Origin of the sequence: Geobacillus sp. YHL (assembly GCF_022341265.1) — a bacterium.
GTDB classification, from domain to species: Bacteria; Bacillota; Bacilli; order Bacillales; family Anoxybacillaceae; genus Geobacillus; species Geobacillus thermoleovorans.
In genome coordinates this window covers 1-57,671 of sequence record NZ_JAEIGB010000009.1, presented here as the reverse complement: position 1 = coordinate 57,671, position 57,671 = coordinate 1, and the positions used below count along the sequence as shown (strand labels likewise).

General features: G+C 54.2%; 50 protein-coding genes, 1 pseudogene and 1 riboswitch (1 of these 52 running past the window's edge). Of the genes and pseudogenes, 27 read left to right on the top strand and 24 right to left on the bottom strand.

What is annotated here, in order from left to right:
* A protein-coding gene (locus tag JCR24_RS10020) for a sirohydrochlorin chelatase (protein WP_238980553.1) crosses the window boundary here: on the top strand, positions 1 to 422 show its 3' portion. It extends 325 nt beyond the left edge of the window; the window shows 422 of its 747 coding nt (coding positions 326–747); the start codon falls outside the window, past its left edge; it ends in the stop codon at positions 420 to 422.
* 88 nt (positions 423 to 510) lie between these two features.
* Positions 511 to 795 carry an acylphosphatase gene (locus JCR24_RS10015; RefSeq protein WP_238980552.1) on the top strand — a complete coding sequence of 95 codons (285 nt, stop codon included), beginning with the start codon at positions 511 to 513 and terminating at the stop codon, positions 793 to 795.
* A 162-nt stretch (positions 796 to 957) separates the two neighbouring features.
* Here the strand turns inward: JCR24_RS10015 and JCR24_RS10010 are convergent, their stop codons facing one another.
* Positions 958 to 1,725 carry an arginase family protein gene (locus JCR24_RS10010; RefSeq protein WP_238980551.1) on the bottom strand — a complete coding sequence of 256 codons (768 nt, stop codon included), beginning with the start codon at positions 1,723 to 1,725 and terminating at the stop codon, positions 958 to 960.
* Between the two features lie 165 nt (positions 1,726 to 1,890).
* Between JCR24_RS10010 and JCR24_RS10005 the strand changes: the two genes are divergently transcribed.
* Together JCR24_RS10005 and bshB2 are read left to right on the top strand one after the other, a co-directional pair.
* A complete protein-coding gene (locus JCR24_RS10005) occupies positions 1,891 to 2,238 on the top strand; it encodes a YojF family protein (RefSeq protein WP_011229912.1) in 348 nt (115 codons plus the stop codon).
* 13 nt (positions 2,239 to 2,251) lie between these two features.
* Positions 2,252 to 2,905 (top strand): bacillithiol biosynthesis deacetylase BshB2, encoded by a 654-nt coding sequence (bshB2, locus tag JCR24_RS10000; protein ID WP_011229911.1) that lies wholly within the window; start codon positions 2,252 to 2,254, stop codon positions 2,903 to 2,905.
* Between the two features lie 123 nt (positions 2,906 to 3,028).
* Here bshB2 and JCR24_RS09995 read toward each other — a convergent pair.
* The 5 genes and pseudogenes from JCR24_RS09995 to JCR24_RS09975 all read right to left on the bottom strand — a co-directional run bounded on the left by JCR24_RS09995 (position 3,029) and on the right by JCR24_RS09975 (position 8,250).
* Positions 3,029 to 3,842 (bottom strand): annotated as a pseudogene (locus JCR24_RS09995) (PhzF family phenazine biosynthesis protein).
* Entirely contained in the window at positions 3,839 to 4,480 is a 642-nt protein-coding gene (locus JCR24_RS09990; RefSeq protein WP_129447379.1) for a precorrin-2 dehydrogenase/sirohydrochlorin ferrochelatase family protein, read from the bottom strand. Before JCR24_RS09990 ends, JCR24_RS09995 begins: the two are co-directional and overlap by 4 nt.
* Before the next feature lie 165 nt (positions 4,481 to 4,645).
* Complete coding sequence (locus tag JCR24_RS09985; protein ID WP_015373923.1) at positions 4,646 to 5,215, bottom strand: PX domain-containing protein; 570 nt, start codon at positions 5,213 to 5,215, stop codon at positions 4,646 to 4,648.
* Between the two features lie 205 nt (positions 5,216 to 5,420).
* On the bottom strand, positions 5,421 to 5,792 hold the full coding sequence (locus JCR24_RS09980) for a DnaJ family domain-containing protein (protein WP_013144260.1): 372 nt from the start codon (positions 5,790 to 5,792) through the stop codon (positions 5,421 to 5,423).
* A gap of 1 nt (position 5,793) precedes the next feature.
* Positions 5,794 to 8,250, bottom strand: a complete 2,457-nt coding sequence (locus JCR24_RS09975) for a putative bifunctional diguanylate cyclase/phosphodiesterase (RefSeq protein ID WP_238980550.1) — start codon at positions 8,248 to 8,250, stop codon at positions 5,794 to 5,796.
* A gap of 344 nt (positions 8,251 to 8,594) precedes the next feature.
* Between JCR24_RS09975 and JCR24_RS09970 the strand changes: the two genes are divergently transcribed.
* Both JCR24_RS09970 and mreBH read left to right on the top strand, forming a co-directional pair.
* The gene (locus JCR24_RS09970) at positions 8,595 to 9,047 is read left to right on the top strand and encodes a C40 family peptidase (protein ID WP_238980549.1); all 453 of its coding nucleotides are present in this window, start codon (positions 8,595 to 8,597) and stop codon (positions 9,045 to 9,047) included.
* A gap of 333 nt (positions 9,048 to 9,380) precedes the next feature.
* Positions 9,381 to 10,388 (top strand): rod-share determining protein MreBH, encoded by a 1,008-nt coding sequence (mreBH, locus tag JCR24_RS09965; RefSeq protein WP_238980548.1) that lies wholly within the window; start codon positions 9,381 to 9,383, stop codon positions 10,386 to 10,388.
* A 114-nt stretch (positions 10,389 to 10,502) separates the two neighbouring features.
* Here mreBH and JCR24_RS09960 read toward each other — a convergent pair whose 3' ends face one another.
* From JCR24_RS09960 to JCR24_RS09950, 3 genes are all read right to left on the bottom strand, one after another.
* Positions 10,503 to 11,867 (bottom strand): (Fe-S)-binding protein, encoded by a 1,365-nt coding sequence (locus JCR24_RS09960; protein WP_238980547.1) that lies wholly within the window; start codon positions 11,865 to 11,867, stop codon positions 10,503 to 10,505.
* Positions 11,864 to 13,276 (bottom strand): glycolate oxidase subunit GlcD, encoded by a 1,413-nt coding sequence (glcD, locus tag JCR24_RS09955; protein ID WP_238980575.1) that lies wholly within the window; start codon positions 13,274 to 13,276, stop codon positions 11,864 to 11,866. The genes JCR24_RS09960 and glcD overlap by 4 nt, the downstream gene beginning before the upstream one ends.
* A gap of 105 nt (positions 13,277 to 13,381) precedes the next feature.
* Entirely contained in the window at positions 13,382 to 15,055 is a 1,674-nt protein-coding gene (locus JCR24_RS09950) for an L-lactate permease (RefSeq protein WP_238980546.1), read from the bottom strand.
* 465 nt (positions 15,056 to 15,520) lie between these two features.
* On the opposite strand from JCR24_RS09950, the gene JCR24_RS09945 reads away from it, so the two are divergent.
* The 4 genes from JCR24_RS09945 (at position 15,521) to JCR24_RS09930 (ending at position 19,247) form a co-directional block, all read left to right on the top strand.
* Positions 15,521 to 16,246, top strand: coding sequence for a FadR/GntR family transcriptional regulator (locus JCR24_RS09945; RefSeq protein WP_047757535.1), 726 nt, complete (start codon positions 15,521 to 15,523; stop codon positions 16,244 to 16,246).
* Between the two features lie 116 nt (positions 16,247 to 16,362).
* Positions 16,363 to 17,082 (top strand): (Fe-S)-binding protein, encoded by a 720-nt coding sequence (locus JCR24_RS09940; RefSeq protein WP_238980545.1) that lies wholly within the window; start codon positions 16,363 to 16,365, stop codon positions 17,080 to 17,082.
* Positions 17,083 to 17,097: 15 nt separating this feature from the next.
* Positions 17,098 to 18,528, top strand: coding sequence for a LutB/LldF family L-lactate oxidation iron-sulfur protein (locus tag JCR24_RS09935; protein ID WP_238980544.1), 1,431 nt, complete (start codon positions 17,098 to 17,100; stop codon positions 18,526 to 18,528).
* Positions 18,525 to 19,247: a LutC/YkgG family protein gene (locus tag JCR24_RS09930; protein ID WP_238980543.1), complete on the top strand. Its 723-nt coding sequence runs from the start codon at positions 18,525 to 18,527 to the stop codon at positions 19,245 to 19,247. Before JCR24_RS09935 ends, JCR24_RS09930 begins: the two co-directional genes overlap by 4 nt.
* 105 nt (positions 19,248 to 19,352) lie before the next feature.
* Here the strand turns inward: JCR24_RS09930 and JCR24_RS09925 are convergent, their stop codons facing one another.
* The 4 genes from JCR24_RS09925 to hutP all read right to left on the bottom strand — a co-directional run bounded on the left by JCR24_RS09925 (position 19,353) and on the right by hutP (position 23,461).
* Positions 19,353 to 20,285 carry a D-2-hydroxyacid dehydrogenase gene (locus tag JCR24_RS09925; protein ID WP_238980542.1) on the bottom strand — a complete coding sequence of 311 codons (933 nt, stop codon included), beginning with the start codon at positions 20,283 to 20,285 and terminating at the stop codon, positions 19,353 to 19,355.
* A gap of 23 nt (positions 20,286 to 20,308) precedes the next feature.
* Positions 20,309 to 21,037 (bottom strand): TerC family protein, encoded by a 729-nt coding sequence (locus JCR24_RS09920; RefSeq protein WP_185968142.1) that lies wholly within the window; start codon positions 21,035 to 21,037, stop codon positions 20,309 to 20,311.
* 343 nt (positions 21,038 to 21,380) lie between these two features.
* On the bottom strand, positions 21,381 to 22,895 hold the full coding sequence (hutH, locus tag JCR24_RS09915) for a histidine ammonia-lyase (RefSeq protein ID WP_238980541.1): 1,515 nt from the start codon (positions 22,893 to 22,895) through the stop codon (positions 21,381 to 21,383).
* Positions 22,896 to 23,014: 119 nt separating this feature from the next.
* The gene (gene hutP, locus JCR24_RS09910; RefSeq protein WP_014194867.1) at positions 23,015 to 23,461 is read right to left on the bottom strand and encodes a histidine utilization transcription antiterminator HutP; all 447 of its coding nucleotides are present in this window, start codon (positions 23,459 to 23,461) and stop codon (positions 23,015 to 23,017) included.
* Between the two features lie 273 nt (positions 23,462 to 23,734).
* Between hutP and JCR24_RS09905 the strand changes: the two genes are divergently transcribed.
* The 12 genes from JCR24_RS09905 (at position 23,735) to JCR24_RS09850 (ending at position 34,981) form a co-directional block, all read left to right on the top strand.
* A complete protein-coding gene (locus tag JCR24_RS09905) occupies positions 23,735 to 24,580 on the top strand; it encodes an SPFH domain-containing protein (protein ID WP_047757530.1) in 846 nt (281 codons plus the stop codon).
* 15 nt (positions 24,581 to 24,595) lie between these two features.
* Positions 24,596 to 24,775 (top strand): type II toxin-antitoxin system antitoxin, encoded by a 180-nt coding sequence (locus tag JCR24_RS09900; protein ID WP_238980540.1) that lies wholly within the window; start codon positions 24,596 to 24,598, stop codon positions 24,773 to 24,775.
* A gap of 93 nt (positions 24,776 to 24,868) precedes the next feature.
* On the top strand, positions 24,869 to 25,093 hold the full coding sequence (locus JCR24_RS09895) for a hypothetical protein (protein WP_014194863.1): 225 nt from the start codon (positions 24,869 to 24,871) through the stop codon (positions 25,091 to 25,093).
* A 4-nt stretch (positions 25,094 to 25,097) separates the two neighbouring features.
* The gene (locus tag JCR24_RS09890) at positions 25,098 to 27,353 is read left to right on the top strand and encodes a molybdopterin oxidoreductase family protein (RefSeq protein WP_023633774.1); all 2,256 of its coding nucleotides are present in this window, start codon (positions 25,098 to 25,100) and stop codon (positions 27,351 to 27,353) included.
* Entirely contained in the window at positions 27,346 to 27,789 is a 444-nt protein-coding gene (locus JCR24_RS09885; RefSeq protein WP_014194861.1) for a hypothetical protein, read from the top strand. The genes JCR24_RS09890 and JCR24_RS09885 overlap by 8 nt, the downstream gene beginning before the upstream one ends.
* A 2-nt stretch (positions 27,790 to 27,791) precedes the next feature.
* Complete coding sequence (locus JCR24_RS09880) at positions 27,792 to 28,817, top strand: XdhC family protein (RefSeq protein WP_238980539.1); 1,026 nt, start codon at positions 27,792 to 27,794, stop codon at positions 28,815 to 28,817.
* Positions 28,817 to 29,455: a xanthine dehydrogenase accessory protein PucB gene (gene pucB / locus JCR24_RS09875; protein ID WP_238980538.1), complete on the top strand. Its 639-nt coding sequence runs from the start codon at positions 28,817 to 28,819 to the stop codon at positions 29,453 to 29,455. The genes JCR24_RS09880 and pucB overlap by 1 nt, the downstream gene beginning before the upstream one ends.
* Complete coding sequence (locus tag JCR24_RS09870; RefSeq protein WP_238980537.1) at positions 29,442 to 31,769, top strand: xanthine dehydrogenase family protein molybdopterin-binding subunit; 2,328 nt, start codon at positions 29,442 to 29,444, stop codon at positions 31,767 to 31,769. The genes pucB and JCR24_RS09870 overlap by 14 nt, the downstream gene beginning before the upstream one ends.
* Complete coding sequence (locus JCR24_RS09865; protein ID WP_238980536.1) at positions 31,756 to 32,598, top strand: FAD binding domain-containing protein; 843 nt, start codon at positions 31,756 to 31,758, stop codon at positions 32,596 to 32,598. The genes JCR24_RS09870 and JCR24_RS09865 overlap by 14 nt, the downstream gene beginning before the upstream one ends.
* Before the next feature lie 21 nt (positions 32,599 to 32,619).
* Positions 32,620 to 33,105: a (2Fe-2S)-binding protein gene (locus JCR24_RS09860; RefSeq protein ID WP_238980535.1), complete on the top strand. Its 486-nt coding sequence runs from the start codon at positions 32,620 to 32,622 to the stop codon at positions 33,103 to 33,105.
* 290 nt (positions 33,106 to 33,395) lie between these two features.
* Positions 33,396 to 33,824, top strand: a complete 429-nt coding sequence (locus JCR24_RS09855) for a MerR family transcriptional regulator (RefSeq protein WP_013144239.1) — start codon at positions 33,396 to 33,398, stop codon at positions 33,822 to 33,824.
* A complete protein-coding gene (locus JCR24_RS09850) occupies positions 33,824 to 34,981 on the top strand; it encodes an MFS transporter (RefSeq protein ID WP_081132981.1) in 1,158 nt (385 codons plus the stop codon). Before JCR24_RS09855 ends, JCR24_RS09850 begins: the two co-directional genes overlap by 1 nt.
* A gap of 188 nt (positions 34,982 to 35,169) precedes the next feature.
* Here JCR24_RS09850 and JCR24_RS09845 read toward each other — a convergent pair whose 3' ends face one another.
* The 6 genes from JCR24_RS09845 to JCR24_RS09820 form a co-directional block, all read right to left on the bottom strand.
* On the bottom strand, positions 35,170 to 36,327 hold the full coding sequence (locus JCR24_RS09845) for a saccharopine dehydrogenase family protein (protein WP_238980534.1): 1,158 nt from the start codon (positions 36,325 to 36,327) through the stop codon (positions 35,170 to 35,172).
* A 157-nt stretch (positions 36,328 to 36,484) separates the two neighbouring features.
* Complete coding sequence (locus JCR24_RS09840; RefSeq protein WP_238980533.1) at positions 36,485 to 37,966, bottom strand: aldehyde dehydrogenase family protein; 1,482 nt, start codon at positions 37,964 to 37,966, stop codon at positions 36,485 to 36,487.
* A gap of 70 nt (positions 37,967 to 38,036) precedes the next feature.
* On the bottom strand, positions 38,037 to 39,692 hold the full coding sequence (locus JCR24_RS09835; RefSeq protein ID WP_238980532.1) for a thiamine pyrophosphate-binding protein: 1,656 nt from the start codon (positions 39,690 to 39,692) through the stop codon (positions 38,037 to 38,039).
* Positions 39,689 to 40,867 carry an aminotransferase class I/II-fold pyridoxal phosphate-dependent enzyme gene (locus JCR24_RS09830; protein ID WP_013144234.1) on the bottom strand — a complete coding sequence of 393 codons (1,179 nt, stop codon included), beginning with the start codon at positions 40,865 to 40,867 and terminating at the stop codon, positions 39,689 to 39,691. The genes JCR24_RS09835 and JCR24_RS09830 overlap by 4 nt, the downstream gene beginning before the upstream one ends.
* Positions 40,868 to 41,465: 598 nt before the next feature.
* Entirely contained in the window at positions 41,466 to 43,154 is a 1,689-nt protein-coding gene (thiC, locus tag JCR24_RS09825) for a phosphomethylpyrimidine synthase ThiC (RefSeq protein ID WP_011229874.1), read from the bottom strand.
* 171 nt (positions 43,155 to 43,325) lie between these two features.
* Positions 43,326 to 43,439, bottom strand: a riboswitch (TPP riboswitch).
* Between the two features lie 135 nt (positions 43,440 to 43,574).
* The gene (locus JCR24_RS09820) at positions 43,575 to 44,828 is read right to left on the bottom strand and encodes a methyl-accepting chemotaxis protein (RefSeq protein ID WP_238980531.1); all 1,254 of its coding nucleotides are present in this window, start codon (positions 44,826 to 44,828) and stop codon (positions 43,575 to 43,577) included.
* A 361-nt stretch (positions 44,829 to 45,189) separates the two neighbouring features.
* Between JCR24_RS09820 and JCR24_RS09815 the strand changes: the two genes are divergently transcribed.
* From JCR24_RS09815 to JCR24_RS09795, 5 genes are all read left to right on the top strand, one after another.
* Complete coding sequence (locus JCR24_RS09815) at positions 45,190 to 47,565, top strand: M14 family zinc carboxypeptidase (protein WP_238980530.1); 2,376 nt, start codon at positions 45,190 to 45,192, stop codon at positions 47,563 to 47,565.
* 355 nt (positions 47,566 to 47,920) lie between these two features.
* Positions 47,921 to 49,852 (top strand): IucA/IucC family protein, encoded by a 1,932-nt coding sequence (locus JCR24_RS09810; RefSeq protein WP_238980529.1) that lies wholly within the window; start codon positions 47,921 to 47,923, stop codon positions 49,850 to 49,852.
* Positions 49,849 to 51,855: an IucA/IucC family protein gene (locus JCR24_RS09805; protein ID WP_238980528.1), complete on the top strand. Its 2,007-nt coding sequence runs from the start codon at positions 49,849 to 49,851 to the stop codon at positions 51,853 to 51,855. Before JCR24_RS09810 ends, JCR24_RS09805 begins: the two co-directional genes overlap by 4 nt.
* 12 nt (positions 51,856 to 51,867) lie before the next feature.
* Positions 51,868 to 53,106 (top strand): MFS transporter, encoded by a 1,239-nt coding sequence (locus tag JCR24_RS09800; protein ID WP_013144228.1) that lies wholly within the window; start codon positions 51,868 to 51,870, stop codon positions 53,104 to 53,106.
* Complete coding sequence (locus JCR24_RS09795) at positions 53,094 to 54,299, top strand: type III PLP-dependent enzyme (RefSeq protein WP_238980527.1); 1,206 nt, start codon at positions 53,094 to 53,096, stop codon at positions 54,297 to 54,299. The genes JCR24_RS09800 and JCR24_RS09795 overlap by 13 nt, the downstream gene beginning before the upstream one ends.
* Before the next feature lie 40 nt (positions 54,300 to 54,339).
* Here JCR24_RS09795 and JCR24_RS09790 read toward each other — a convergent pair whose 3' ends face one another.
* The 5 genes from JCR24_RS09790 to JCR24_RS09770 all read right to left on the bottom strand — a co-directional run bounded on the left by JCR24_RS09790 (position 54,340) and on the right by JCR24_RS09770 (position 57,460).
* Entirely contained in the window at positions 54,340 to 54,753 is a 414-nt protein-coding gene (locus JCR24_RS09790) for an RDD family protein (RefSeq protein WP_238980526.1), read from the bottom strand.
* 247 nt (positions 54,754 to 55,000) lie between these two features.
* Entirely contained in the window at positions 55,001 to 55,180 is a 180-nt protein-coding gene (locus JCR24_RS09785) for a hypothetical protein (RefSeq protein WP_238980525.1), read from the bottom strand.
* Positions 55,173 to 56,699 (bottom strand): PP2C family protein-serine/threonine phosphatase, encoded by a 1,527-nt coding sequence (locus tag JCR24_RS09780; RefSeq protein ID WP_238980524.1) that lies wholly within the window; start codon positions 56,697 to 56,699, stop codon positions 55,173 to 55,175. The genes JCR24_RS09785 and JCR24_RS09780 overlap by 8 nt, the downstream gene beginning before the upstream one ends.
* A gap of 6 nt (positions 56,700 to 56,705) precedes the next feature.
* On the bottom strand, positions 56,706 to 57,038 hold the full coding sequence (locus JCR24_RS09775) for an STAS domain-containing protein (protein WP_011229870.1): 333 nt from the start codon (positions 57,036 to 57,038) through the stop codon (positions 56,706 to 56,708).
* Between the two features lie 17 nt (positions 57,039 to 57,055).
* Positions 57,056 to 57,460: an ATP-binding protein gene (locus JCR24_RS09770; protein WP_031212548.1), complete on the bottom strand. Its 405-nt coding sequence runs from the start codon at positions 57,458 to 57,460 to the stop codon at positions 57,056 to 57,058.
* Positions 57,461 to 57,671: the final 211 nt, after the last annotated feature.

Sequence of the window (57,671 nt, the reverse complement as noted above, 5' to 3'; positions counted from 1 at the left end):
TCGACATCATGATCGACCGCATCAGCGAACAGTCCGCACCGCTTGACGGTGAATCGATGATCCTTCTTGTCGGCCGCGGCAGCAGTGATCCAGACACGAAGCGCGACATGTCCGCCATCGCTGCGCTTTTAAAAGAAAAAACGAACGTGCCGCACGTGGACGTTTGTTTTCTCGCTGCCATCCGCCCGACGCTTGATGAAGGGCTCGAACGGGCCTACGCATCGGCGTATCGGCGTGTGTTTGTCGTCCCGTACTTATTGTTTACCGGCGTCTTAATGAAAACGATCGAACGGAAGTTGCAGGGGTTCTCTGTTTCCGACAAGCAGTGGCATTTATGCTCTTACCTAGGCGATCACCCGCGGCTTGTGCTGCTCATTCAACAACAAGTATTATCGCTATCATCCGTAAAAAAAGGAGCTTGAACCATCAAGCTCCTTTTTTCATGTATTTTCCGACTCATCTATTATATGATGGAAGCAGAACAACCGTGATGAAGGAGGACTCATCGGCGTGAAAAGAGTTCATGTCATCGTGGAAGGGCGCGTGCAAGGCGTCGGGTTTCGATACTTCGTCCAACACGAAGCGCTAAAACGGCAGCTGACCGGTTGGGTGAAAAACAATGATGACGGAACAGTGGAAATGGAAGTTCAGGGGAATGAAAGCGCCCTTCAACTCTTTTTGGACACCATTGAAGCCGGAACGATGTTTGCCAAAGTCGCCCGCACGCACATCGAGCCGCGCGATGTCCGCTCCGATGAAAAACAATTTCGCATTATGTACGGGAGCGGCTTTTGACAACTAGGCTCATCCCCTCAAGCAGCGGCCTTCCCGGCTTTTTCGGCCATCGGGCCGGCAGAAGCGCCGGCCCGATGGCCAAAATCCGAAGGGACAGCGTCTTCCTTGCTTTTCTGATCGCCAAACCAAAAGCGGTTCTGCCTTTCCCGCGCTTCTCGCCGCTCACGCCGGCCGCAAATGCGGCGCCGCATAGTGGAAATATGTCTCCAAGATGGCCATGTTCGCCTGCTCATTTTTTCCCCGCGCTTCGCGACAAAGCGGGTCGAACATGTCGACAGCGGAGGGCGGGTATTCGCCGCATATGTCCACGCCGAGCACTTTTTTATGGAATAAGAGCAACCGCAGGCAGGCGAGCAGCTGGGATAGCGGAATCACTCCTTGATCCCAGTTCGTGACCGCGTCTTCGCGGCGAAGAGCGTCTTTATCGATGCTGATATAGATGCTTCCGGTCGGGATGGCCTCGATGAGCGCTTTTGGCCATTCATCATGATCATCAAATGGAAGAACAGTCATGTTCGGAGATAAACGGAGTTGATGCGAAGAAGCAGTTGGGCCAACGATAACGACTTTTTGCAACCGCGGATGCTTAAGTGCATAGGAGACCCATGAGCCGCACGAAATGACATCATCCCCTCCTTCAGCATCCGTATGGCGGTCAAAAAGCACAAGCGTAAACGGTTCGTTGATTTCTTTAAGCAATAAATACGTGACATAATGATAGTTGCCGCTGCCGATCAGCACCGCCCCGCGCTTCCGCCGCCGCTCAAGCCGCCGCTCAATTTCAGCAAGCGCCGCTTCGCTGCAATACAAATTCGTCTCCGGCACGTCGGCAAGATCGACCCATTCGTGCGGAAACTGAAACAGCCGCTTTTGCGATCGGTACACGCCGTCAAAATTCAGCATCGTGACACCATTGCCTTGAACCCCCATCGATCATCACCCTTCTTTCGTTGAATCAGCATTCAACGCTTTGTAGGTGCGGATGAGTCCAAGATGTGTCTCTTTTTTTATTATACAATAGGAGTCGAAATATTTCCGCTCACACGCCTCGGTCATGTACAATAATAGAAAAACAAACAGCAAGGAGGGAGCCGCTTGCAACCGATCGACACGGCAGCTGTACAAGAGGCGCTGAATCGTTTTGCCAATCGCGACGTATATATTCATTTGGAAACGACGAACGGAGCATACGCCTCCCATCATAACGAAGGTTTTTATTCCGTCGGCGCCTACATCCGCAATGCCTGCATCCGCTTCACCCGCGGCAAGATCACCGGCCCCGGGCCATATCGCGTCGGACTGAAGCTTGATCTTGGCTGGGTGTACGCCGAAGGGCTGACCCATTGGGAATGGACAGAAAAAGGACAGTTGCTGCTAGCAGGCCATGATGATCAAGGGAAATTGGCCGTGGCTCTCGAACTGAGCAACGAACCGTTTGTGTAAGGAGGGAGTTCCGTTGAACGAACGACATGTGCTCGTTGTTTTTCCCCACCCGGACGATGAAGCGTTCGGTGTGTCGGGAACGATTGCCGAGCATGCGCAAAACGGCACGCCGGTGACGTACGCTTGCTTGACGCTCGGAGAAATGGGGCGCAATATGGGCGTGCCTCCGTTTGCCAACCGCGAAACGCTTCCACACATCCGCAAGCAAGAACTGGAGGAAGCATGCCGCATTCTTGGCATTCATGATTTGCGCCTGCTCGGCTATCGCGACAAGACGGTCGAGTTTGAGGATGAAGAAGAGCTGGCTGACCAGATCGCCGCCATCGTGGCAGAAACGAATCCATCGCTTGTCATTACGTTTTACCCCGGCTACAGCGTCCACCCCGACCATGATGCGTGTGGAGCCGCTGTCATCCGCGCCTTAAAGCGCTGGCCGAAAGAAGAACGGCCAACCGTCCATTGCGTTGCGTTTGCGAAAAACTGCGAACAAGACCTTGGCCAGCCGGATGTCGTGCGCGATGTCAGCTCGGTGATCGATACGAAGCTGGCCGCCATTCGCGCCCACCGTTCGCAAACCGAAGGACTGATGCAAGCGGCATCCAAACGCGGCGATGCACTTGCTTGGCTCAAAACAGAACGGTTTTGGACGTATCGGTGGGATGATTAAGCGGTCGGACACCGATTTGGGTGGGGGCGCTTTGTTCCGCCCCCCTATTTTCCTATTGGGTGCGATCCCATTGTCCAAACGCATGCAAACATCGCTGTCCGGCCAGGCAGCTGCTATCTTCATCTATAGCCAAACATACGCTTCTTCGGCCAATTCCCCCTTCAGCACAGTGACCGCTTTTCCTTCCAGATGCACTCTCTCCCCCCGCCATCGTCACCCGCACAATGCCGCCGCGGGCTGAAGCTTGGTAGCCGACTAACGTCGTTTTCCCAAGCTTGTCCGCCCAATACGGCCCAAGGCAGCAGTGCGCCGAGCCGGTGACTGGATCTTCAGGAACACCAATAGTTGGAAAAAAAGCCCGCGATACAAAGTCTACTCCCTCCGTCATCGAGCGGCTTGTTACGATCACACCGAGGGCATCCACTTGTTGAAGCAAGTGAAAATCCGGCTGCAGCTCATGCACGATTCGTTCTGAATCAACTTCCACTAAATAGTCAAACCGGTTTCGCCCGATAAACAGTGGCTTTACCGCCAAGGCGTCGGTGAGCACGGCAGGAGGCGACTCGTCCAACATTGGCGCTTCATTCGGAAAATCAAGCCGAATCCAACCATCGTTGTTTATAGCCGTCAATACTCCGCTGTTCGTGAAAAAGGCAATCGCTTCATCTCGGCGGTGTTCCCCGCGCTCCCACAGCACATGGGCGCTCGCCAACGTTGCATGGCCGCACAAGTCAACCTCTGCTTTAGGAGTAAACCAACGCAGACGATAGCCGCCCTCATGTGGAACTAAAAAAGCCGTCTCAGACAAATTCATTTCTGCGGCAACACGCTGCATCCACTCATCACGGGCCGGCTGCGGCAACAAGCAGACGGCCGCCGGGTTGCCGGCAAACGGCCGGTCAGTGAACGCATCGACAATATACATCGGAATGTTCATAGCTCTTTCCCTCTTTCCCCATTTCGTTCTTTTTCGTTCGCCAATAGCTGGGCCAACTCTTCATCCCATCGGCCGCGCTGCCGGAAAGAATCAGCAGCGAGCGCCTGAAACAGCCGCTTCCGTCCCTCAGCGTCCTCCACTTCGCGCAATACAACGTCGCGGGCCCGCTGCAAAAACTGAAGATACGGCCCATACTCTTCGCCATACTTCTCCTCAAGCTGGCGGCGAATGCGGCGGGCCACCGCCGGACTTGCCCCCCCGGTCGACACGGCAATGGTAAGCGGACCGCGGCGGACAACAGCGGGAACGTGAAAATCGCATCGCTCCGGGTCGTCCACGACATTTACGAGTTGACCGGGTGTTGCTGCTTGCGCCACCGCTTCATTCACCTTGCGATCATTCGTCGCGGCAATCACCAAAAAGGCCTCCGCCAAATCGTCTGGGTCAAACCGCTTTTTCTTCCAAACGATCATCCCCCCCGCGGCCAACGCTTGAAGCTCCGGCTCCGCTTCAGGCGCAATCATCACGATTTCCGCCCCTGCCTCTAACAATCCATGAATTTTCCTTGCCGCCACCTTCCCGCCGCCGACAACGACCGCGCGGCGGCCGCGCACATGAAGAACAATCGGATACCCCACGGCGCAACCCTCCCATTCCAGCATCAGGCAGACTGAGTCGGTTTCTGCGCAAAAACAGGCGCAATCTTCCCGGACTGCCTGCCTTGGCAGACAACCAAAAGGCGTTTCCAACCAAAATGTAAAAAAAGAAGCCGTGCATTGAACACGGCCTTTTTCTTCATTATATCATCCTTGTTTCACTTCCTGAAGCCATTTCGCCAACCGTTCATTTTTCTTTTTCATATGCTCAAGCCATTGCGGAAGCAGCTTTTTCATCGCCTCCTGGTCGTTGTTCTCCATCGCTTGCCTCGTTTGTTCATGAAGCTGGTGAAGCTGTTGTTTTTCTTCTTTCGTCATCCACCGTTTCTTTTTATGCAACTGTTTCAGCTCTTGTTTAAACTGTTCTTTGGTGATTTTTTTATTGGCCAGCTGGTCGATGAGCCGGTCAAGCGCTGCTTCGCGCTCTTTTTTCATCTTTTTGCACTTTTCTTTGATGGCCTGTTTCACATTTTCATCGTTCAACTGCTGACGCAACGCGTTCCGCTCATCCAGCACTTTTTTCCATTCTTCTTCCTGCTCAGGCGTATATTTTTGGACCATCTCCATCCACTTTTGCTCGTCAAGTCCCTCATGCTTCCACATATGGCCGACCGGCAAATGCACATCGGCCCCCCCGCCTGCATGGCTTCGAGCAGACACCCATGACGGCATCGCCAGAACGAGCGAAGCAAAAAAGGCAACCCATAATTTTCTCATCATGTGCACTCCTTTTTTCATTTCGTTCACGATCCATCAACGACTAGACAGCTGGGATCAATCATTCTTTATTTTCCCTCCTTTGCGCTGCCTCCTTTCCGATCATTTACTCCTTCCTTATTTTCCCCGTTTTTTGGACATCTTTGCATAAAAAATGAGGAAACCCGCAAAACAATCGTGTTTCCTCAAGATATGAAGGAATCGTCTAGCGAAATTTCTCTTCAATGCGCCGCCCGTAGTCGCGCAATGCCTTCGAGTTTGTCTGCCCCCGTTTCTTCATCAGTTCCGCAAACCGAAGCTGTTTTTCCGTCCGCTTTTTCTCCAGCTCCCGTTTTTCCTCATCATCCTCGCAGCAACGAAGCAAGTCCTCGAGCGTCAAAAGTTCTTTGCGCAACTCCGCTTCTTCCCTCACATAGCCGGCGTTTTTCAGCAACAAATACCCGAGCCGCAGCTCCTCTGGAATGCGGGAAAGGTCTTCAATCTCAAGCGGTTTGCCGAAGCCGGGCAAGTTGTCGAACTCGCCGTTTTTCATCGCCTCGCGAATTTTCTCCTCGGCGATGCGCCAAAATCCGTCCATGTTACGTCAGCTCCTGCGCCTGCCGCCTCACGCGCTGCTCGTTTAAGAACCGGACGAGCTCGTCATACGGAAGCGGCGGGGAAAAATAATAGCCTTGCGCCTCATCGCACCGTTTTCCTTGCAAATAAGCCGCTTCGGTCTCCGTTTCGACCCCTTCAGCCAGCACCTTTACACCTATATTATGCCCGAGTCGGATGATCGCCGGCAAGATGACATCTTTTTTTCCTTGAATATGCTGAACAAACGAACGGTCGATCTTCAGCCGATCGATCGGCAAATCCGTCAAGTAGCTGAGCGAACTGTAACCAGTGCCGAAATCATCCATGCTGATCGTCACACCAAGCCCCTTCAGCTTTGACAAAATATCGAGCGCACGCTCCGTATCCATTGTCATTCGTTCCGTAATTTCCAGATCTAAATGGTGCGGCGGCAGCCCGGCGTCGGCGAGCAGGCTGGCGAGCTTATCCACAAATCGGCGGCTTTCAAACTCGTATGGCGACAAATTTACCGAGACAGACAAGTGCGGAAACCGGTCAAGCAGCTGTTTTGTTTGCCGGCAAGCCGTGCGGATGACCCATTCATTGATCGGAATGATCATGCCGGTCTGTTCGGCAACCGGGATAAACAATGACGGCGAAACCATCCCTTTTTCCGGATGGCGCCAGCGAATCAACGCCTCCATGCCGATCACTTGCCGGTCGTGAAGCCGAATTTGCGGCTGATAGTACAATTCAAATTCCTCATGTTCAAGCGCACGCCGCAAGTCGCGTTCCATCGCCATCTTTTCATTGAGACGAATCGCCATCGGCTCCGTGAAAAAGAGAAAATCGCTCGCCGCTTTTTTTCGCGCCTCGTAGCGGGCAATATCCGCCTTGCGAATCAACGTTTTTGCATCCTCCCCATCTTTTGGGTAGACGCTGATGCCGATGTTCACGGTCACATATAGCTCAAGGCCGTTGACAACGATCGGTTCGTCAGCAGCTTCAATCAACCGTTTCGCTGCTTCCTCCGCTTTTTCATTGGCGCTATCCGGCAGCACAGCGATAAATTCATTTCCGCTCCAACGTCCAACCATAATTCCTTTCTGTTCTCGCCAAAGGCGGGCCAGCTGGAGCAAGACCTCATCTCCAACAGCATAGCCGTAAAAATCGTTGATCGTCTTAATGCCGCTCACTTCCAAAAACATGACAGCCGCTTCTTGGCCATTCCGTTTAGCGCCGGCGAGGCATTGTTCGATCTGTTTATACATCGCTTCCTTGTTCGGGAGACCGGTCAGTTCATCATGGCTGGCAAAGTATTGCAGCCGCCTTTCGTTTTGCTTCTGCTCGGTCAAGTCGCGGACGGCAGCAACCATCACATTTTGCCATTCGTAATCGTAACGGCGCTGCAACACTTCCGCCGGAAACACCGTTCCATCCTTTCGGCGCAGTTCGATTTCAAACCGCTTGCGCTCCCCATCCGAGCGAGCTTCTGTCATCGACCCTTGAACTACAAGATCATCTACAGGCAAATGAACCAATTCACTTTCTGTATAACCAAGCAAGCGACACGCCGCCTCATTGACTTCGATAATTTTGCCGCCCGCATAGACGATCAAGCCTTCCATCGTCATTTCCGCCAGCCTCCGCAGTCGATGCTCGTTGGATGCGAGCGTTTTTTTATAGACAGCCAACGCCTTCCGTTCCATTTGTTGATGCAAAGCGAGCAAATAGGCAACCGCTGACGCCAAAAACATGGCCATCATCGTCCACAGGGCCTTTTTCCGTCCTCGTTGCAAATGTTGCTCATACGTTTTGGCATCAAAATCGATGCCAACAACCGCATCCACTGTCCCGTCCGATTGACGAATCGGCATAAACGCGCTGATGCTTCTTCCCCATTCATCTGTTGTCGGATGTTGTTCCATCGCAAACCGGCCGTGGAACGCCTCTTCGATCTCTGGAAAATGGCGGCGGTAAACCGTCCCAGGTGGAACCGCTTGTTCCTTTTCGCCGTCGATGCGGCCGTTCCGATTGTAGTCAGTCGCTGGCGCTGCCACGAAATATAGCTCACCGTGTTCATTCTTTTTTAACGTATACACGCTCAACACGCGGCCATAATGTTGCCAACGCTCCAGCACCGCCATCACCATGTGATACGCAGGCAAATGTTCCGCCCTTTCATCGAGCCGTTCGTGCCCCATGGCGGCCAAATCGCCGGCAATCATGCCGGCGATTTGCTTTGCGGCTTCCTCATATTCACGATGTTCTTGTTTTTCAGCATAATGGATATAGATCATTCCTGCCCCTAAAAAAAGCAGGGAAACGGTGGCAAACACAACAGTCAGTCTCGGCGCCGCCAGCCATGGCGCATCCCCCCAATGCCGTTTTGCCATCCAATGGCCGTATACATAGACACCGCCGACCGTCAAAAAAAGGCCAAAGATATACAAGATATATTCAAGTTGGTTCGACATCATCCATCACCGTCATCGATTCTTCGACGCTTTGCTTTCATTATAAGACGGCCATTCTTCGCACTGCCTCCCTCCACCGTTCCTATTTGTTCGACAGCTTACGACATTCATCTGTCGGCCATAGGACTCGGGTATGAAACACCGTTTCCACGCTTACGGCCATAAAGCCAGGTCGGCCGAAACGAAAAGATCTATCTATTGGTATAAGCCTTTAGGACGAGGTGCTATATTTGTAACGGCGCTGTAACATTATTTAATCCAACTGTAAAAAACAAGTCTAGTTTCCTCTGCTATACTCTAGTTGAGAGACGTCGAATCGGAAAAGATTTTGTCGGGGGTTAGGGGAAATGAAAAAATGGTATTCTCTCCTGTTCGTATCCATGATCGTTCTATTTTCCTCCTTCTTTGTAAGCACTTCCAGTTCTGACGCAGCCGCCAACAAAGCACGGCTCATCATCGAAGCGAAAAAGCTGATCGGCACTCCTTACCGATATGGCGGGACGACGCCAAAAGGATTTGACTGCTCAGGATTTGTCTACTATACCCATAAAAAAGTTGGCGTCACCTTGCCTCGCACCTCTCGAGAAATGTACAAAAAAGGTACATACGTACATAAGTCCCAATTACAGCCAGGGGATTTAGTGTTTTTCGACACTTCCAAACAGACGAAAGGGGTCTCCCACGTCGCGATCTATATTGGCAACAACCAAGTGATTCATGCCGTTTCCCGCGGTGTCAAAATCGACAGCTTAAACAGCAGCTATTGGAAAACAAGATATGTCGGAGCCAAGCGTCTGTAGCGGTTCATTGCAAAAGCTCTCTGTCATATTAAGCGCGCTTAATAGGCAGGGGGTTTTTATTATGCAAAAAAAAAAGCGGCCCTCCGAAACCGAAGGGCCCAATATATATTCATAGGGGATCGGGGGAATACTTGGAAAACGTTACGCTATTATTCATTTCCTCCCTTTTCGTCTTTTATACATGAAAACAAAAAAATTTTTTATGATCCCCAGCCGCAACAGCTTCTCCCTCTCGTTTCGACAATGTGGACATAAAACCGCCGTTCTTGTCGAATGGTATAGATGATGACTGGTTGTCCGTTCATCGATTTTTGACAAAGGCAGGTGTTTCCGTTGTTCGCTTCCTCACAGCTGGGCGTTGATTTAGGGACGATGAATGTCAGGCTGTTCAGCCAGACGAAAGGGCTTCTGTTTGACGAACCAGCAACAGTCGCCTATAACCGCCAGGCGGACAAGCTCATGGCAATCGGCCAAAAGGCAAAACAAATGATCGGCAAAACTCCGCCCCATGTTGAAGTGACGTATCCATTGCGAAACGGCGTGATCGCTGATTTTGACCGCGCCAAGGCGCTGTTGCAGCAAGTCTTTAAACAATCAAGCAAACAGCTCGGCCTCGCTTTCAAAAAACCAGACGTCGTCATGAGCGTCCCATTCCACGCCACCTCCGTCGAGCGCCGCTCTTTTTACGAAATCGCCAAACATTGCGGAGCAAAGCATATTCAGTTTATTGAGGAACCCGTCGCAGCCGCCATTGGCGCAGACTTGCCGGTCAGCGAGCCGGTCGCCAACGTCGTCGTTCATCTTGGAGCCGGCAAAACGGAAGCGGCGATCATCTCGTTGGGCGGCGTCGTTGCCTGCCGCTCGCTTCGCATCGGCGGCAACCAGCTTGACGAAGACATTATGCAATATGTCCGCCAGCACTACAGTTTGCTAATCGGCGAACAGACGGCCGAACAAGTGAAAATCGAAATCGGCAGCGCCCCGGGAACGGTCATGGAACAGTCGGTGACGATCCATGGCCGCGATTTTGTCACCGGCTTCCTCAAAGCGGTGTCCTTGGACCCAACCGAAGTGCAAACGGCCATCAAAGAATCGCTTTGGCAAATCGCCGAAGCCATTCGCGCTGTTCTTGAAGAATGCCCGGCCGAACTGAGCGGCGACATCATCGACCGCGGCGTCGTGCTCACCGGCGGAGGCGCCTTGCTGCATGGCATCGAGCAATGGCTGAGCACGGAACTGCACGTGCCCGTGCATGTCGCGCCCAATCCGGCTGAAGCGGTCGCCATCGGCACAGGGAAGGCGCTTCGGGCGATGCCAAAGCGCCTCGATGCAGCGCTGTAGCTTATTTCCAACTCCCAATCATGGAAGCAACTCAAAGCCCCCGCGTCATCGCGGGGGTTCTTGTTAGACCGGCTATGGACATCCCTGGCGCGCAAGAGGCCGCTCACTGTGGTGTTAGGACGTCTGCCAAATGCGCTCCTCCCCTTGCGCTGCCTGTGCTCCCTCGGCGGCCTCAAGCAGCAAGTCCACAATATGGACGGCGCGGACGCTTCCTGACAGCCCGGCCCGTTCAATGCCAAGTTTCATTTGCAGCAAGCAGCCTGGGTTCGCCGTCACGATCGTCGTCGCTTTCGTTTGTTTCGCCATTTCCATTTTGTAGTCTAAAATTTGCATTGACATCTCCGGTTCCACAAGGTTGTAAATGCCGGCCGATCCACAGCAGCGGTCAGCATCTTTCATCTCGCGGAACTCGACGCCGTCAATCGCCCGCAACAAACGGCGCGGGGCTGCCGCTGTTTTCATAACGTTGCGCAAATGGCACGAATCTTGGTAGGTGACCGTTTGCGGCGCCACGCGGAGCGGCCGTTGATGAAATCCCAGTTCGACAAGCACTTCGGAAATATCTTTCACTTTCGCCGCAAACGCCGCCGCCCGTCCGCGCCATTCGGGATCGTCTTTTAGCAAATGTTCATATTCCAACAAAAACGCCCCGCAGCCGCCGGCGTTCGTCACAATGTAGTCGACGTCGAGCTGCTCAAAAGCGGAAATGTTTCGCTTGGCCAACTCTTTCGCCATCTCTTTTTCCCCGCCATGGCCGTGCAGCGCCCCGCAGCACCCTTGGGACGGCGGAATGATGACTTCGCAGCCGGCGAGCTGCAACAGACGCAGCGTCGCATCGTTTGTCGCCATAAACATCGTATCCATCAAGCAGCCGGCGAAAAAGGCGACCCGTTTTTTCACCGCATCATCTGGGTTGAAGCGATGCGGCCGGTTTTTCATCTCTTTTGCGGTCGGCACGTCCGGCAACACGCGCTCCATTTGCCGGAACGAGGCCGGAAGCAGGCGAAGCAGCCCGGTTTTGCGGGCAAGCGTCCGCAAGCCGGAGCGCTGATACCAACCGAGAAGCGCCGTCGCCTTCCGCATCCGTTCTTGATGCGGAAACAGTCCGGCAAACACAAGCTTGCGGATGAGGCGAACCGGAAGCGGCATTTTTTTATGCTGGGCGATAATGTCACGCGCCTCTTCCAACAGATGGCCGTAGCGGACGCCGGACGGACAGACTGGTTCGCACGCCCGGCATCCTAAACATAAGTGGAGCGCTCGTTCCACTTCCTCGTCCGGTTCAATCAAACCGTCCACGACCGCTTTCATCAACGCAATCCGCCCGCGCGGCGATTGGGCTTCTTGCCGCCCCGATTCGATATACGTCGGGCATGATGGCAGGCAAAAGCCGCAACGCATGCAGTTCATCAGCTCATTTTCATCCATCCGTTCTTGAAACGCTTTTTGAATGAGCGCTCGTTCTGTCTTCGTTGTCATCGTGCCACCACCACCCGTTTTCTCGTGCTTTTGGCGAACACTTTGCCCGGATTCATAATATTGTTCGGGTCGAGCGCCTGTTTGACCGCTTTCATGGCGGCAATGCCGGCCGGGCCGAGCTTCCATTCCAAATACGGCGCTTTCATCACCCCGACGCCGTGTTCACCGGTAATCGTGCCACCCAATTCAATCGCTTTGGCGAAAATTTCTTCAAACGCTTGTTCCACCCGCTCCATTTCTTCACGGTTGCGGGCGTCGGTCGGGCAGGTCGGGTGCAAGTTGCCGTCGCCGGCATGGCCGAACGTACAGATCTTTACTTGATACTTCTCGGCAATTTCGTTGATCGCTTTGACCATTTTGGCGATTTCCGAGCGCGGCACGGTTGCGTCCTCTAAAATCGTCGTCGGTTTCAAACGCGCCAGCGCCGACAGCGCCGCCCGCCGCGCCGTCCGCAGCGCCTCTGCTTCTTCCTCCGAGCGGGCGAGCTGAACGGACACCGCCTGCTCGGCCCGGCAAATATCGGCCATCTTTTTCATATCGCGCTCTACCACTTCCTTCGGTCCATCCTGCTCAATCAGCAGCACGGCCTTGACATTGGTCGGCAAGCCGATGCGGGCAAAATCTTCGACCACTTCCAACGTCGGCTGGTCCAAAAACTCGAGCGTCGCCGGTATGATTTTGTTGGCGATGATTTTCGACACCGAACGGGCGGCCGCCTCCAAATCTTGATAAAGGACGAGCATCGTTTGCTTCGTCTCCGGCATCGGGATGAGCTTGAGCGTCGCTTCAGTGACGATGCCAAGCGTTCCCTCCGATCCGACAAACAGACGGGTTAAATCATAACCGGCTACATCTTTTGCCAGCTTGCCGCCGGTGCGGATGACATCGCCGTTCGCTAGGACGACTTCCAACCCGAGCACATAGTCGCGCGTCACCCCGTATTTCAGACCGCGCAAGCCGCCTGAGTTTTCGCTGATGTTGCCGCCAATCGTTGAAATTTTCATCGACCCCGGGTCCGGCGGATAAAACAATCCTTTTTCTTCAACGGCTTTCGCCAAATCAAGCGTCACCACTCCCGGCTGAACAGTCGCGGTTAAGTTTTCCTCATCAATTTCCAAAATGCGGTTCATATGGTTAAACAGAAGAACGATTCCGCCTTCGACCGGACACGTGCCGGCGCAAAGGTTCGTGCCCGACCCGCGCGGCACGATCGGGATGCGATACTCGTTGCAAATTTTCGCGATTTCCGCCACTTCCTGGGTAGTTCGCGGCGCAATGACCGCATCGGGGAGCGACTGAAACTGCGGCGTGGCATCATACGAATAGACGAGCCGCCCCGTTTTCGTGTCATCGTAGTTTTCAGCTCCCACGACTTGAATCAACCGTTTTTTCGCCTCATTTGGAATCAATGGTCTCACCCTTTCCACATCGTCTGCATTCGTCGACAGTGGAAAAGGGGCCGGGCTTGGCGCCCGTTTCCATCCAGGCCAAGCCTCGTCCCCCCTTCGTTGCCGTTACGGAATCATCCACGACAATACCGTCGATTGCAAGTAAACAAGAATGCCAATCAAGATGATTAAGAACACGCTATGTTTGACCGTGAAGCGAAACAAGTCGGATTCTTTGCCGGTCAAACCGACGGCCGCGCAGGCGACCGCGATTGACTGCGGCGAAATCATTTTCCCGACAACGCCGCCCGATGAGTTGGCCGCCAACGCCAGCACCGGATCCATGCCAATCGATGTCGCCGTCACTTTTTGCAAGTTGCCGAACAACAAGTTCGACGACGTGTCGGAACCGGTGATAAACACGCCGAGCCAGCCTAAAATCGGCGAGAAGAACGGGAACAACGGGCCTGTTTTGGCCAACGCCATCCCAAGCGTCGTGCTCATGCCTGACGAGTTGGCGATGTAGGCAAAGCCGACAACCGAAGCGATCGTGATGATCGGGAATTTCAATTCGTTAAGCGTTTCCACAAACGTACGCGCCCAATCTTTCCACGAGATGCCGATGATGAACTTTGTGACGACCGCCGCCAGCAAAATCGCCGTCCCAGCCGCGCCGAGCAGCTCAAGCTTATACACCGCAGCGATCGGCTGGCCGCTTGGGTTCAAAATTTGGTTGTTGAGCCCCGGCACAGGCGGCATAAACGTCAAGTGGACGCCGATAGCGTTGGCCAACTTCAACAAGCCGTTTGTCCCTTCATAATGGCCGGTGAGCGCCGCCTTCACCTGCGGGATGCCCCACAGTGAGATCAAAGCCGTCAGCACGAGAAACGGCGACCAAGCGCGGAACACTTCCCCGCCGCGTTGCGTCGCGCGAGCAACTTGCCCAGCGGCCGCCACTTCCGACTCCGTTGCAAAGCGGAATGTGCTTTTCGGCTTCCAATATTTCAAAAAGACAGCCAACGCGACGATCGAAACGAGCGAGGACAAAATGTCCGGCAGCTCCGGTCCTAAAAAGTTCGAGGTGAAATATTGCGTCAGCGCAAACGAAACACCGGAAACGATAATGGCCGGCAACACTTCCACCGTCTTTTTCCATCCCGCCATAATCAAGACAAGATAGAACGGAATGAACACCGATAAAAACGGCAGCTGCCGCCCAACCATTTTTGAGATTTCCATCGCCGGCACGCCAGTCGGCCCTTCCATCGAGATGATTGGAATCCCGACCGCCCCGAACGCCACCGGCGCTGTGTTGGCGATCAAGCAAATGCCCGCGGCATAAAGCGGGTTGAACCCCAACCCGGCCAGAAGCGCCGCTGAAATCGCCACCGGCGCGCCAAACCCAGCCGCTCCTTCCAAAAAGGCGCCAAACGAAAAGGCAATCAGCAGCGCCTGCAGCCGCCGGTCTTCGGTGAGCGAGACAACCGAATTGCGGATAATGTCAAAGTGGCCTGTTTTCACCGTCAGCTTGTATAAAAAGACAGAGGTGATGATGATCCAGCCGATCGGGAGCAGCCCGTACACCGCGCCTTGCGTCACTGACATCACCGCTTTTCCAGCCGGCATTCTGTAAGCGATTACAGCCAACACCAAAGCAAGCAGCAGCGTCGTCAACCCAGCGATGTGCCCTTTCATCCGCTTGACAGCCAGCGCCCAAAAGAAATACAAAATCGGAATGAGTGCAACAATGGCCGATAACCAAAGCTGGTCGGCGATTGGCGTGAAGTCCTGCTTCCACATGCGGTTTTCTCCTCCCCTTTGCGCCTGACTTCGCGGCGTTTGCGAGATCGTCCGCCCATCCTTTTCATTCTAGTCTTCTAGTCATCAGATGACCGGATAAGAAACGCCGTCTGTCTCAAATTATAAAAGCGTTTTCAGCAAAAGACAATAGTTGTTTTTGTATTTTTTTGAACTTTCCATCCATTGTGTTTCCCCACGCCGATGTTGACAGAGAACGGGATGACCATCCTGCTTGTCGGTACGGTCGAAGTTTCTTGACGATGTTGACTACGACCCATCCCGTCCCTTTCACACTTCGCCATGCGCGATGGAATCACGTTGGCTTCCCCAAACCGCTGACGCCCTCGGCCGCAAGCAACAAAAAGCGCTTGTCTCGATCCATGATGCTGTATCATAATAGACAGTGCAGGAGATTTCCTTCTTCACAACCGGAAAGCTACTTTAATCGTATTTGAGGTGGATCCATTGGCGTTTAAACGGATTAAAACAAAAAAAATTTACGAAGAAGTGGCCGAAGCCATTTTTGATATGATTAAAAACGGAGAGCTAAAACCTGGTGATAAACTCGATTCCGTTCAGCAGCTGGCCGAACAGTTTCAAGTCGGACGGGCCGCCATTCGCGAAGCGCTCACTGCGTTGAAAGCGATGGGGCTGATCGAGCTCAAACAAGGAGAAGGAACGTATGTGCGCGAGTTTGACCCGACAGTGATGACGTTTCCGCTATCCATTGCTGTCTTGATGAACAAGGAAGATATTTGGCATTTGCTTGAAGTGCGCAAGCTGCTTGAGGCAGGCGCCGCCTCGCTCGCTGCCGCCAAGCGGACAGACCGAGACCTCGATGCGATGACAGAAGCGCTTCGCCAAATGAAAGAAGGGATCGGCAGCGATGAGCTTGGCGAAAAAGCGGATTTGGCCTTCCATATGGCGATTGCGGCGGCGTCGCAAAATCCGATGCTTGTAAGCATTATGAACAGCGTCTCCGGCATGATCGTTGAAACGATGCGGGAGACGCGCCGCATATGGCTGTTTTCGAAACAAACGACAACCGAAAAGCTGCTTGCCGAACACCAAGCTATTTTTGAAGCCATTCGCGACCAAAATCCGGACGCCGCCCGGGCGCGCATGCTGGAACATTTGACCAATGTCGAAAACGTGCTGCGCCGCTACATTCGCACTCAACAACCCGACTGAGTGCGTTTTTTCTTTTTTTCAAAAAAGGGCTACGAATCTGAAAAAAACATTTTATAATAGACATATAGTCATCAGATGACCCGTTCATTAAGCTCGGTACACGGGAGGGAGAACCGATGAAAGTCTCGTTATTCGTCACCTGCCTCATCGATCTCTTTTACACGAATGCCGGCAAAGCGACCGTCGAACTGCTCGAGCGGCTCGACTGCGAGGTTGATTTTCCGGAGGCGCAAACGTGCTGTGGCCAGCCCGCGTATAACAGCGGTTATGTCAAAGAGTCAAAAGAAGCCATGAAACAGATGATGCGCGCGTTCGCCCACGCTGATTACGTCGTCACCCCATCCGGCTCGTGCGCGGCGATGTTAAAGGAATATCCGCACATTTTCCACGGCGACCCGGAATGGGAAGCGGAGGCGAAACGGCTCGCAGCGAAAACGTACGAGCTGACGCAATTTCTCGTTGACGTCCTGAAAGTCGAAGATGTCGGCGCCTCGTTTCACGGGCGGGCGACGTACCATACGTCTTGCCATATGACCCGCCTTCTTGGCGTGAAAGACGCACCGCTCCGGCTGTTGGAACATGTCAAAGGGCTTGAGCTCGTTCCGCTGCCGAACGCCCATCAGTGCTGCGGATTTGGCGGCACATTTTCCGTCAAAATGGGGCCGATTTCCGAACAAATGGTTGATGAAAAAATCGAGCATATTGAAGAAGTGGAAGCCGACTATTTAATCGGCGCCGATTGCGGCTGTTTACTAAACATCGGTGGACGCATCGCGCGGCTCGGCAAGCCGATCCGCGTCATGCATATTGCCGAAGTGTTGAATGCGCGCAACTAAAGGAGGGAAGCGAACATGCCGATGAAAATCGAAAACGGGCCGTTTTGGAAACGGGTCCGAGAAAACTTGGACAACGACTTTATGCGCGGGGCGGTCGCCGGCATGCAAGACCGCGGCTATGTGCGGCGGCTTGGCGTCATCAAAGAGCTCGGCCATTGGGAGGAGTGGCGCTCACTCGCCGAACAAATCCGAAAGCATACGCTCGAAAACTTGGACTATTATTTAATGCAGCTTAGTGAAAACGTTGCCAAACGGGGCGGCCACGTCTTTTTCGCCCGGACGGCCGAAGAGGCGAACGACTACATCCGCCGCATCGCTTTGGAAAAACAAGCGAAAAAAATCGTTAAATCGAAATCAATGGTCACGGAAGAAATCAACTTAAACCCGGTGCTGGAATCCATCGGCTGTGACGTTGTCGAAACGGACCTTGGCGAATACATTTTGCAAATCGATGACCATGACCCGCCGTCGCATATCGTCGGTCCGGCGTTGCATAAAAACAAAGAGCAAATTCGCGACGTCTTCCGCCGCAAGCTCGGCTATACGAAGTCGTCCGATCCGGTTGAACTCGCCCGCCATGCCCGTGAGATGCTGCGGCGCGACTATTTGACAGCCGACATCGGCATTACCGGCTGCAACTTCGCCATCGCCGAATCGGGCTCGATTACGCTCGTTACGAACGAAGGCAACGCCGACTTGGTGACAGCGCTGCCGAAAACGCAAATTACGGTCATGGGAATGGAGCGGATCGTTCCGACGTTTGAGGAGATGGAAGTTCTCGTCAGCATGTTGACACGCAGCGCCGTCGGACAAAAATTGACGAGCTACATCACCGTCCTCACCGGCCCGCGCGACGAAGGCGACGCTGACGGTCCGGAAGAGTTCCATCTCGTCATCGTCGACAACGGGCGTTCGTCGATTTTAGGCACGGAGTTTCAACCGGTGCTGCAATGCATCCGCTGCGCGGCCTGCGTCAACGTCTGCCCGGTATACCGCCACATCGGCGGCCATTCGTACGGCTCGATTTACTCCGGCCCAATCGGAGCGGTCTTGTCGCCGCTGTTGGGCGGTTACGACGACTACAAGGAGCTTCCGTACGCGTCCTCCCTTTGCGCCGCCTGTACGGAAGCGTGCCCGGTGAAAATTCCGCTTCATGAGCTGCTTATCAAACATCGCCAAATCATCGTGGAGCGCGAAGGAAAAGCGCCGACCGCAGAAAAATTGGCGATGAAGGCGTTTCGTCTCGGGACCGCCTCACCGTCATTGTACCGGTTCGGCACGAAGTTGGCACCAAGCGCCTTCGCCCCGTTTGCCGAAGACGGGCGCATCACAAAAGGCCCCGGCCCGCTCAAAGCGTGGACGGAAAGCCGCGAATTTCCGGCGCCAAGCAAAGAGCGGTTCCGCGATTGGTTTCGCAATCGCCAAAAAGGAGGGAATCCGTCATGACGCGTGGTGCTATTCACAACCGTGACGCGTTTTTAGAACACATCGCCCATCGCCTCGGGAGAGCTCCCCGCCTGTCCGGCGTCTCCCGGCCGCAATGGAGCGATCAGCCGCAATGGAAAGTCTTGGCTGGCTATAGCCAAGACGACTTGTTGGCAGTGCTTCGCGAACAATGTAAACTGATTCACACTGATTACATTGAGACGACAAACGCCGGACTTGCTGGGGTGCTCAAGCAACAAGTCACGGCTTATGGCGGCGGCCCGGTCATCGTGCCGGATGACCCGCGCTTTGCCGAATATGGGCTGTCCGCCTTGCTCCGCGACGAATGGCCCGCGGAGCGAACAGCCATCCATATATGGAATCCGGCGCTTGGACGCCAAAACATTGACGCCGCCGAACAGGCCAACGTCGGCATCGCGTTCAGTGACATCACCCTCGCCGAGTCAGGGACAGTCGTTTTGTTTTCGCGCAATGAACAAGGGCGGGCCATTCACTTTTTGCCGAAGACGTATATCGCCATCGTTCCGAAAAGCACCGTTGTGCCTCGCGTGACGCAAGCGGCGGCCATCATTCACGAGCAAATTGAAAAAGGCGTCCTCATTCCGTCATGCATCAACTTCATCACCGGCCCGAGCAACTCGGCCGACATTGAAATGAACTTGGTCGTCGGCGTCCACGGCCCGATGAAAGCGGCGTATATCATTGTCACCGACCGGTGAGCATGAGAAGACGGTGTCCATCATGGAAGGGCACCGTCTTCTTTTTCCCCAAAAAAACGCCCCGAAAGCGGACGCTCAGTAAACGCTTTTGGGGCAGCTTTTTGATCAATATTGCCGGCTCACATCGACCGCATTGGCAAGCGGTTCGCCCGTTTCGATGCGGCGGAGCGTGTCTAAAACGCTATGGGCGGCGGCGTCAACTGATGTCAGCGCCGCGATATGCGGGGTGATGATGACATTCGGATGAACCCAAAGCGGCGAGTGCGGCGGCAGCGGCTCTTCTTCGAACACATCGAGCACCGCCAGGCGGACATTTCGGTTTTCCAAGGCGCCGACAAGCGCCGTCTCATCAACCGTCGCCCCACGCCCAACATTGATAAAGCCCGCGTTGTGCAAACAGGCAAAAAACGTCTCGTCAAAGAGATGATGCGTTTCCTCTGTCAGCGGAAGCGCAGCGATCACCCAATCAGCGCAAGCAAGCGCTTCCCCCGCCTCTTCATGGCGGCAAACAGCCGAAAACGGCGGCGTGTCTCGGCCGCTTCGCGATACGCCGATCGGCGAAACGCCGAACAGACGAAGCGTTTCCGCGATGCGCCGGCCGATCTCACCCGTCCCATAAATGACAATCCGCTGTTCACCAAGCCGTTTCGGAGCGAGCGGCTTCCACTGCCGCTGTTCTTGATACCATGCATACACGTCATGACATTGGGCGTCGCGCAATAAGTAGCTGAGGCAATATTCGGCGATCTGCTCGCCAAATGACCCGATCGTCCGCGTCAGCAACACGTTCTTCTTCCATTCCTGCTTCCACAAAAACGCGTCAACGCCCGCGCCGAGCGAATGCACCCAGCGCAAATTGGCGAGCGAAAACGGCCCGGCCGGACGAAAGCCGACGTACGCATCCGCCCAGGCGAAATCATTGGCCGTCAATTCTTCTTCCGCCACAAAGCGAAACGCTTTATCCGGCCGCTTGTCCGGGAGAAGGGCGGCAAGCTCGGCATAAAGCCTTCCCGTCACGAGAATGCGTTGGATGTTCATGGCATCACACCACCCCCAACCGCTCAAATCAACGTCCCTTCTTCACGCTCGGCCTTTTTATTCGTGATATAGCCGGCAGACACGACCAAAATCGTCACACCGGCGGCAACCGCGTAGACGAACGGGCCATAAGAAAGGTGAACCCAATGCAGCACCCCTTCATCCCCCGCCATCATCTTTCCGGCCGTCCACGCCAAAATGCCCGACCCAACGTACGCGATCCATCGATGTTGTTCCATCACCCGGACGATCGCTTTGGAGCCGAAAATCATAATCGGGATGCTGATGGCTACCCCGAGCGCCAGCATGCCAAGATGCCCTTCGGCCGCCCCGGCCACAGCAACAACGTTATCAAGGCTCATCACTGCATCGGCAATGATAATCGTCGCAATCGCCTTCAACAACCGGTCTGATGATTGTACGTTCGCTTCCTCTTCCCGTTCGACAAGCACTTTATAGGCGATCCATACAAGCAGCAATCCGCCAACGAAGTGAACGAACGGGATGTTCAGTAAAAAGACAATGATGGCTGCAAACAAGATGCGCAGCAACACCGCCCCCGCTGTTCCCCAAAAAATCGCTTTGTTTCGCTGGTCTTTCGGCAGCCGCCGCGTCGCCATCGCAATGACGACCGCATTATCCCCAGACAAAATGATATCAATCGCAATAATCTTCCATAACGCCAACAGCGCCGCGGCAGAAATTGTCAATGATATACCCACCCTTTCCCCTTTGTCTCTCTTCTTCATCATACTGCAAATTCGACTGGGGGACAACAATGGAATAGACTGTCAATGCTCTCGTCCTAACCAATTATGGGGAAGGCTCACTGCATCGTCCGAACTCCGTAGAAAAAGTTAGGGAAGCAAACCATCTTCACTGATGACTGCTTCCCTATCTCTAGCGGAAAAGGTCTATATAACTACCATTTTTTCAAACACCTATCCTTGAACGCTCTCACGCCTCTACGCCCACTATGCTTTGCCCTTCTTGAAAAAGCTGGTGATTCAAGGGGAAATGCTGTCCTCCAACAGTATTTCTCAAGTTGAAAAACCTTGCAACCCCACAACTTCCTGGCTCTTTCTCACTAGACTTCTAAGCTTTCGCTTCATCACGGAGAAAGTGATGGTTTGCCCTTTCGCTCAACCACGCCGCCACCGCTTCAATGTCATCAGAAAAGACGCGGTCAGCTGTAATGGAGGAAACAATGCGGCGCGCCTTATGGTAAAACTGCCTCGTTGACGGGGCCATTCGCTCGATGCCGCGCGCTTCGACAGCCTGCAAAGCGCAAATGAGCTCAATCGCCAACACTTTTCGAGCGTTTTGCACGATCATGTACGCATGGCGGGCGGCGGTCGTTCCCATGCTGACATGGTCTTCCTGGTTGGCCGATGACGGAATCGAATCGACGCTGGCTGGGTGAGCGAGCGTCTTGTTTTCCGACACGAGCGAAGCGGCGACATATTGCATAATCATCGCTCCCGACTGCAAGCCGGGCTGTGGGCTTAAAAACGGCGGCAAGCCTTCGCTAAGCTGCGGATTGACAAGCCGTTCGATGCGGCGTTCGCTGATGTTGGCCAGCTCCGCCACCGCGATTTTCAACAAATCCATGGCGATCGCAACGGGTTGGCCATGAAAGTTGCCGCCAGAGAGCGCCGTCCCGTCCGCAAAAATAAGCGGATTGTCCGTAGCAGCGTTCATTTCGATTTCAAGCGTTTCCTTCACATAACGAAGCGCCCTAAGCGACGCTCCGTGCACTTGCGGGAGGCAGCGGATCGAATACGCGTCTTGCACGCGCCGCTCCCCTTGCCTGGTTGTGAGTTGGCTGCCCGCTAAATAGCGGCGCAGCCGTTCCGCCACCTCCGCCTGCTCCTGAAACCCGCGGGCTGCATGGATGCGGGCGTCAAACGCGTCCACAATGCCATAAAGCGCCTCAATCGTCAGCGCCGCGATCCATTCACTGTCATACGCCAGTTGTTCCGCCTCTAAGTAAGCAAGGGCTCCGACGGCCGTCATCACCTGCGTGCCGTTAATAAGCGCCAGCCCTTCTTTTTCCTGAAGGGAAAGCGGTGAAATCCCCGCTTGTGAAAGCGCTTGGGCGGCAGGCATCCGCCGCCCTTGGTACATCGCCTCTCCCTCGCCGGCAAACGCCAGCGCCAAATGGGCGAGCGGCGCTAAATCGCCGCTGGCGCCGAGGGAACCTTGCTGCGGCACGATCGGATGGATGCCGGTGTTCAAAAATGCGAGCAACTGCTCAATGACCGCCGGACGCACGCCGGAATACCCTTTCAACAACGCATTCGCCCGCAAAAGAAGCATCGCCCTCACGACATCTTCGGCAAATGGCTCGCCGACGGCACAAGCGTGCGAGCGAAGAAGATTGATTTGCAGCTGTTCAAGGTCGCTTCCTTCAATGCGCACATCGGCGAGTTTGCCAAAACCCGTATTCACGCCATAGATCGTCCGTCCATTGGAGATCGCTTGTTCCACTGCCGCGCGGCTTTTCTCGACAGCCCTCATGCTTTCCTCATCGGCCGCCACCCGCTCCCGTTCATAGACAACACGTCTTACCTCATCGATCGTCAATGTATGCCCGGTCAATACGATCATCATTTCATCTCCCTTCGTTTGTTTTCTCAATCGAACGCCTGGGCAAACAAAAAAGGAGGCGCCCTGCCATATGGCAGCGTTCGCCTCCTCATGACTTATTGCTCTAGGCACTTACCGTCTTATATATGATTGATTCCGAGCCCGGCCGCCTCGTGCTCGAGCCCGCGCACCGGAGCGCCGATCGTCCCGTACAACGCAACGGCGATCCATTCCCCTTCGTTCGGCTGTTCATATGGCATACCGCGCACCACGGCGAAACGAAGGCCAGCGGTTCTCAACAAATCTCCTAACTCTACCTGCCCTCTCGTCACGCCATGCACTGCCTCTAAAATCGCATGGTATAAGGCGTGCATCTCACGGTACAAGCCACCGTCAACCACTCCATGCCGTTTCGCCGCCGTCTCAATTGCCGCGACGATTTTTTGCGGCTCCATCGCCCCGACCCGCCCTTGACAATAGCGCCAAGCGAGCGCCTCGAGCTGGCCGAGGGCCGCTTCTTCCTCTCCCTCGTCAAGCATCGCCAGCAACAATGCCAGCCGGCCGATGCGCGCTTGTCGTGTTTCCATTGCTTCTACACACCTATTGGTCTTTTTTTCTATTGTATGATGACAATGAATGCGATGTCAATTATGAATTTCCATTTTTTAGCACATTAAAACATTAACAGGCTGAACGATCGCCCTTTATGCTTCTGGATGGAAAATAGTTAGAAACATCTGCCTCGTGGCGAGCTATGGGCGAATCCCTCTTCTCGTCTTAACATGATCAATCCCTGTTTCCATTTTTTTGATTATATGATATCATATAAATATCAAATCGACACTATTAGGGGGATAGGTATGAGAGAACAAAAAGCATGGCGCATGGATGGATTTATCGGCATCGGATGCATCGCCCTTTTCGTTATGGCTGGTTTTGTCAGCCTCATTCAAGTGCAGCTCTTATTGGCCGTTTTCTGCTTCGCCCTTGCCGCCCTCTTGGCGACTGGCATCACGATCGTTCAGCCGAATCAAGCGAAAGTACTCACCTTTTTCGGCCGCTATTTCGGCACGATTCGCGACAGCGGGCTGTTTTTCACCGTGCCGCTCACCGTTCGAAAGAAAGTATCGCTGCGCGTGCGCAACTTCACGAGCAACAAGTTGAAAGTGAACGATGTTCAAGGCAATCCGATTGAAATTGCCGCCGTCGTCGTTTTCCGCGTCATTGATTCAGCCAAGGCTGTGTTCGATGTTGATGATTACGAACAATTCGTCGAGATTCAAAGCGAAGCCGCCATTCGCCATGTCGCGACAAAATATCCGTACGACACGTTTGAAGACGACAACGAGATTACGTTGCGCGGCAACGCCGATATTATTTCCGATGTTCTCGCCGCTGAGCTGCAGGAGCGATTGCGTGTCGCCGGAGTCGAGGTGATGGAAGCGCGCCTCACTCACTTGGCGTACTCCCCGGAAATTGCGAGCGCCATGTTGCAGCGTCAACAAGCAGCCGCCATTTTGGCCGCCCGGAAAAAAATCGTCGAAGGCGCTGTCTCGATGGCGCAAATGGCGATTGAACAACTTGACAAAGAAAACATTTTAGAGTTAGATGATGAACGAAAAGCCGCAATGGTGAACAACTTAATGGTCGCGATCGTCTCCGAGCGCGCCACCCAGCCGGTGATCAATACCGGCAGTCTATATTAACGGTTGTGGAGTGCGATGGCAAAGAAAAAACAATTTCCCCTGCGCATTGACCATGAATTATATGCCGCGCTCGAACAATGGGCGCAGGACGAGTTTCGCAGCGTCAACGCCCAGATCGAGTTTTTGCTGAAGGAGGCAGCGAAGCGGGCCGGACGGCTCGGGAAAGGAAAAACAGATCAAAAACAAGGAGGCTAGCCGATGACGGCTGGCTTCTTTCCTTTTTCAGTCATGGTCATTTGTTACAGAAATATAATGATAGCAGAGCCTTTTTTGAAAGGGGGCGAACCGATGCCGCATTCGCTGCCGCCGCTTGCCTTTTGGCAGCTCATCACGCCGCCGTTTCGCGCTGAAACAGGTGTGCCGTCGTCACAGCTTCCCATCTACGCAGCAACGACGCCTGCACCTCCCCCGTTTTTGCCGTACCGTTCCATCCGCTACACATCTTCGTATCCATCGTACCAGCAGCTGCGAGCGATTATCACCACCGATCATTTATCCTTCGTGAGGAGATGACATTATGGCTTGGGAGACGCCGCGCGAAGATATGTGCGTATATACGCAAGGCGAAATTGACAAGTGGGTGTATTCCACTTGCGGCATTTGCTCGAACGGCTGCGGCTGCTACATCGCGGTCAAAGACAACCGCATCGTCGGCATTAAAGGCAATGTCCGCTACCCAGTCAACCGCGGTCGGCTCGGCCCGAAAGGAGAAAACCAATGGTGGGCGAACAACAGCCTTGACCGGCTGACCCGGCCGCTCATCCGCAACCGGAGCGGAACACTCGTACCGGCAAGCTGGAACGATGCCCTTTCGCTGCTGGTGGAAAAAACGAAAGAATTACTTTCCGCTCATGGCCCGGAGAGCATCGCGGTTTACCATAGCGGGCAGCTGTATTTAGAGGAATATTATACGATCGCGAAAATCACCCGCGCCGGTTTGCGCACCCACCACGTTGACGCCAATACAAGGCTATGCACGGCGACAGCCGAATGGTCGCTTATCCAAAGCTTCGGCGCCGACGGTCCTCCGGCCTGCCTTGACGATTTGGATGTTGCGGAAGTCATCGTATTTATCGGCCGGAACTCAAACGAGACGAATACCGTCCTCTGGGAGCGGGTACTCGATGCCCGGCGGAAGCGCGGCACCAAAATTGTGGAAATCGACCCGCGCCTTGACATCAGCCAAAAAATGGCTGACTTATCGCTCCGGCCGAAAAGCGGCACGAACGTCGCCGTCTTAAACGGGCTGATTCATTTGCTCATCGCCAACGGCTGGATCGACCGCGGCTACATCGAACGCTATACGGTTGGGTATGAGCAGCTCGAGCGAACGGCCGCCCGCTACACGCCCGAAGTGGTGGAACAAATTACCGGTGTGCCAGAACGCGATTTGCGAACGTGCGCCGAATGGATCGGCACGTCAAAAACAACCGTCACCGTACTGCTGCAAGGCGTCTATCAAAGCATGGACGCTACGGCCGCCGCCTCGCTCGTCAATTCGATGCACTTAATCATGGGCAAAATCGGCAAGCCGGGGTCGGGGCCGTTTCAGCACGCCGGGCAGCCGAGCTCGATGTCCAACCGCGAAGTCGGCGGCGCCGGCTTTTACCCCGGATACCGGAACGATGAAAACCCGAAACATTTGCAAGAAATCGCTGATTTATGGAATGTCGATGTCGAGACGCTGCCGGTCGGCCCGCAAACGCATGTCATGGAGATGCTTCGGCTGATCGAGGAAGGGCACATCCGCATGTTTTGGGTGATCGCCACCAATCCGGCCGTTTCGCTGCCGAACCGCAAGCGGGTGATCGAACTGCTCAAACAGGTGTTCCTTGTTGTCCAAGATCCGTTTTTCAACGAAACAGCCGAGTTCGCCGACCTCGTTCTCCCGGTCGCTTTATGGGGAGAAAAGGAAGGCACGATGACGAATTTGGAGCGGCGCGTCAACGTGCTTCGCAAGGCGGTCGACCCGCCGTTCGGCTTGCCGTCCGACTTGGAGCTGCTGATCGAATTTTCCCGGCGCATGGGGTTTCGCGACCGAAGCGGGCGTCCGCTCATCACCTACCGCACACCCGAGGAGGCATTTAACGAATGGCGCCTCGTCTCAAAAGGTCGTCCGTGCGACATGTCGGGCATGACCTATGAAAAAATCGAACGGCTTGGGGGCATTCAGTGGCCGTGCAACGAACAATATCCCGAAGGAAAAAAACGGCTGTACACCGACAACGTGTTTCCGACGGCTGTCGATGAGGCTGAGTCATACGGTCGCGACATGCGGACAGGACGGGCGCGGACGCGCGAAGAGTTCGCCGCCATCGGCGCCAACGGACGCGCCATTTTGTACGGGATCGACTGGTCGCCGCCGCTCGAATGGCCGGATCGGGAATACCCGTTTTGGCTGAATACCGGGCGCAACGTCTTCCATTGGCATACGCGGACGAAAACCGGGCGGGCTCCGCTTTTGCAGCTGTCGGCTCCGGAAGGGTATGCGGAAATTCATCCGGACGACGCCGCCCGCTTGCAGATCCAAATGGGCGACTGGGTGCGCGTCTCAAGCCGCCGCGGTGAAGTGATCGTTCGCGCTCGCCTCACCGACTCCGTGCTGCCGGGCATGGTGTTTCTTCCGTTTCACTACGGATCACTGCTTGAGCAGGAAGCGGCAAACGAGCTGACACTCGATACGTGGGATCAAGTGTCAAAACAGCCGCATTTTAAAAACGGCGTTTGCAAAGTCGAAAAATGGTTAGGGAGAGAACAGGATCGCGATGAATGAACAATGGGACAATCGAAAAGAGATAAGCGGTCTGCTCAGCGACATTCAAGCGGCCAATGAAACGATCCAGCAACAGCTGCGCCCATACGTGCAAGAACATCGGTATACCTATCCGCTTTTTCAACGGCTCGCCGCATTGGCCGAAGAACTCAGCGAACACGTCTCCACCCTTCTTAGCGGACCGCTTGAACGAAACGAAGCAAAATATCATCTAAGCGTGCTGTTTCGCACGGCCGAAGCCATGGCAGAAACGAACGAGATGCTCAAAGCGGTCGGTCGGTTCCACCCGAGCGTGCCGCTTCAAGCGCTCACGTACGCGCTGATGCGGCTCGTGCCGACGGTGGCTGCCGCTTACGGCCATTATGAAAGTTTATTGATCGTCACGCCGCGTTTTCAACAGCTTAGCCGCCTTTGGCGCCATGCGGAAGGAGGATAAGCATGGAAAGCTACTATGCCGCGCTCAATGCCATGGCCGCCGCGCCGAACGATGGTGTATTCGCCATCACGATTGACGTGGAAGGCTCGGCCTACCAAAAGGAAGGAACATGGATGTGGATCGGAGCAGACGGAAAGACAACCGGCTTATTAAGCGGCGGATGCCTCGAAGAAGCGGTGGCTGCGCATGCGATCGAAGTGCTGTCAAGCCGGCAGGCGGCGGCCCTATCGTTTGACTTGCGCGCAGAAGATGACGGAGGGTGGGGGCAAGGAAGCGGATGCGACGGCGTCATCCATGTTTGGCTTGAGCCGGTCACAAACGAGACGAAACCGGATTGGCTTACGTTGAAACAGCGCCTTGACCGCGGCGAACATGTACTGATGGTCCGAAGCATCGTGTATCCAGACGAGCGGCCGTTTTTCCAAAGCGAAACAGGCGAACAATTCGGCGGTTGCCGCCGAACGCCGCATCGGGAATGGCGCGAATGGCTTCACAAAACGCCGTTTTATCAAGGGCGAAGCGGTTTGTACGAAGTGGACGGGGAAACATTTTACGTTCAGCACTTTTGGCCAAAACCGCGCCTTGTCGTATTCGGCGCCGGATCAGACGCCCCGCCGCTCGTCTCAGCGGCCAAAGCCGCCGGGTTTTCCGTCACCGTAAGCGATTGGCGCCCAGCGTTTTGCCATCCATCCCACGTGCCGGACGCCGATGCCTTCGTCATGGGCTTTCCCCATGAAACTGTTCCGCGGCTTCGCCTAAACGAGCGCGACTTTGTTGTCATCATGACCCACCAGTTTGAACGCGACCGCGAACTCGTTTCCTTGTTAGCCGACATGCCACTCGCTTATCTCGGTGTGCTCGGTCCGCGGCGGCGCACGGACCGCCTCTTTCCTTCCGGCTCGACGCCTCCATTTGTCCGTTCGCCGGCAGGGCTTTCCATCGGCGCACGCGGTCCGTATGAGATCGCCGTCAGCATCACTGCCGAATTGATCAGCGTCCTTCGCAGGCGGTCAACGGAGAGAGTATGATGAGTCGCCCAACCATCGCTGGCATTTATTTGGCGGCTGGAGAAAGCCGGCGGATGGGAACGGATAAACGCGCTTTGCCCTGGGGGGAAAGCACGCTGGGCGCTGCCGGCCTTCAGGCTGCGCTTCATTCTTGCCTTGCGCCCGTCATCGTTGTCGTTCCTCCGGACGATGCGCTCGCGTGGCTTCCAGACGAGCTTCGGAATCATGAAAACTGCCGCTTCACCCGTTGCGCTGACCATTGCCGTGGGCAGGCGCATTCGCTTGCCTGCGGCTTGCGGGAATCGCTCGCTAGCGGGGCGGACGCCGCTGTCGTATTGTTGGCGGACCAACCATTTGTCACTGCGGACGTAATCAATGCGCTTACCGACCTTTACCGCCGCCACCGTCCTGATTACGTCGCCTTCACCCGCTTCGGCACGCCGATGCCCCCAGTCATTTTTGGGAAACAAATGTTCCCTTCCTTGCTTGCTCTAAGGGGCGATGCCGGGGGGCGCACACTGTTTCACCATCCGCGTTGGCGCGGTCTCTTGTATGAAGGCGATGAGACGATCGGCATCGACATTGACACGATAGACGATTATAAGCGTGCCGTCATGGATCGAGAAGAAAAGGAGGGACGCCACCGTGGCCATCGGTAAAAGCATCATCCGCAAAGAAGCGTGGGATAAAGTGACCGGCCGGGCGAAATATACGAACGATTTCAAAGAACAGGGGATGCTTCATGCCGCTCTAGTAACAAGCCCATACGCCCATGCGCGCATCCTCTCGCTGGATGCACGCCGCGCGCTCGCCGTCCACGGCGTCCATGCTGTTGTGACCGGCGAAGGGCTTCCGCTCACCGGTGAAGACATGCGCGATCGTCCGCCGATCGCCGTCGACAAAGTGCGCTACTATGGCGAAGTCGTCGCCGTCGTCGTAGCCGATACGCTCGCGCAAGCCGAACAAGCAGCCCGCCTCGTCCGCGTCGTTTACGAACCGCTTCCAGCCGTCGGCTCGCCGCGCGAGGCGTTGAAAGAAGGCGCTCCATTATTGCATGAACATCTCGACCGCTATGAAAAAAACAAAACGACTCATCCTGAGCCAGGGACAAACGTCGCCCACCGGACGAAAATCCGAAAAGGCAACATTGAACAAGGGTTTGCTGAAAGCGACGTCATCGTCGAAACAAGCGTATCGTTCGCCCCTTCCGATCATATCGCGATGGAAACACGCTGCGCCACGGCAGAAATTTGGCCGGACGGCACGATCCATATTTCCGCCTCCTCACAGTCACCGTTTATGATCAAGAAGTTGCTTCATACGTATTTTGGCGAAGAAACCGGCAAAGTCATCGTCCATACGCCGCTTGTCGGCGGCGCCTACGGAGGAAAAGCGCCCGTCCAGCTTGAGCTGCTTGCCTACCTTGCCTCCAAAGCGGTCGGCGGCCGAAAAGTGAGCGTCTGGAACAGCCGCGAGCATGACATGGTCACTTCGCCCGTCCATATCGGTTTGGAGGCAACCGTCAAAATCGGCGCGACAAAAGAGGGCTTGTTCAAGGCCATGGAAATCTTATTTCTATTTGACGGCGGGGCTTATTCCGACAAGGCGATCGATGTCAGCCGCGCCGCAGCCGTCGATTGCACCGGCCCGTACCATGTCGAAAACGTCTTTTGTGATTCATTGTGCGTCTATACGAATCGCCCGTACGCGACGCCGTTTCGCAGTTTTGGCCATTGCGAACAGGCATTTGCCGTCGAGCGGGCCATCGATGAATTGGCACGAACGCTTCAACTTGACCCATGGGAGGTGCGGCGCAAAAATGCCATCCGCCCGGGGCATACGACCCCGACGCAAGTGCGGCTCACGAAAAGCAACGTCGGCAACATATCAGCCTGCCTCGACCGGTTGCGCGAGCTGATGCGCTGGGACGAGTGGCAGCGCGTCGAAGTGGACGCTTATACGGTAAGAGCAAAGGGAATCAGCAGCGGCTGGAAAACATCGACGATCGACACAGATGCTAGCTCGGGCGTCATCTTAACGTTCAACTCCGACGGCAGTGTCAACGTCATCTCCGGCGTCGTCGAAATCGGAACCGGAACGAAAACGGTGCTCGCGCAAATCGTTGCTGAACGGCTGAAGATGGACGTCGATTGTGTCCATGTCAAAATGGATATTGATACGCAAACGACGCCGGAACATTGGAAAACAGTCGCCAGCCGCGGGACGTTTATGGCCGGACGTGCGGCGCTTGCCGCTGCCGACGACGCCATCCGTCAGTTAAAAGACATCGCCGCCTGCGTCTTGCGGGCCTCGCCGGACGATTTGGAAGTCGGGTTCGGGCGCGTCTTTTTGCGCGATGACCCGGCCATCTTTCTTCCGATCAAAGACATCGCCTATGGCTACAAGTTTCCGAACGGCAACGCCATCGGCGGGCAAGTGATCGGGCGCGGCCGCTACATTTTGCGCCACTTGACCCCGCTTGATCCGGAGACCGGCGCCGGCAAACCGGGACCGGAATGGGGCGTATGCGCCGAGGGAGTGGAAATTGAGTTCAACCGCCGCGACTACACGTATCGCATTGTCAAAGCGTATGCGGTCATTGATGCCGGCAAAGTGCTCAACCCAAAGGCAGCGCTTGGCCAAGCAATGGGGGCGATGAGCATGGGGCTAAGCTTTGCCAGCCGCGAAGGGTTTCTTTTTGACAACGAACAGCGCGTGTTAAACCCACAGTTGCGCACATACCGGCCGATTCGCTTCGGCGAACATCCAGAGTACATCGTTGAGTTTGTCGAAACGCCGCAAATCGATGCCCCATACGGCGCTCGCGGCATCGGCGAACATGGCTTGATCGGCATGCCCGCCGCCTTGGCAAACGCCTTGTCTCTCGCTGCCGGCGTGCCGCTCAATGAACTGCCGCTTGTGCCTGAACTCATTTGGCGGACACAGAAAGGGGACTCCTATGGTTCCGTTTGACTTTGCCTACTACCGGCCGCAGTCGATCGCCGAAGCGACAGCGCTGTTTGCGGCGCTCGAGCGGGATGGAAAACGACCGCTCTACTACGGCGGCGGCACGGAAATCATCACGTTGTCTCGGTTGAACCTTGTCCGCACCGCGGCCGTCATTGACATAAAATCGATCCCTGAATGTCGGTCGCTTGATGTCGACAATGGTTCTCTCGTGCTCGGAGCGGCGCTCTCCCTCGGCGAGCTCGAAGAAGCAAATCCGTTCCCGTTATTGACAAAAGCGGCGCGAGAAGTCGCCGACCGGACAGCGCGCAACCAAATTACGCTCGGCGGCAACATCTGCGGACAAATTTTTTACCGTGAGACCGCACTGCCGCTATTCGTCGCCGAGGCGGATGTCATCATCGCCGGACCATACGGCATCAGGCAATGCCGCTTCCTTGACTTGTTTCATCAACAGCTGCAGCTTGGCCGCGGTGAATTTGTCGTCCAGTTCAAGGTTGACCGTGCCACCGCCACCCTGCCCCATTTCCACCGCAAGCGCCGCAAGCAAGGGGAAGTCGGCTACCCGCTTGTGACGATTGCAGCGCTGAAAAAAGACGGGACGGTTCGCGTTGCCCTAAGCGGCATCTACCCGTTTCCGTTTCGCTCGGCTGACGTTGAGGCGCACCTCAACGACCGGAACCGCCCAGTTGGTGAACGAATCCAAGCAGCGGTTGACGCCTTCCCGCGCCCGATTTTGCACGATATTGAAGGCTCAGCAGACTACCGGCTGTTCGTGGCCGCCCAGCTGCTTGAAGATATGCTTCGTGAGCTCGGAGACGGAGAAACCGTCTAAACAGGAGGTGAGCATGCGGACATGGAGGAAACGACAAAGCGGGAGCTTGTGCTGCACGTTAATGGAGAACGAAGATCGATCGTCACTCGCCAAGCCGAAACGCTGCTGTTTGTTTTGCGCGATGGGCTGGGGCTGACCGGGGCCAAGCCAGGCTGTTTGAACGGCGACTGCGGCGCCTGCACCGTCTTAGTCGACGGCACGCCAATCAAATCGTGCATGATGCTCGCGATTGAGACAGTCGGCAAAGAAATCACCACGATCGAAGGGCTTGATGATGCCCCCATTCAGCACGCCTTCGTCCGCCACTTCGCCTTTCAGTGCGGCTATTGCACTCCTGGATTCATTATGAACGCCCACGCACTCATCGAGCGGCATCCGGGCGCGGATCAAGCGACGATTCAAGAATGGCTGGAGTCCAATATTTGCCGCTGCACAAGCTATCAAGAAATTGAAGCGGCGGTCAAAGAAGTGCTCGAAGCCAAAAAAGCAAAACCAACAGATCCTTGACGAGCAATGGATATCCCGCACCCAATCGGGATATTCTTTTTTGATGCGGTATACATCTCATCGAAAAGGCCGGTGATTTACTAGGGCAACAGCTTCCCGGAATCGCTTCTCAAGTAGAAAATCCTTGTAGCATCAGCCCCTATTTTCACACGTTCACCCATCGATCAAGGAAAACAGCGGTTTTTCACCGGCCTTCTAAATAGCTATTGACAAAAATATAACGTTAACGTTAATGTTATGTTTGTAAAACAGATCGTTCACTGTGATCACGGGAAAGCGAGGGGCCCCGAATGGAGCGATTCAAAATCGATGACGTCGCCAAAGCAACCGGCCTAACAAAACGGACGATTCGCTATTATGAGGAGATTGGCTTGATCAAGCCGCCGGCGCGCAGCGAAGGCGGCACACGCCTTTATACAGCTGAGGACATCGAACGGCTGAAAAACATCGTTGCCGCGCGCGAAGTGCTCGGCTTTTCGCTGCAGGAGCTGCAGCATTTTTTGGCGCTGAAAGAAACGATGGAGACGCATCGGGCGGAATATCGACATGAGGCCGCTGGGAGCGAAAAACGGCGTGAACTGGAACAAATCAGCGCTGGATTGCGTCGGCAAATCGCCATGCTGGAAGAGAAAATGAAGAAGATGGCCATGCTGAAGCAAGAGCTGGAACAAATGGCAGAGCGGGTAGACGCCCTCTTGCAAGAAAGGAGAGAAGAATAGTGGAGGAAGGGAGAAAAACAAAGGCGCGATGGATTACCGTCGCCGCCGCCTTTTTAGCGTTTATGGGCATCGGGATCGTCGACCCGATTTTGCCGGTCATCGCCAAAAGCATCGGCGCCACCCATTGGCAAGTCGAAATGTTGTTTACCGCCTACATTTTGACGATGGCGGTCATGATGATCCCGGTCGGTCTTGTTGTCAACCGTATCGGCGATAAACAAATGATGGTGGCAGGGCTTGGCCTCGTTACGATTTTTTCGTTGTTGTGCGGCTTTGCTTCTACTATCCCGCAGCTGTCGCTCTTTCGCGCCGGCTGGGGATTGGGCAATGCGACGTTTTTCGCCACAGCCATGACGTTGTTGATCGCGTTGACGCCGCAGGCAAGCACCGCGGTCGGCCTGTATGAAGCGGCGATCGGCCTCGGCATGGCCGGCGGTCCGCTCGTCGGCGGACTGCTTGGCCAACATTCATGGCGCTATCCGTTTATCGGCACGAGCGTCTTGATTTTCATTGCCTTTTTACTCGTCACCTTTTTCGTCTATGATCCGAACAAAGGAAAGCCGAAAAAAGCGGTCGGCCTGCAAGAAATGCGGCGGTTGCTTTCGTTCCCGCCATTTTTAAAAGGGGCGGTCGGCGGCATGCTTTACTATTACGGCTTTTTCGTCGTATTGGCGTATTCGCCTTTGATCATTGGACTGTCGGCCATCCAAATCGGCCTCGTTTTCTTCGGCTGGGGGCTCTGCCTTGCTTATGGCTCAGCGGTGCTCGCCCATCAGCTTGAGAAACAATATGAACCAAGGGAAATTTTGCCATACGGTTTGCTGATGTTCGCAGCCTTATTGCTGCTTCTTGTAGTCGCCAAGCCGACATGGCTTATGGTAACGCTCATCATTTTGTCTGGGCTCGTCTCCGGACTCAACAACGCTTTGTTTACAAGCTATGTGATGGAAACATCGCCATATGAGCGGGGAGTGACGTCCGGCACGTACAACTTCGTCCGCTGGCTCGGAGCGGCCATCGCTCCGGTGCTGTCCGGCATCATCGGCCACACCATTTCCTCAAAAGCACCGTTTATGGTCGCCATGGCGCTGGCGCTCATCGCCTTTCTGTTCCTTTCCTGGCGCAAGCGCAAGACTTCGGCACCCAAAACGGCATAGCCGTAAAAAAAACAGGCGATCACAATCATTTCGCGTCTAAAATCAGAAAACGCCCGTTCCAGACGGGAACGGGCGTTGTTCACAATTCGCTTCCCGGCCGCAGCCATTTTGTCATCGTGTTCGCGGCGGCGAAGCATTGCCCTTTTTCACGAAACTGCTTCCATCCTCCTGCTTATGGCGCTCGCTGTTCAGCTATGAACCGTCCGCTTCTCGCTGATAAGAACGCCGCGTTTTTTCATCTCGTCCATATACACATCCCCCGGAACGATTTGCTCCGGCGGATAGACGCCGCGCTTTGTGATCACCCCGCGGCCGATGAGCTGAGCGACAGCAGAAATCGTGTAGGCCGTCGTACGCGCCATCGCCGTTACCTTGTTTTCGCGGTCATTAAACGTGACGGTCTCGTATTCCAATACCGTTTCCTTCCCGCCTTTTCGGCCGCCGACGATGACCCGAAGCAACACCACATCATCTTTCCCTTTCAAATCAAGCAGCGGCTTCAGGACGGAAAGCAGCACATCGCGCGGTTTGACTTTGCATCCATTGACCTCCACTTCCACATCGTGGCGCGTCAAGTTCAAATCGACGAGCAGCTTAAATTTTTCTGCATGGCCGCGGTAGCGGATCGTTTTGTACTCGAGCCGCTTCAAGTTCGGAAACGAGCGCGAGAGCGTCGACGTCCCTCCTGAGGTATGAAACGCTTCAAGCGGCCCAAACCGGTCGAAATAAATCGGTTCCACTTCGGAAAGCGACGGCACTTCCTGCTTTTGGCCGTCGCGGATAATGAGAGACGGATCGGTGTAATGGTCAAGCAGCCCTTCCAAGGAAAACACATGGTTGTACTCCAGCGGCGGTTCGGGGCGGACAGGAATGCCGCCGACATACAGCAAGATGGATTCCACCTCATCGAGTTGACTCGCCCCATAGCCGGATAAAATGTTGATCATTCCGGGTGCGACGCCAAGATCCGGAATGATCGTCACCCCCGCTTTCTGAGCCTCCTCGTGCATTTCAAGCACCCGATCGGTAATATGGCCGATATGGCCGCCTAAATCAACGGAATGAACACCCGTTTCGATCGCTGTTTTCGCCACCGTTTCATTGAAGCGGTAAAACAAGGCATTGACGACGACATCATGCCCTTGCATGGCCGCTGCCAGTTGTTGCGGATCGCCGGCATCCACCCGCACAGCGGCAAGCTTTTTGGAATGAAGCTGCCGCACCGTCTGCTCCGCCTTGGCCAAATCGACATCCGCCAACGTCACCGCCTCAACATCTTGGCTTTGCACTAAATCGCGTGCTGCTTCTTTGCCCATCAGCCCCGCTCCAAGCACGAGCACTTTCATCGTTCTTTCCCCCTCTGTCACCGATTCTTTGCCATACGCTCACATGACAGCCGCTTTTTTCACATCTTTGCCGCGGCCGCTGCTTCGATTCACGATATATGTTCCACGTTGATCTTCGCTTCTCTTTTGCCGGCCATGTTGCAAGCGACAGCCCGGTTCAATCATCGGTATCGATTTGCGCCCGCTGCAGCTTGCCGCTGAAATCGACATAAATGCTCCGCCATTCGGTGAATACGTCAAGCGCAGCGACGCCGGAGTCGCGGTGGCCGTTGCCCGTCCCTTTCGTGCCGCCAAACGGCAAATGAATTTCCGCTCCCGTTGTGCCGGCGTTGACATACACGATGCCGGTGTCCAAATCACGCATCGCTCGGAATACATTGTTGACATCGCGTGTGAAAATGGCGCTTGACAGCCCATAATCGACGCTGTTGTTGACGGCGATCGCTTCGTCCAAACTGCGGACGGAAATGATCGACACAACCGGGCCGAAAATTTCTTCGCGGGCGATGCGCATATTCGGCGTGACATCGGTGAAAATCGTCGGCGCGTAATAAAAGCCGCGCGCATAGTCGCCCTCGCGCAATATATAGCCACCCACAAGCAGTTTCGCCCCTTCTTCTACGCCAATGCGCATGTAGCGGTCGATTTTTTGAAGCGCCTCTTCATGGATGACGGGTCCGACTTTGACCGTTTCATCCAACCCGTTGCCGATTTTCAATGTTTTCACGGCTTCAAGCAGACGCCGCTCAAGCTCCTGTTTCACCCGCTCATGGACGATGACCCGGCTGCACGCCGTGCACCGCTGCCCCGACGTGCCGAACGCACTCCAGATGATGCCGTCAACCGCCAATGTCAAATCCGCATCATCCATCACAATGACGGCGTTTTTTCCTCCCATTTCAAGCGACACCTTTTTCAACAGCCGTCCGCATTTTTCCGCAATCATCCGCCCGACTTCATTCGATCCGGTAAATGAGATGACCTTGACATCAGGATGCTCGACGAGCGCATTGCCGACTGTCGGCCCGTCACCGTGGACCACATGAAACACTCCCGGCGGCAAGCCCGCTTCTTCAAAAATGCGAGCTAATTCCTGCGCCATGATCGGTGTCTCGGGCGCTGGCTTCCATACGACCGCATTGCCGGCAACAATGGCCGGAAACGACTTCCAAGTGGCGATGGCAATGGGAAAATTCCATGGAGTGATGATGCCGACCACTCCAACCGGCGTGCGGACGCTCATGGCGAATTTGTCTTTCAGTTCAGACGGCGTCGTATCGCCGAACAACCGCCGTCCTTCTCCCGCCATGTAAAACGCCATATCAATGCCTTCCTGCACTTCGCCGCGCGCTTCCTCAATCACTTTGCCCATTTCCATCGTCAACAGCCGGGCCAACTGTTCTTTCCGCTCCTTTAGCAGCATCCCAACTTTATACAAGATTTCCGCGCGTTTCGGCGCCGGCACGAGGGCCCACTGTTTTTGCGCTTCTTTGGCTGCCTGAACCGCTTCATCGATATCGTTTGGCCCGGACATCGCCACCTCGGCAATCGTTTCCCCCGTCGCCGGATTGATCACCGGCGCAAATTGCCCGGTGCTTGGCTCCTTCCATTCTCCATTGATATAGTTTTGGATTTTCACTGTATACTCCCCCCATTTTTCTAGATGATTTATTGAGATAATTTATACATTGAACGCCGAGCGATGATCGTCAGGACTTCCTCTTGGCCCGCAAGTCTTGGATCGTTGCCGCCACCGAAATGTGGTTCGGATCGGTCAACACTTCAATCACCGTCGGCTTCTTGGCTTCAAGCGCCAACAGAAGCGCTTCCGTGAACTGTTGTTCCGTCTGCACTTGGAATCCGCAGCTGTTCAAGCATTCTGCCAACCGGGCAAACGACACGCGGCCTAAATCGGTGCCGATGACCCGCCCCGGAAACTGCAATTCTTGATGCATGCGGATGGTGCCGTACATATGATTGTTAAACACAATGCTAATGATCGGAATATCGTATCGAGCGGCCGTTTCCAACTCCTGCACCGTCATCATAAAGCCGCCATCCCCGGATAAAGAAACGACGGTCCGGTCGGGAAAGGCCAGTTTCGCGCCAATGGCAGCCGGCATGCCATATCCCATCGCTCCTGACGTCGGGCCGATGTACGTGTGCCCATCCCCAAACGGGAAAAAGGCGTGAAGCCAACCGGCGAAATTCCCAGCATCGTTCGTAATGACCGCATTTTTCGGCAAATGGCGACCTAAACTCGCCATGACCGCTTCATGGAGAGTTCGTTTTTCAAGCGGCAACGCGGCCGTTTGTTCGTACCGTTCCCTCCGTTCAGCCGCCCATTCCTGCCAAGACGGCTGCACCGCGATATCGAGCAAACGGGACAGCGCTTCCCGACAGTCAGCCCAAACCGCGATATCCGGTGCATACACTTTTCCGAGCCCATCGCTGTCAATATCGATATGAATCAGCGTCTGCGTTGGAGATAGCAAACGGTAATCTTGCGTCGTCACTTCCGACAGCCGCGTCCCCAACGCAATCACCACATCGGCCTGCTCAGCCGTTTCCATGACCTCTTTCGGCGTCCCTAGGCCTAGGTGGCCGACATAGCACGGATGGTTGTGGGGAAACACATCATGCCTCCGGAACGCCGCCATGACTGGAAGTGCATACTTTTCCGCCCATAAGCGCAGCAGCTGCTCGGCTCCCGACCATTTGACGCCGCCGCCGGCAATCACGAGCGGCCGTTTGGCGCGCTCGAGCCGCTCCTTTATATTCCGTATATCCTCTTGCCTTGGGGCCGGCTTCGGCACATAGGTCTCGGCCATCACTGCTTCCGTTATCGTTTTGGAAAATACATCTTCTGGCAGTGAAACGACGACGGGGCCGGGCCGCCCTGTTTTCGCGGTGCGAAACGCCCGTTGCACCAGCTCTGGCACCCGCTCGGCTTCGCGAATTTCGACCACCCATTTTGCGATCGGACGAAAAAACGCTTCCATATCGACTTCCTGAAATCCTTCACGTCCTAGGAAGCGGCTGTTCACTTGCCCCAAAAACACGACCATCGGAGTGGAATCTTGCCTGGCGGTATGGACGCCGATCGTTAAGTTCGCCCCGCCAACCGCCCTTGTAGCCAGCACGACGCCGCACTTCCGCGACGCTTTCGCATACCCTTCCGCCATAAAGGAAGCACCCCCTTCATGGCGGGCGGAGATGAACTCGATGGATGGCTCATCATAGATGGCATCAAGCAGGGGCAAATAACTTTCTCCCGGCACACCAAACACATAACGGATTTGTTCCTGTTTGAAACATTCGACGATGGCTTGAGCCACCGTGATGTGACGCATCGTTCTCTTCATCGCGCCGATTCCTCCCAATCCACTTGCTTCCATCGTTCAACGGCTTGCTGCAGACGCTCCATCGGCGCTGACAGCGATACGCGGACATATCCTTCCCCTGCGGATCCAAACGCTGTTCCCGGTGTTACGATGACTCCCGCTTCTTCCAGCAATTTGGCGGCAAATCGTTCGGACGAGTATCCGTCATAGACCGGGATCCACAAGAAAAAGGTCGCTTTCGGCCGCTGCACGTCGATGCCCAGTTCTCGAAGTCTCTCGACCATCATATTCATGCGTTGTTCATAAATGCGGCTATTTTCTCGAATAAACGTCCGTCCGTTCGTCAAAGCGGCCACCGCCGCCTTCTGGATCGGAATAAACTGGCACGTATCCGTGTTGCTCTTGATCACCGAAAGCGCTCGAATCATGTCCCGGTTTCCGACTACGTATCCGATGCGGCAGCCGGCCATGTTATAGCTTTTGGACAACGATCCAAATTCCACCGCCACTTCCTTTGCCCCGTCCACCTGCAAAATGCTCGGCGCTTGAAAACCGGCAAACGTCACGAACGAGTAGGCCGCATCATGAGCAATGAACATCTGGTGCTGACGGGCAAGTGAAACGGCTTCGGCAAATACATCCAAATCGACAGCGGCGGCCGTCGGATTGCTCGGATAATTGAGAAACATGATTTTCGCTTGGTCATAAACGGACGAGGGAAGCGCATCAAACCGAGGAATATAACCATGTTGCGCATCGAGCGGCAGCGATAGGCTCTGGCCGCGGGCAAAATGGACGGCCGTCCGGTAGACAGGATAGCCCGGATCAGGCACTAAGGCGAGCTCGCCGGGATTGAGAACGGCTTGCAGCAAATGGACGATTCCTTCTTTCGAGCCGATTAACGCCAACACCTCGGTCTCCGGATCGAGCTTGACGCCATATTCCCGTTCATAAAAACGCGCGACCGCTTCCCGATACTCCCTGCAGCCGCCATACGGCGAATACGTATAGTGTTCTGGCGCATCGAGCGCTTCTTTCAACGCTTCGATGACAAAGGAAGGGGGCGGCAAATCGGGGGCGCCGATCCCTAAATCAATGACATCGACCCCGAGCTTTAGCAGTTCTTCTTTTTTCTTCTGAAATCGGGAGAACAAATATGGCGGCATCGTCTGCACAATATCGGAAAATGTGTTCAATCCCATCCCTCCTCATGGCCCTTCGTTTCAGTTTATGCGCACGCCCATCACCCTCATGCCCGTCTCACGTTCAAGAAGCAGCCTATCATACCAATGGCTTTCTCACATCAAGACATCATCAAAATCTTTTTTCTCGAAAAGCGGTCGATGCAGGAGAAGTGGTTATTTTTTCACTAAGCTGCTAGAAAAACGCGATCAACCTTCTGAAACCCGGCCCTTTCGCCATAAAAAGAAGCGGCCGGCATCATCCACGGTTCGATGACGCAACTGGCCGCTGTCTATGGAAGCGAAGCGCCGGCGAAGGCGCCGCGATAGACTGCGCAGTTTTCCCCGCATGATCATTCTATGACTAGAAATTTGCACCTTATGCCATTATCATAATCAATCCGAAACGATTTGTAAATATATTTTTTAAAAATTATATATTTTTAAAATAATAAGGAACCGCACCAATTTGCAGAACAAACAAGAGGGGCGATGAACGTTCGCCCCCCTCCGCTGCTTCGATCAGCACCGAGCGTTTTCCAGCTCATGCTTTTTCCGTTGATCGAACTTCCATATCCTCTCCACCATGCCGAGCATCGCAGCCCGCTTCTTGTCATTGATACAGCGACGACCCTTGCCGAATAAATTGTTGCGCTTTTTCTTTCATCCCCTCCTCTTTGATTTTCCGTTGCAGTTCATGTGAAATGTTCATGGAACAAAATTTCGGCCCGCACATCGAACAAAAATGGGCCGTTTTCGCCGCCTCAGCCGGCAATGTTTCATCATGATACTCGCGGGCCCGTTCCGGATCGAGGGATAAATTGAACTGATCGTTCCAACGAAATTCAAAGCGCGCTTTCGAGAGCGCGTCGTCACGCTGCTGAGCGGCTGGATGCCCTTTTGCCAGATCAGCCGCATGGGCGGCGATTTTATAGGCCACGACCCCGGCGCGTACGTCCTCTTTATTCGGCAACCCTAAATGTTCTTTGGGCGTTACGTAACAAAGCATCGCCGTTCCATAAGCGCCAATGATGGCGGCGCCAATCGCTGACGTAATATGGTCATACCCGGGCGCGATGTCGGTGACAAGCGGCCCTAACGTATAAAACGGCGCTCCATGACAAATTTCCTGTTCCCGCTCGACATTTTCGCGAATTTTATGCATCGGAATGTGCCCCGGCCCTTCGATCATCACCTGCACATCATGCTTCCAGGCGATTTTCGTCAGCTCGCCGAGCGTCTTGAGTTCCGCAAACTGCGCCTCATCGTTCGCATCGGCGATGGAGCCGGGGCGCAAGCCGTCGCCAAGGGAGATCGCGACATCGTATTGTTTCAAAATCTCGCAGATTTCTTCAAAATGCGTATACAAAAAGTTTTCTTCATGGTGGGCCAAACACCATTGGGCGATGATCGAGCCGCCGCGCGAGACAATTCCGGTCGTCCGGTTGGCGGTGAGCGGAATGTAATGAAGCCGCACACCGGCGTGGATCGTCATGTAGTCGACTCCTTGTTCAGCCTGCTCGATGAGCGTCTCGCGGTACACGTCCCATGTCAGCTTCTCCGGCACCCCTCCTACCTTTTCGAGCGCCTGATAAATCGGCACCGTTCCCACGGGGACCGGCGAATTGCGGATGATGTACTCGCGCGTTTCATGAATGTGTTTGCCGGTCGATAAATCCATGACCGTATCGGCGCCCCAACGCACCGCCCAAAGCAATTTTTCCACTTCGTCTTCAATCGATGAAGAAACAGCCGAGTTGCCGATATTGGCATTAATTTTCACATGGAAACGACGGCCGATGATCATCGGTTCGCTCTCTGGATGGTTAATATTGGCCGGAATAATGGCCCGACCAGCGGCGACTTCTTGGCGGACAATTTCTGGATCGATTTGTTCACGAATCGCGACAAACTCCATTTCTGGCGTAATGATCCCCCGTTTGGCGTAATGCATTTGTGTCACTGTTTTTCCGGGCTTTGCCCTCAATGGACGGCGCACAAACGGAAGCGAACGTTGGATCGCAACAGAAGACCGCTCCATTTCCTCCACATCGCCGCGCTCGACAATCCAGCGGCGACGAAGAGGAGGCAAGCCTTTCTCCACGTCCGGTTCAAAATCGGGATCCGTATACGGGCCCGTCGTATCGTAGACACGCACCGGTTTGTTTTCCACCATTCCTTGCGGCGTTTTCGTTGGCGATAAAGCAATTTCTCTCATCGGCACGCGCACATCCGGGCGCGACCCTTCGATGTACACTTTGCGGCTTTCCGGAAACGACATAAACGAGCGGATGTTTTCCATGCGTGGCTTCCCCTTTCAACATAAAATGATGAAAGATCAGATCTGAAGCCACACCGTCTGAAGCGGGGCAAACACGAGAATAGGCGATGGCGGCCGATTCAAAATAAAAACAGGTTCCGACACCGGAACCTGATCGAAGGCAAAAGGCCAAATGAACAAGACACGTCCATCTGTTCCCGCTGCCTGCTTCCCTACGCTGGCATGACCCAGATCAGGTTCAAAGGGTCAAAGAACTTCATCGCGTTCTTTTCTCAGCCCGGCTCCCGGACTCCCCTAGCAGATAAGCGTATCACAATGATGACTGACTTTTTTTATTTTATCAGGCAATTGGCAAAGATGCAAACCATTTTATTCCAAACGTTGACTCCCACACGTCGTTTGAAAGCCCCTCTTTCTCGAAGAAAGCGTCCTTTTCCTCACTCACACAGAAAATTTCTTCAGCATTGCCCGCATCTCGTCCGCCATCTGACCGAGCGATGTCGACGAAGAGGCGATTTCCTCGACGGAAGCCATTTGTTCCTGGGTCGCTGCCGATACGTTGGCCGCACCAGACGCTGACTGTTCGACAATATTGGTCATCTGTTGGAGTGCGTCGTTCACTTGACGAGCATGCTCCGTCATTTGCTCGATGGCGGACGATACTTGTCCAATTTGTTTGCTCACTTGGCCGACCTCCTCGCGGATATGGGCAAATGATTGGCCGCATGCCGCCGCCACGTTCAATCCTTTCGCCACTTCGGCGATCACCTGTTCGGCAGACGCAACTGCCCGCTTCGTTTCTTCTTGAATGTAACCGATCAGCTCGGAAATTTGTTGCGCTGAGCGCGCTGATTGTTCTGCGAGCTTCCTCACTTCATCCGCGACAACCGCAAACCCTTTCCCTTGCTCGCCGGCGCGCGCCGCTTCGATCGCGGCATTGAGCGCCAACAAATTCGTCTGCGACGCAATGCCGGTGATCGCTTCCGTAATCTGTCCAATCTCGTTGGAGCGCTCCCCAAGCCCTTTCACCACCTGGCCGAGCGTTTGCACATGATCGTAAATGAACTGCATTTGCTCGGACATTTGTCCGATTGACTGCTTGCCGTCCTCTGCTTTCGCCGATGTTTTCTCAGCCCGGTGCGCCACTTCTTTCGTATGGAAAGCGACGTCGCTCAATGTTTGGGAAATATCATGCACGGACGCGGCGGTGGTGCGGACAGCATCGGCCTGCTCCTCCGCACTTGCCGCAAGCGTTTCCATCGTTGTCGCAATTTGCTCTGTCGCTTTCGTCGTCTGTTCGGCAACGGCGGCAAGCTGCTGAGAATATTGCGCTACTTCTTCGGCATGATGTTGGATTTGCCCCATCACACTTTGCCAAGCGTTTGCCATATCGTTTAACGACGCCGCAATCGGCCGCAGCTGCTGCACGCGATCAAGCGGTACACGCACCGTCAAATCTCCGCCTGTCATCTTGCCTAAATGTTCGTTAATAACGGCAATCGGGGCAACAAACCGTCGATAGTTGAGCGTTGCCGAAACGAAGCCGAGCATCGCGCCAAACAGCACTGTAGCAACAAGCGTCCACCAAAATGCCGCCCCGCGAATGCCGTTGACCAGGCATGTGGCCATGCCGATCGCCGCTGTGCCAGGAATGACAACGAACATTGTGCGAATGATATAAGCGCTTAACGACAATCCATTCTCCTCCTTTTTTCTATCATCAAAAAACTTTATACTACTACTATAGCATTGACATATTCGTCAACGTGCATTGGTTTTCCTTCTTTAGCGCCCAACCGGACATCCTTTATATGACAGGAGTTCATCATAAGTATCAGAAAACGTTATTATACCAAGGTTTTAGCCCCTCTTCGAATCTTCATTTATTGAGTGAAAAGCAAAAAACGTTATATTTATTCAGTGTTCTCAGCAGTTTGGACACGTTTTTACCACAGATTCATGTAAAAATTCTATTGCCAGTAAAAAGGGATTGTATTAAAATAGTAATTGTGTTATAAATATTCATTTACTAGATCAATAAAATGGAGGATCATCCATGAATAAAAAGAAGATGATTGGCGGGGCACTTGCCTTCAGTTTATTGGCATTCTCCCCTTGGACGGCCGCGCAAGCTGAGCCGATCAAATGGACGAACGTCAATGCGTTTGAAGAACAAAACGGGAGCTTATTCAACCAAGAAAACTATGACTTTGTCAAGTTTTCGCAAATCGGCGCCAAACTGAAAGAAATCGAGAAACAGTCGAACCGCGTCAAAGTGGAAGTAAGAGGAACATCAGCGAACGGCTACCCGCTTTATGTCGTCACAATTGCCGATCCGTCGACGCGCGGCAAATTCGGCAAAATTCAGGCGCTCCGGAAGCAAATGTTCAAAAACCCGGGCAAAGCGCAAGAATGGGTGGCGAACAACGAAGACTTCAAAGTGCCGATTATGATCAACGGTTCGATCCATGGAACCGAATTTGTCGGCACGGACGCCATTCTTCAACTGATTGAACGGTTCGCCACACAAAACGATCACGTGACGAAACAAATTTTAGCGAACACCGTCCTCATTTTTAACGTCGTGCAAAACCCGGACGGGCGCGTGCAGGCGACACGGTTTAACGGTGCGGGAATCGACTTGAACCGCGACTTCATCACCCAATCGCAACCCGAAACGCGGGAAACGGTAGAATTAATTAAAGAATGGAATCCGATGGTGTTTCTTGATACGCACGGATATGTCAAAAACTATGCGCCCAACAAACAAGGATTGATTGAACCGTGCACACCCCCGCACAATCCAAACTATGAATACGATTTATACATCAAATGGGCGCTCGAGCAAGCGAAAGCGATGGAAGCGGAAATTCTAGCCGACAAAGCATCTTATCAAGGTGAACTGTACAAATCGATGGAAGGCGTCTATATCCCGTACCGGGACGATACAGCCGGCTGGGATGACTATCCGCCGATTTTCACGCCAATGTACGCCATGTACCACGGCGCGTACGGCCATACGCTCGAAGCACCGACCAACGACTGGGACGGCGTGCGCTGGCAATATAACGCCATTATGGGCGCGTTGAAATTCGCCGTTGAACATAAACAAGAAATGATCGCCGACCAGATTGAAATGTTTAAACGCGGGATTACGTTCAACCATCCGCATCATCCAGAAGGCTTTTTCCCGAACGCCTATCTTTTGCCGGTCAATGAAACAGATCCAACCGTCACACTAAAAGCGGTCGAGCATCTGCTCCGCAATGACATTGAAGTGAAACAAGCAGCGCAGCCGTTTACCATAGGCGGGACAACGTACCCGAAAGGAACGTACATCGTTCCAATGGATCAGGCGAAAGCCGGCTTAGCCAACACGATGCTTTGGGACGGCGAAGACATTACGGACGATACGCCGGCGATGTATGACATCTCAGCATGGAGCTTGCCGGAATTATGGGGATTTGCGGCTATCCCTGTTAACGAGGAAGTGAACGTTCCGACGACAAACGTAGGAAACGTCCAAGTGCAAGGGTCATTAACCGGGAAAGGCCCATACCTCATTCCGAACAGCTCGGTCAGCGCCGTCCGTCTCGTGAATACGCTGTTGCAACAAGGCATTGCCGTCAAACGCGATGAGCGCGGAAACTTCTATGTGGAAGCGCCGGCCAACCGCATTTCAGCAGCTGTGAAAGAATCGGGGCTGCATATTTCCACCGCCGCTGTTCCGGCTGATGCCGAACCGATTGCAAGCGTCCGTGTCGCCTTGTTGAAAGACGGGGGGATGAATAAGCAGCAATCACATTCCGGTACGAAGCTGGCGTTGCAGCGTCTAGGCTTCCAAGTGGCCGAATTGACGCCTGTCGAAGTGGCGACGAACGGGCTTAATGGATTTGACGTCTTTATTTACAGCGGCACGGAAAATTTGATTTCTCTCAAATTGAGTGCTGCTAATAAAGAGTTTGGCTTGCAAAATGAAGAGCAGTACAATGCCTTTAAGGCAAACGTCACCGCGTTTGTCCAAAATGGCGGCAAATACATCGCTGTTGGCGCTGGGGCATCAAGAGCAACCAAAACACTCGGTCTCACCGACGATACAATTAACGTTGGGGGCTCGAACAGCAACGGCATCGTCCGTGTCGACTACAGCGGCACAGGGACGACAGCCGGCTACGGACAGAACGACATCGGCTTTGTGTATCGTCCGGTATGGTATACGAATACGGACAATGATATCGTCGAAGCGACATTTATAAACGATCCGGGCTTCTTCGTCGCCGGGCATTGGAAAAACCGCGATGCCGCCCAAGGGGCTGCTGTCATTGTCCGCGAACGAAACGCCGACGTCACGTTGATCGGGCTCGAAGCTGGATTCCGGGACCATACCGACTACCTATTCCGCCTGATGGCGAACGCCATTTGGGGAAACTAATGAATCAAAAGCGGGGGCTCCGACAATGGAGTTCCCGTTTTTGATTTGTCGCCCCGCTTTAGAGAGTTAGAGAAAAACCGCATTTTCTTTAAAATGGTTGATTCATGAACGCGTGGAAAGGCTGTTGATTCATTAGCGAAAGTCCCACACCGGAACATTTTTTTCTTAAATTACCAGTCTCTTAGGCGGAACCTCTATATTCTCCCTCCCATCAATCGAACTAGTCAGTTTTTCTTACTCTCCTCCCTATCTCTTAGACGGAAAGACTATTTTTTAATTCCTTATTGAAAATGATAATCATTTATATTATGATATTTAACGAAATTGATAATCGTTATCAAATGGAGGGATCCGATTGAATTCGTCCATCCTCTTTCTCACTGAGGAAGAAGAAACATATCGATATTTGCAAACGGTCGATCCATCGTTGGCTCGTTCGTTTTTGGCCGTCTTGCCGAACAGCCGTCAACGCATAGCCAACCGACTGCTGCAGGCGCTTATTCGCGAACAGCTCATCAGCCCAGATCGCGTTGTTTGGGAACAAACCGGCCACAAATTGGAGCTTTCCATCCTACTCTCTATGAAGAAACAAATCACAGCGGCGGTAATGGAACGGTTTTCCTTAGGGCAGTTTACCGTTGCGCGCCTTTGGCTGCTTGATCAGAAGGAGCGAAAGTCTCTCTCCTCTCCCTTGGAGCTGCTCGAGCTGCTTCAACGCGAAGGGCTCATCAGTTGTGCACCAAATTGGGACGAGTTTTGCGCCGAAATCGCCAACAGCGTGATCAACGACGCGCTTGCCCAAGCCGCGGCCGAGCGGCGCCGCTGTCGATGGCGCGATACATATGGAGCAACGTACTCGTCTTCGCTCGAGTGGGTGCGTGCCCAGCCGCGGCCGTTCAGCCCTCTCACCTTTTACGAACAAACGGTCATTGACGGGCATACACTGCACCCGTGCGCCAAAACGCGGCTCGGCTTCAGCGTCCAAGACATGATCGACTATTCGCCGGAATGGGAAGCGAAAGTCACTCTCCCCTTGCTGGCGGTGCGTCGCAGCCATTGCCGTTTCGTTTCCTTTTCCTACGGACGGATGGCAGATTGGGTTTACGAACAAGATAAAACGTTGCAGTCCGTTGTGCAAAACGCATTGCGGGCATACGGCCTGTCTGAATGCGAATACGACGTCATCCCTGTCCATCCATGGCAATGGAAACACGTCATCCAACAGCGTTTTCAAAACGAACTGGCCGCACAAACAATCGTTCCGATCGATGGCGGCGTACTGCCTGCTTATCCGCTCGTTTCCGTGCGGACGTTCATGATCCCCGGCGCTTCCGGTGATCATTTGAAAACTCCGATCAACGTGCAAATGACGAGCGCCATCCGCACTGTGTCTCCGGCGGCAGCGGCCAATGGGCCGCGATTATCGGCATGGCTGGTCGATGTGCTCACAAAAGAACGGCTCGCTCCCCGCTTTCAGATCGTCAGTGAAAAGGCAGGCATCTGCTTCTTGCCTCACGGCCGAACGGACGAGGAGGCAGCGGCCCTGGGCAAACAGCTCTCGGCCATCGTCCGAACCAATCCGGAGCGCGATTTGGCGGAAGGGGATATCATGATGCCAGCCGTGACGCTCCTTGCCCCTTCCTTCCTGAGCGGCAAACCGGTGGCAGCTGAGCTCGTTGAGGAATATGCAGCCAATCAGGGGGCAAGCTCCGTGCGCGAGGCGGCTGTATGGTTTTTCCGGCAGTATGCGGAAATGCTCGTTCCGCCGTTGCTCTTGCTTTTATGCAAGTACGGAATCAGCTTGGAAGCTCACTTGCAAAATAGCCTTCCTGTCTTTCGCTCCGGCGCGCCCCAGTCAATGCACGTTCGCGACTTGGGAGGAATCCGCCTTCATTGCGGCCGCTTCGGTCGCCATCGCTATCCGCTTGACGAGCTCGCGCCTTCAAGCATCGTGACAGCAGATCTTAACGAATTGCGGCATACGTTCACCCATGCCGTCATTCACAACCATCTTGGCGAGCTGATCGCCTGCCTCTCCCGCACGTTCTCTATCGACGAGACACTCCTTTGGCAGGCCACAGCGGATGTAATGGAGAATGTATTTGCCGCGTTGACCCGTGACAGTGAAACAGAAGAACAGGCAAGGCAAGATCGGGACGCGCTCTTTTCCCCGGTGCTGCCGATGAAAGCACTTGTCGCTATGCGCTTAACCAATGATCTTCGCAACCGATTCATTGAAACAGCTAATCCGCTGGCCAAATGGAAAAGGGAGGAATGGGAACGATGAACACGCGTTTATCCCTCCGGACAGCTGATATCATCCTTTATCCATACGAACAAGAATGCGTCGAGTTCATCCAAAAACGATTTCCTGAACGTCTCTCCGCTTATGTCCGCCATGTCATGCGGGCACGGACGACGATCTTGCAACGAACCGCAGCTGCGTTGCTGCGGGAGGACGTATTCGGTCTATACTCCCGTTCCTACAATTTGCAAGTGATCGGCTCAGTGTATATCACGAACTGGCGCGGGCTGACGCCGGAATGGGAAGCGGTCGTCCGCCAGCTGCCGGCCGCCAACTTGCAGGAAGGGATCATGTATAAATTGTTCCCCGTTGCCCCCGGCCAATGTTTGCTGATCCCGATCCGCGGCGAATCAGCCTTCCGCCAATGCGACATCGGCGAGGAGGTCGTTTGGATCGGCGAAGGCATCCAAACGGTGCGGGACGCCCTTTCCTTCCTTTCGTTGCTAACGCCGCTCATCAAGGCGGCCGGCGAGGAACAAGCATGGGCGCAGCTGGCGAAAGAATTGGAAAACGGAACCTCCAACTTGGCGTTGGCTTATTGGCATTTTGAAAAGGAATGCCAAACGATGCGGAAGGAAGCGGACAACTTGTTCACCTATATCGAACAACGACAAAGCAATCCATCGTTTTGCCCGGCGCTGTTTTTCGAGCAGCTTTGCATTGAAGGGCATCATCTTCATCCAGGCGCCAAAACGAAACTGCCGATGTCCCCTAAAGACGTATTTGCTTACTCGGCTGAGTTTGGCGGTCAACCGCAGCTGCGGATCGTCGCCGTCCGACGCAATTTGTGCGATTTCCACTTTGACGGATACGAGGATCCGAACACATTCCTGCTCGACCATTTTCCGTCGCTGCGCGGCCCGGTTGAAGAATGCTTCCAGCAAACCAAAAAGAAGCTAGAAGACTATGTGCTCGTGCCTGTCCATCCTTGGCAATACGAACATGTCATTCCTAACGTCTATCGTGCGGAATTGCGCGACGGCCTCCTTTGGCTGATCGAAGGAGCGGTGATCCCAACGCAGGCGACCGCCTCGTTCCGAACCGTTTTGGCGAAAGAAGCACCGCTGTATATAAAGACTGCCGTCCATAGTCAAATGACCTCGACGGTCAGGTCCATTTCCCCCCAGTCAGCCAACAACGGCGCAACATACAGCCGGCTGCTTCGCGCCATTTTGGAAAGAGAGAGGGACTTGTCCGCTATCTTTCTTCCTGTTTGTGAAATCGGCGGCTGCTCGTTTCGCTCTGAAGATCCAAATAAAGCACGGAACTTATCGGTCATTTATCGGGAAGGGCTGGATCGCTTTGTCGATGAAGGGGAAATCGCCATTGCCGGCACCGCTTTATACGCCTCGTCACCATTCAGCGGCCGGCCGATTATCAACGATATTATTGAAGCATATGCCAAGGGAATCGGCCGTCCATCATCTCAAGAAACGGCGCTTTCCTTTCTTCGCGAATACGTCGGCATCGCCGTCCGTGGCTTTCTAACGTTGCTCGTCAAGTACGGTATTGGCCTGGAAGGACACTTGCAAAATACCGTTCCCGTTTTCCGGCAAGGGAAACCGATGAAATTGCTGTTCCGCGACTGGGGAGGCATCCGTTTGTACCGGCCGCGCCTTGAGCGCCAAGGATTCAATATCGATGTCCGTCCCGATTCAATCACGATTACGGATGATTTGCGAGAAGCACAAAACAAAGTGTTTTATACAGTCTTTCAAAATCAGCTTGGCGAAATCATCCGTCATATCAGCCGCCAGTGGGGCATTGCCGAGGAACAATGCTGGATATGCGTCCGCCGCCAATGTGATGAGGTGTTTGCCAAATTGGCCAAAGACCCAAACCTAAAACGAGCAGTAGACGAAGACCGCCAAGCCTTATACCGGCCGCACATCGAGCATAAGGCGCTGGCAAAAATGCGGCTGCAGCCAGAAGCGAAAACGTATTGTTTCGTTTCCGTTCCCAATCCGTTAGCAACGAGTCGATAAGGGGGAGTTGACATGCTTCTTACATCGAAAAAACCATCCCCCTCTTTTGCGCTATTTTGGCGCCCGTTCCGGATTTATTGGAGCGGAACATTGCCGGCGCGCATCGGGGAGTGGGCTGATTTCGTCATCCTAAACTGGGCTGTGTTGCAGCTTTCCCGCTCGTCGCTCGATCTAGGCGTTCTCAACGTCTGCCGGCTGTTGCCGATCTTTCTATTCAGTTGGCTCGGCGGCGTGCTCGCCGACCGCCTGTCCCGGCGCCAAGTGCTTGCTGCCTCCTTGCTGGGCATGGCAGGTTTTACTTTGGTGATTGCTTGGTTGCTGCGCGAGCCGTCTTCACTCATTTGGCTGTTTGCCGCTGTCTTTGTCCGTTCGATCTTTATGGCCATGGAAACGACAGCGCGCAACGCCTATATCGCAGACCTTGTTCCAATCGAGGCGCTCTCCAGCGCCATTTCGTTGCATACCGCCGCTCTTCACATCGGGAAAATCATCGGCCCGGCAGCGGCCGGATGGGGGCTCTCTTCACTCGGCGGCGTTTCACTGCTTATCGTCTACAGCACGATGCTCGTTATCGCAGCTTTTGCTGTATTGTCATTAGAAGAGAGCCGCCCCCGCCGTCCAGCTGCGCGTCCGACAGACGGCAGCAAAGGGGAGGCGATCCGTTACATCAAGCGCACCCCGCTCGTTCGGGGGCTGCTTCTTCTTTCAATCATCCCGATGACGTTTGGCTTTGCCTATTCGGCGGTCACCCCTCTTCTTGTTGACGCGTTGGCCAACGGCGATGCCGGGGATTTCGCCGTGTTGCTCTCCGTCTCATCCGCCGGGGCATTGCTCGGCACGATCTGGCTTTCCTTCCGGCCGGTCGAGGCGATCGGCAAATGGCTCATCGTCTCTTTGCTCGCTTTTTCTCTATCGTTGCTTCTATGGATCGTCTTATTTGAACATTGGCTGCTTTGCTTAGCCGCCATGGCACTGGCCGGGTTGACCGGGCAGCTATACCGGACGTTATGCCGCCTGGCCATCCAGCTGGTCGTTCCGGATCGGTTGCGCGGACGGGTCATGAGCATCGCTTTAATGGACCGCGGCTTCATCCCGCTAGGCACCCTTTTGCTTACGACTCTTGCCGAGTATGTTGGAGCGAAAATCGCTGGCTATGCGATGGGATGGCTCTGCCTTCTTTGCGCCCTTGCCTTTTGGCGGCGAAAAGAACTATGGAACATCTCTACAGGAGGACGAATATGGAACGATTGAACACCGTCATTCAAGCCATTATAGAACGCAAGGCAAAACAGCAGGGCCCACTTTGCGCCTATGTATATGACTTAGACAACCTCCGCGTCCATACAGCAAGCTTGTCCGCCTCGCTTCCTCCTTCCGTCCGGCTCTTTTACGCCGTGAAAGCGAACGCGGATGAGCGCATCTTGAAAACAGTCGCGCCGTATGTCACCGGTTTTGAAGTCGCCTCAGGCGGCGAGCTGCAAAAAGTCCGCCGCCTGTTTGCCGATTCTCCAGTCATTTTCGGCGGTCCGGGAAAAACAGATGAGGAGCTGGCCGCGGCGATTGAGGAACGTGTTGCTCTCATTCATGTCGAAAGCGTATGGGAATTGCAGCGGCTGAATTGGATCGCCGCCAGGAGGCAAACAACCGTGCGTGTACTCCTGCGGGTCAATTTGCGGCAAGCCGCCTCAGGCGCCACATTGCATATGGCGGGAAAACCGACCCAATTTGGCATCGACGAACAACATATCGCCGAAGCGATCCATACGGCATTGACTCTTCCGTCTATTGATCTGCAAGGATTCCATTTTCATTCGATGTCCAATCATACCGACGAGCAGGCCCATCTTTCTTTTATCGAAACGTGCCTGTCATTTGTCGCGCAAGCGGAAACGACGTACGGGCGGCGGTTTTCGGTCGTTAACGTCGGAGGCGGAGTCGGCGTGCATTACAACGAACCGGACCGACAATTTCGTTGGAATTGGTTTTCCAAAGAGCTGAACCTGTTGCTGCGCCGTCAAGCCCCCCCTCATTGGACAGTCATTTTCGAGCTCGGCCGCTTTATTGCCGCCCATAATGGGTATTACGCCGCGGAGGTGCTCGACCTGAAAACCAATTACGGAACGCATTTTGCGATTCTCCGGGGCGGCACTCACCATCTCCGGCTACCGGCGGCCTGGAAAATGAATCATCCGTTTCTCGTTATTCCGATCGACAAATGGCCTTACCCGTTCGACCGCCCATCTTTATTCAACGAACGGGTGACATTAGCCGGCGAGTTGTGCACGCCAAACGACATATTGGCTCGGGATGTGCCTTGCGACCGCCTGTGCGTTGGCGACATCGTGCTGTTCCGCTGTGCCGGCGCCTACGGCTGGGACATTTCTCATCATGACTTTCTAAGCCACCCGCACCCGGAATTTATTTACCTTGAGCCATCGACATAAAAAAGCGGGCCTCCATTTGGAAGCCCGCTCGTTTCCTTGTTTACGCCGTCGGTTTTTCCGTTGTCACATACGTCCCGGCAATAAAATCGTGAATCGACCGTTTGTCTTCTCTCGCCGCGACCATAATCGCACTAATCACGAGACCAATGCCAAACGTGATAAAGTATACGAGTCCGCCAACGAACGAGCGCAAAAACATTGTGCCGATGCCGACTTTGCCGCCGTTCACTTTCGCAATCCGGATGCCAAGCATCCGCTTGCCGACCGTATATCCGTACCAAACAGCCGGAACGATTAACGCGTAAAGGATGTTCGCCAATGACGTAAACCAGTTCGTTTCCCAACTGCCCGTGATGAAATAGCCGATGATCGAAATCGGAATGCCAACGACAATCGCATCCAATATATTAGCCAACAACCGCTTCCAAAACCCCGCCGGGTTCGTCACCGCCATACGGTTTTCCCTCCTCCTGCCTTTTCTATCATTGTATTCGCTCCTGACAGCGAATTGCCTTTATTTTAGCCTAATTTCAAAAAGAAATCTACATCCGTCCAAGGCGGCCCTCCCTTGAATTTTCCCCGCCTGTTTGGGGTGGGAGCGTTGGAGGGCTCAAGAAGGACGGCGATTTGAGGGGAAACACCGCTCTTCAATAAGTTTCTTAAAAGACCTTACAACGCCACCGCTTCGTTTTGTACGGTTCTTATAGATCGAGCCAATCCGTTTTGATCATGCTGATGGCCGGCATGAACTTGTTAATCTTTTCGTGAAATGAAAAAAGGATGGCCCTGAGGCGGAACACATCCTTTGGAATATGACCTAAAAAAAGGAAGGCGGCCCATGCCTGAACTTGTAAAGCCGGCCGAGCGTCGGCTTTATCCAAGCTTCGCCACCACAGCCGAAAAATCGTCTGGAAGCGGCCCTTTTTGCGCAAAATGGCGGCGCAGATGGTCCAAAAGCACTTGCTCGTCCAATAAAATATGCGGCGCCAGCGCATCGCGGAACGCTTCAATCTTTTGCCGGACAGAGCCCGTTTCCCCTTCGATCGCCCCGTCGGAATACAACACAAGCGTCGCCCCCGGCTCGTAGCGCAACCGGCCGCTGTCGACAAAAAGGCGCGGAAGCAGCCCGATCGGCGCGCAGCCGCGGTCCAACTCCGCCACCGTTCCGTCCGGTTGGAACAAAAACCCCGGCGGATGGCCGGCTGATGCATATTCAATCATCCGTTCCTTGACATCCACCAGAACATATACGGCGGTGAAATAATACGTCATCCGCCCGTTTTCATGGTACAACTGGCGCATATGGCGGTTCAACTCGCGAAACACTTCCGTCGGAACGATCCCTTTGCGGATGACGCCGTTTAAGAGCGAGCGGACCGACATGCAAATGAGTGAAGCCGCTGCCCCATGACCCATCACATCCATTAAAAAAATGCCGTACCGCTGTTTGTCAATCGGATACCAGGCGTACATATCGCCACCCAGCTCCCGCGATGGGATGTACGTTCCGGCAATCTGGATTCCTTTGGCCGACAACGGCTTGCTCAACACGCGCTTTTGCACCTCGCGGGCCAGCCGCAAGTCATCTTTCATCGCTGCGATGTATGGGTTCTCATAAATTGGACCGGCAAATAAAAACAAGTAAAACGCGATTCCTCCATCATGGCCAGGCACAGCCCGCACCGTCGTCTGCCTGACATAGACCGAACCGTTTTTCCGCCGCCAGCGCACCCACCCCCTCCATTCTCCACTTTCCCCAGTTCCCGCTTGAATCACCTCATAAAGCCAGGCCTCGTAATAACCCGCGTAAAGCGTATGCAGCGGCTGACCGACAATCTCTACACCATGGCCAGTGATTTTTGTGAACGCCGGATTGACAAACTGAACGACAAACTGGCCATCGGTTACGAGCATCGCCTGTTCCATCGCTTTGTACACTTGTTCAGCGAGCTGCCGTTCATTCTCGTTTCGCTTTGCTTCTGTCAGATCAGCGACAACTCCGCTGACGAGCCTCACTTCCCCGAATTGGCCAAGCACAGGAAACGTCCGTTCAAGCACCCAGCGGACGGAGCCATCCCGCTGATTGATGATGCGATACGTTTGGGCACCCGCATCCGCCCCCGAAAGAAGCGACCATTTTCTTTCCGCCTTGGCGCGGTCATCCGGGTAGGACACTTTTGCCCATATGTCTTGATCGCGGTAAAAGTCGTCCGGAGGCAGGCCGTACAGCTGCTCGCATGATGACGAAATGAACAAGAGCCGCCTTTGTTCCGGCGCTGCGAGCCAATACACATAATCGCCCGGCCCAACGAATACATTCATTTTTTCCAAGCCGAGAAGCAACTCTCGCCACGCGAGGTGGTCATAACGTTGAACATGTTCCCAAAACCCATCCACCATAGAACGTCATTCTCCACTGAAATAATCCATGGCTTCCTTCTCTGTGGCAAATAGTTTGATAAACGAAGAAAATTTGACGATATGGAAAATTTCTGCAAGCGACCCTTCCACTCCGGCAATGACCAACTCTTTTTGTCGGGCTCTCGCCGCCATGACGCTGTCAGCGATGACCCCGAGTCCGGCGCTGTTAATGTATTTGACCCCCTCCATGTTGACGATCAATTGATCCGCCTGTTTGTCCAGCAACTTTTCCAGCGCTTGACGGAACGATTCGACATTGTTTAAGGTAATATCTTCTGCCCATGTCAGCGTGCAAATTGCCCCTTGTTTTGTCTCCATCTTGTTTCCTCCAATAGTCACTCTTTTTTTTTGCATTTGCACATGCAAAACAAGACGTTGTTTCCCGCTTGCTTCACGTATACATCGTCGACGATATGGGTGATCAGCTGCAGCCCCCTGCCGCGCGGCCCAGTGTTGACGACATCAGTTTGGGCTACGGAGAAGCATCCTCCTCGCTGTTTGACAATGATCATAAACTGTCTCGCATCAATTTTCCAAAATATCCTAAATGGCAGTTTTCTCGTTTTTTGACAATATTCATACGCATTCGTGCACGCTTCCTCTGTCGCGAGCCGAAGAAAAAGGCAATCGCGCGGCAAAAACCCCATTCTCTTCGCCAGTTCCTCGGTAATGTCCATCGCTTTTAAAATGTCCGCCGTTTTCACGATCGCCATCGTTCGGATCATGGCCTTGGGCTTCATCGGCATTCCCCTATCCTTGTTATGCTTATGCGCCGGCCAAAGCAACATGGCAGCTTTTCCACTATCCCACGTTCCAGCGCTGGGGAAAACGGATTCGAATGCTATTTTTCTCCTTTATTGTTCCATCTATCGAAAAATAGTTCTTATTTACTACAACTCATTATAATACAAAATGGGGTTCATTCCAATTTCCTACATCCAAAAAAAAAAA

Excerpts from the sequence above, each read along its gene's own strand:
- JCR24_RS09985 (WP_015373923.1), bottom strand. The coding sequence starts at position 5,215 with ATGAGAAAATTATGGGTTGCCTTTTTTGCTTCGCTCGTTCTGGCGATG.
- JCR24_RS09860 (WP_238980535.1), top strand. The coding sequence starts at position 32,620 with ATGGAGGAAACGACAAAGCGGGAGCTTGTGCTGCACGTTAATGGAGAA.
- JCR24_RS09815 (WP_238980530.1), top strand. The coding sequence starts at position 45,190 with ATGAATAAAAAGAAGATGATTGGCGGGGCACTTGCCTTCAGTTTATTG.
- JCR24_RS09930 (WP_238980543.1), top strand. The coding sequence starts at position 18,525 with ATGACGCGTGGTGCTATTCACAACCGTGACGCGTTTTTAGAACACATC.
- JCR24_RS09975 (WP_238980550.1), bottom strand. The coding sequence starts at position 8,250 with ATGATGTCGAACCAACTTGAATATATCTTGTATATCTTTGGCCTTTTT.
- JCR24_RS09940 (WP_238980545.1), top strand. The coding sequence starts at position 16,363 with ATGAAAGTCTCGTTATTCGTCACCTGCCTCATCGATCTCTTTTACACG.
- JCR24_RS09845 (WP_238980534.1), bottom strand. The coding sequence starts at position 36,327 with ATGAAAGTGCTCGTGCTTGGAGCGGGGCTGATGGGCAAAGAAGCAGCA.
- JCR24_RS09935 (WP_238980544.1), top strand. The coding sequence starts at position 17,098 with ATGCCGATGAAAATCGAAAACGGGCCGTTTTGGAAACGGGTCCGAGAA.
- JCR24_RS09835 (WP_238980532.1), bottom strand. The coding sequence starts at position 39,692 with ATGAAGAGAACGATGCGTCACATCACGGTGGCTCAAGCCATCGTCGAA.
- JCR24_RS09890 (WP_023633774.1), top strand. The coding sequence starts at position 25,098 with ATGGCTTGGGAGACGCCGCGCGAAGATATGTGCGTATATACGCAAGGC.
- JCR24_RS09880 (WP_238980539.1), top strand. The coding sequence starts at position 27,792 with ATGGAAAGCTACTATGCCGCGCTCAATGCCATGGCCGCCGCGCCGAAC.
- JCR24_RS09885 (WP_014194861.1), top strand. The coding sequence starts at position 27,346 with ATGAATGAACAATGGGACAATCGAAAAGAGATAAGCGGTCTGCTCAGC.
- JCR24_RS09800 (WP_013144228.1), top strand. The coding sequence starts at position 51,868 with ATGCTTCTTACATCGAAAAAACCATCCCCCTCTTTTGCGCTATTTTGG.
- JCR24_RS09865 (WP_238980536.1), top strand. The coding sequence starts at position 31,756 with ATGGTTCCGTTTGACTTTGCCTACTACCGGCCGCAGTCGATCGCCGAA.
- JCR24_RS09960 (WP_238980547.1), bottom strand. The coding sequence starts at position 11,867 with ATGACAACGAAGACAGAACGAGCGCTCATTCAAAAAGCGTTTCAAGAA.
- JCR24_RS09905 (WP_047757530.1), top strand. The coding sequence starts at position 23,735 with ATGAGAGAACAAAAAGCATGGCGCATGGATGGATTTATCGGCATCGGA.
- JCR24_RS09790 (WP_238980526.1), bottom strand. The coding sequence starts at position 54,753 with ATGGCGGTGACGAACCCGGCGGGGTTTTGGAAGCGGTTGTTGGCTAAT.
- JCR24_RS09925 (WP_238980542.1), bottom strand. The coding sequence starts at position 20,285 with ATGAACATCCAACGCATTCTCGTGACGGGAAGGCTTTATGCCGAGCTT.
- JCR24_RS09970 (WP_238980549.1), top strand. The coding sequence starts at position 8,595 with ATGAAAAAATGGTATTCTCTCCTGTTCGTATCCATGATCGTTCTATTT.
- JCR24_RS09980 (WP_013144260.1), bottom strand. The coding sequence starts at position 5,792 with ATGGACGGATTTTGGCGCATCGCCGAGGAGAAAATTCGCGAGGCGATG.
- JCR24_RS09950 (WP_238980546.1), bottom strand. The coding sequence starts at position 15,055 with ATGTGGAAGCAGGACTTCACGCCAATCGCCGACCAGCTTTGGTTATCG.
- pucB (WP_238980538.1), top strand. The coding sequence starts at position 28,817 with ATGAGTCGCCCAACCATCGCTGGCATTTATTTGGCGGCTGGAGAAAGC.
- JCR24_RS09775 (WP_011229870.1), bottom strand. The coding sequence starts at position 57,038 with ATGGAGACAAAACAAGGGGCAATTTGCACGCTGACATGGGCAGAAGAT.
- hutP (WP_014194867.1), bottom strand. The coding sequence starts at position 23,461 with ATGGAAACACGACAAGCGCGCATCGGCCGGCTGGCATTGTTGCTGGCG.
- JCR24_RS10010 (WP_238980551.1), bottom strand. The coding sequence starts at position 1,725 with ATGGGGGTTCAAGGCAATGGTGTCACGATGCTGAATTTTGACGGCGTG.
- JCR24_RS09920 (WP_185968142.1), bottom strand. The coding sequence starts at position 21,037 with ATGATGAAGAAGAGAGACAAAGGGGAAAGGGTGGGTATATCATTGACA.
- JCR24_RS09780 (WP_238980524.1), bottom strand. The coding sequence starts at position 56,699 with ATGGTGGATGGGTTTTGGGAACATGTTCAACGTTATGACCACCTCGCG.
- JCR24_RS09805 (WP_238980528.1), top strand. The coding sequence starts at position 49,849 with ATGAACACGCGTTTATCCCTCCGGACAGCTGATATCATCCTTTATCCA.
- JCR24_RS09900 (WP_238980540.1), top strand. The coding sequence starts at position 24,596 with ATGGCAAAGAAAAAACAATTTCCCCTGCGCATTGACCATGAATTATAT.
- JCR24_RS09795 (WP_238980527.1), top strand. The coding sequence starts at position 53,094 with ATGGAACGATTGAACACCGTCATTCAAGCCATTATAGAACGCAAGGCA.
- thiC (WP_011229874.1), bottom strand. The coding sequence starts at position 43,154 with ATGGAAAACATCCGCTCGTTTATGTCGTTTCCGGAAAGCCGCAAAGTG.
- JCR24_RS09770 (WP_031212548.1), bottom strand. The coding sequence starts at position 57,460 with ATGAAGCCCAAGGCCATGATCCGAACGATGGCGATCGTGAAAACGGCG.
- hutH (WP_238980541.1), bottom strand. The coding sequence starts at position 22,895 with ATGATCGTATTGACCGGGCATACATTGACGATCGATGAGGTAAGACGT.
- JCR24_RS09895 (WP_014194863.1), top strand. The coding sequence starts at position 24,869 with ATGCCGCATTCGCTGCCGCCGCTTGCCTTTTGGCAGCTCATCACGCCG.
- JCR24_RS09855 (WP_013144239.1), top strand. The coding sequence starts at position 33,396 with ATGGAGCGATTCAAAATCGATGACGTCGCCAAAGCAACCGGCCTAACA.